Source organism: Bordetella genomosp. 4 (assembly GCF_002261185.1).
Lineage (GTDB): Bacteria > Pseudomonadota > Gammaproteobacteria > Burkholderiales > Burkholderiaceae_B > Bordetella_A.
Window position 1 is genome coordinate 230,013 of the sequence record NZ_NEVQ01000017.1, and the last position, 57,671, is coordinate 287,683.

Here is a 57,671-nt window from a genome sequence, read left to right on the forward strand (position 1 = left end):
CCCGAATCGTCTGGGCAAGAACACCAACGTGTATCTGGGCTCGGCTGAGCTGGCTGCGATCTGCTCGCGCCTGGGTCGCATCCCGACCAAGGACGAGTACATGGCAGATATGGGCGTCATCAACAAGAGCGGCGACCAGATCTATCAGTACCTGAACTTCGACAAGATCGATGATTACAAGGATGTGGCTGCGGTGATCGAGGTGTAACTCGGTCTCTGTTGACTGCACGTTGCAGGTAGAACGGCCCTGGGACTCTTCCCGGGGCCGTTTTGTTTTATGAGACGGGTCGGCTTGGGCCGGAAAATGAAAGATTGCTTAACTTCGACATGATCACGATAATAAAAGAGATTCTTATTGCCATTCCCTAAAAAATCTCTCATGCCTATCTTCGCCTTTGGGGCGCGGCCAGCGGGCCGCATCCGTCTAAAACCGCTCAGCGTTGCCTTACATACCGCATTATCCGCAGGAGTGCTCGCTGGAGCGCCCGCCTGGTCCCAGACCGTGCAAGGCGGCGTAACCACACTAGAGGAAACGACTGTTACGGGCGAATCCAGTATTTCTGCGCCGACCTCTGTAGAGTACGCGGGCGGACAAGTGGCGCGAGGCGGTCAGTTGGGAGTGTTGGGCAATATCGACAATATGGACGCGCCCTTTGTCGTCACCAGCTATACCTCGAAGTTGATCGAGGACCAACAGGCGCGGACCTTGGGCGATGTAGTCAAGAATGATTCCTCGGTACAGGTAGGTAACGGCTTTGGGAATTCGGCCGAAACGTTTTCCATCCGTGGCTTTGCGCTGAACAATGACGATTTGTCATTCAACGGGCTGTACGGCATTTTGCCTCGTCAAGTGTTGCCGACGCAGATGATAGAACGGGTCGAGATCCTGAAAGGGGCGAATGCGTTCTTGAACGGTGCCGCCCCGGGGGGATCGGGCTTGGGCGGCTCGATCAACATCCAGCCCAAGCGCGCCGGGTTGGACCCTTTGACCCGGGCGACGATCGACTACACCAGTGATTCTCAGGTCGGTGGCAGCGTCGATATCGGGCGACGCTGGGGCGAAAACCAGGAGTTCGGTATCCGCGTCAATGCCGCGCATCGCGATGGCGATACCCCGGTCGACGATGCGGGGCAACGAATGACTGTGGGAACCATCGGCCTGGATTATCTGGGTGAAAAACTACGGGTGTCGTTGGACGCGGGTTATCAAAAGTATCGCTACTCGCACCCCCGTCCCACGCTGCGGCTCAGCGGCCCCGATGTGCCGTCGCCGCCGTCCAATAGCACGAACTACGGGCAGCCGTGGACGTACAGCGAACTGGAGAGCACGTATGGCGTGGTCCGGGCAGAATATGACTTCACCAGCAACTGGATGGGCTATGCGGCCATCGGCACCAGCCACGATCGTGAGAACGGCGATTATGGCCAGCCCCTCGTGGATGGCGACGGCATCGGGACCGTGGGCCGATTGACGGTGCCGTACACCCGCAGCTCCGTCAGCGGCGAAATCGGGATGCGTGGAAAATTCCAGACGGGCCCGGTCGGCCATTTGGTGAATATTGGGGTGTCCGGGCTGCAGACGCGTGTCAGGCAGGCGTGGGAAATGAGCGATCGCAGCCCGATCGACATCTATGACCCCGAGTATTTTGACCGTCCAGCTACGACGTTCGTGGGCGGTGACATGGACGATCCTCACGCCAGCAGCCGTACCCATTTGACCAGTTTTGCCTTGTCGGATCAGCTGTCGTTCCTGGATGACCGCGTCTTTCTGACACTAGGGGTACGACGTCAAACGATCAAAGACAAGCTCTACGACACCAATGGTGTCCACACCACCACTTACGATGATTCCGTATGGACGCCCGCGTACGGCTTGGTCGTGCGTCCGTGGGAAGAGGTGTCGTTTTATGTGAACCACATCGAAGGGTTGACCAAAGGCGATACCGCACCGACCGGAGCCGTCAATTTTGGCGAGACACTTGCCCCGTATCGCACTAAGCAGACGGAAGCCGGCGTCAAGTTTGATTTTGGCAATATAGGCGGGAACATCGGTGTTTTCCAGATTGAAAAGCCCGAGGCCTATACGAACTCGGACCTCGTATTCGGGATCGCTGGCTCGCAGCGCAATCGCGGGCTCGAGATGAATGTCTACGGCGAGCCGGTGAAAGGCGTGCGGCTGTTGGGCGGGATAACCTTTATGGATCCCGAACTGCGAGGAACCGCGGGCGCTGAGCAAGACGGCAACGACGCGATCGGTGTACCTCGTTACCAGGCAGTCATGGGCGCGGAATGGGATGTGCCGGCACTTACCGGTTTGACCTTGCAAGCCTATGTGCAACGGCGCGGATCGCAGTATGTCAACATCGACAACACCGGCAAAATACCCGCATGGACCCGAATCGATCTGGGGGCTCGTTATGCGACCAAGATCGATGGACACAACGTAGTGTGGCGCGCTGGCGTGGATAACGTCACCGACAAAAAATACTGGGCCACAGTAGGAAACTCCTTTGGCCAGCTCACCCAGGGCATGGGCCGCGTCTACAAACTATCGATGTCAGTCGACTTCTGAACGGGTACCAATATCGGCACCGGGGCCCATAACGCTTAGAATGCCGCCATCCCCTGAACAAGGAACCGGCGATGAAACTAGGGCCACTGGTGCTGACCCTGTTGGTAATCATGTTGGGCGGCTGTGCGACGGCACCGCCGTCCAACCCTGAAAATCTCTGCGAAATTTTTCGTGAGAAACCCAGTTGGCGGCGTGCTGCGGAAGATATGCGCGAGAAATGGGGTGTGCCGGTACAGGTGCCCTTCGCCATGATGTACCAGGAATCCAGTTTCCGGCACGACGCCCTGCCCCCTCGTTATTATTTTCTGGGCTTTATCCCCTGGGGCCGTGTCAGCTCGGCCTATGGCTATGCGCAAGCCAAAGACGAAACCTGGGCGGACTATAAGCGTGAGGCCGGGGGCTGGACATCAAGCCGGGACGACCTGGCGGACTCCTTGGATTTCATGGGTTGGTACATCAGCAAGTCCCAGCGTCTGAATGGCGTATCGAAATGGGATGCCTACGGCCAGTATCTGAATTATCACGAAGGTTGGACGGGTTATCGCAACCGCAGTTATGAAAGCAAAGCGTGGCTGAAACGGGTCGCGCGGCTGGTCCAGGCGAGAGCCGAGCGATTCGGAGCACAGTATCGCAGTTGCGAGAACGGCTGACTGCGAAGCTGCCTAGAATTCTGTCCAGGGCGGATGGCCCGCATCCAGCACCGGTCATACCGATGCGCCTGACCCGTCATGCTGCGAAATGTTAGTGTAGAGGATGGCCGCGCCTGCAACGCGCCACCCTACATAAGGAAGCAGCATGTATTTCGATTCCACCCTCTGGGCCATGACACGCGGCGTGCGGTTGCGGATGTTGATGTGCGCTGTGCTGGGGCTATTGGGACTGACGGCGGGCATTGCGCGCTTTGCATTGTTGGGAAAATTCCTGGCGGAACTGTTTGCCGGTGCTAGCGGCACGGCGCTGTGGTGGCCGCTGGCGGGTGCGGCGCTGGCAATCGTGTTGCGCGGCGGCTTTGAGCATGCGTTGAATCTGCTGGCCAATCGCAATGCAGCGTTGATTCAAAATAATCTGCGCGCGCAGCTTTATGACAAGATCGTCGAATTGGGACCCGCCTGGTTCGGCGGCCAACGCACGGGCGGCGTCATGCTGGCCGTAATCGATGGCGTGGAACAGCTGCAGAGCTTTTTTGGGCGCTATCTGCCACAGCTGTTCATCGCGGCCTGCGCCCCCATCATGATTTTTGCATTCATCGCATGGTGGGATTGGCCGGTGGCGCTGGTACTGCTGGTGGCAGCACTGATCACCTTGGTCCTGCCTTTGGCTGCGCACCGCAGCCACAAGGATGCCTCGCGCCAACGGGCCCGGGCATTCAAGGCGTTCGGTGAGGAGTTCCTGGATGCGATGCAAGGCCTGCCCACGCTCAAGGCGTTCGGCCAGAGCCGTGCGTGGGGCGAGCGCCTGGCACAGCGCGCGCGGGCTTTGTCGGACAACACGTTCAGGGTGCTGGGACGCGAAGTCTCGGCGCGTTTTGCGACGGATATCGGGATCACGGTCGGTGCGGCAGCGGCCTTGGCACTGGGCGCGTGGCGCGTAGCCGACGGACAGATGACACTGGCGGCGCTGCTGGTGGTGTTGATGGCGGGAACAGAAATTTTCCGCCCGCTGCGGGATATGCGCTCGGTGCTGCATCAAGGGCTGATGGGCCAATCAGCGGCGGCCAGCGTGCGAGCGCTGTTGGACGCGACGACGTCAGCCCCGCAGGGCTCTGCCGCGGCTGCGCAAAAAGCGACGACCTCATCTGCCGCGGGAGCGAATCAACCCTGGTCTGTCGAGACGCGGGCCGATTACTCTGCGCCAGCGCCACTGCCGCGGCAAGACGGCTTGTCGGTGGCTTTTAGGCACGTTGCTTTTTCGTATCCCGGTGGCCGGCAGATCACGCATCAGGGCATGGACTTCGAGATTCGCCCCGGCGAACGTGTGGGCATTGTCGGACCTAGCGGGTCTGGCAAATCGACATTGGTTCGCCTTTTGCTGCGTCTGCATGATCCGCAATCGGGTGTCATCGAAATCGATGGCCGCGATCTGCGCACGCTGAATCCCGAGGCGGTGCGCGCCAGCATCTCGCTAGTGGCGCAGGACAGCATGCTGTTTCACGGAACAGTGGAGGAAAACCTGCTCATGGCCCGCCCCGATGCCACGCCGGATCAAATCCTCGCGGCGACGACGGCGGCGAATGCACACGCGTTTATTTCGGCATTGCCGCAGGGCTATCAGACGGTCTTGGGAGAACGCGGTACGCAGTTGTCCGGCGGACAACGTCAGCGATTAACCATTGCACGCGCCTTGTTGCGCGATACGCCGATTTTGATTCTGGATGAGGCCCTGTCCTCGGTGGATGCAGAGAATGAAGCCGAGATTCAGCAGGCGCTGGATCGGCTCAGCCGTGGCCGCACCACGCTGGTGCTGGCGCATCGGTTATCCAGCGTGATTGGCGCAGATCGTATCCTGGTGCTGGACGGCGGGCGTATTGCAGAGACCGGCACTCACGAGACCTTGATGGCGGGCGATACGCTCTATCGCCAATTGATGGGCGGACAGCAGGATTCGCTGCATGTGCCGCCGGAAACATCAAACGGGGATGTGGCGAACGTCGTACAAGCGCAGCTCGCGTCAGCACCGGAAACTGCTGGGGCCCGCAGCACTGCAGACGACAGCATTCCCGCCGGCGACACCGCTTTCACCTCGACTGACGACGATCCCAAGCGCCCTACCCCCACGTCGTTGGACACTGAGGCACGGCATATCACCACCCGTCAGGTGCTGCAAACCTTGACGGAGATCATCCGTCCGTGGAAAAAACAATTTGCCATTACTGTCGGCAGCGGCATCGGACGGGTGGCAGCCTTTATCGGCGTGTCGGTGCTGGGTGCGCTCATCATTGCCCGGCTGAAAAACGGCGAACCGTTCGACGGCTTGCTGATTGGACTGTTTGCCGCCGCCATTGCAGCGGCCGCGCTGCACTGGATCGAGTCCTGGCTTGCCCACTCGATCGCCTATCAACTGTTGGCGGAAATGCGGATATCGCTGTATCAAAAGCTCGAAGCGCTGGCCCCGGCCTATCTCTTGCGCCGCCGGTCCGGGGATTTGGTGGGATTGGCCACGCAGGATGTTGAAACCGTCGAGTATTTCTATGCGCACACCGTGGCGCCCGCGTTTGTTGCAATATTGGTACCTGTCATTGTCCTGGCCATCCTGGGGATCGCCGCCTGGCCGCTGATGTTGGCCTTGCTGCCCTTTTTGCTATGGGCCGGCCTATCGCCGTGGCTCAATCGCGCACGCGTGGACGCGCAGGGCAGCCGCGCCAGACAGGCGCTGGGGCTGCTGAGCGCGCATCTTGCAGAGACGATCCAAGGCCTGTCGGATCTGGTGGCTTTTTCCGCGACCGGGCGCCGGCGCGACGCGTTTTTGACGATCTGCCAGGACTATCAACGTGTGCGATTGACACTGCTGGCCGATTTGTCGCGGCAAAGCGCCCTGTTGGAGATCGCGACAGGTCTCGGCGGCTTGGCCGTGGCGACGGCGGGCGCCTGGTGGGTTATGCAAGGCGCGCTGGCCGCGGGCATGTTGCCATTGCTGATATTGCTGTCCGTTGCCGCCTTTCTGCCGGTGTCCGAAATCGCTCAGGTGAGCCGCCAGCTGGCGGACACGCTGGCCTCCACGCGACGCTTGCGTACGATTCACGATGAGCCTGTGCCCGTCGTGGATGGTCCGCTTGCACCGCCCCTGACCGGGGCGGGCCTGCCGCTGGCGTTTGAGGATGTCACATTCACCTATCCGGGCCGGCTGCAACCGGCCCTGCGCCACGTATCTCTCTCGCTACCGGCGGGAGCGACCCTGGCGCTGGTCGGCCCGTCGGGCGCGGGGAAAAGCACCTTGGCGAGCCTGTTGCTGCGATTCTGGGACCCGCAGGAAGGCGCCGTCCGTATTGGCGAGGAACGCTTGCCGGAACTAACCTTGGACGCACTATATGGCCGTATCGCCTTGGTAGCCCAGGACACTTGGCTGCTCAACGGCACGCTGGAAGACAACATTCGCCTGGCCCGCCCCCATGCCAGCCAGGACGAACTGGATCAAGCCGTGGCCCGCGCTGCGCTGGCGGATTTTGTCGCCGGCCTTCCCGAGGGCCTGCAAACCCCGGTCGGTGAACGCGGCGTGGCCTTGTCCGGCGGCCAACGCCAGCGCATCGCCATTGCACGGGCATTCCTGCGCGATGCTCCCATTTTGATTCTGGACGAGGCGACGTCGCATTTGGACGCCATCAGCGAATCCCAGGTACATCAGGCCTTGGCTGAACTGATGCGCCATCGCACCACCCTGATCATTGCGCACCGTCTATCGACGATACGCCAGGCCGATACCATTGCCGTCGTAGATGGAGGGCAGATTGTGGAATCCGGCAAGCATGATGCGCTGCTACAACAAGGCGGCGCTTATGCCAATCTGGTCAACCGGCAAATGCAGGCGGCGCGACAATGACATTCATCACGCTGCTTGTCTCACTGCTTTGGTCGCATGACAAATTGTCTGAAAACAGTGAGAACTTTGTGCCACCCCTATAGTCTTATATAAGACATAAGACTAAAATAAGCAACATAGCGATGTCTCTGCATCACATGACAAACGCGCCAAAAGGCCAGAAAATGGCAGCTTTACGCGGTCCCACACCCACGGAGTCCCATCATGCCGCACAACACGTTTAATACCCTCAAGAATTTCAAGATCGGCGACAAATCCTGTCAGTTCTATTCCCTGCCGGCCCTGGGCAAGGCGCTGGGAGTAGACGTGCAGCGGCTGCCGGTCTCGATTCGCATCGTGCTCGAATCAGTGCTGCGCAACTGCGACGGCCAGAAGGTCACCGAAGAACACATCAAGCAACTGGCCAACTGGCAGGCCAACGCCAAACGCGAAGATGAAATCCCCTTTGTCGTGGCACGTGTCGTGCTGCAGGACTTCACCGGTGTGCCGCTGTTGGCCGATATCGCCGCCATGCGCTCCGTGGCCGACAAAATGGGCAAAGACCCCAAGCGCATCGAGCCGCTCGTCCCGGTCGACCTGGTTGTCGATCACTCGGTCATGATCGACTATTTCGGCACGAAAGACGCGCTGGACCTGAACATGAAGCTGGAATTCAAGCGCAACCAAGAGCGCTACCAATTCATGAAGTGGGGCATGCAGGCATTCGATACTTTTGGCGTGGTGCCTCCGGGCTTTGGGATCGTTCACCAAGTCAACCTGGAATATCTGGCCCGCGGCGTCCACAAGAAAGACAACGTGTATTACCCCGACTCGCTGGTGGGCACCGATAGCCACACCACGATGATCAACGGGATCGGCGTGGTCGGCTGGGGTGTAGGCGGCATCGAAGCCGAGGCTGGGATGCTGGGCCAACCTGTCTATTTCCTGACACCCGACGTGGTGGGCGTCGAGCTCAAGGGCCAATTGCGCGGCGGCGTGACCGCAACCGACCTGGTGCTGACCATTACCGAAATGCTGCGTCGCGAAAAGGTTGTGGGTAAATTCGTGGAATTCTGCGGTCCCGGCACAGCCAGCCTGTCGGTGGCAGAACGCGCCACCATCGGCAACATGGCGCCAGAATATGGCGCGACGATGGGCTTTTTCCCGGTCGACGAGCGCACCATCGATTATTTCCGCGGCACGGGCCGCACACCCGAGGAAATCGCGGCATTCGAGGCCTATTTCAAGGCGCAAAAGATGTTCGGCGTGCCCAAGGCCACGGACGTCGATTACACCAAGCTGCTGACGCTGGACCTGTCCACGGTCGCCCCCTCGCTGGCCGGCCCGAAACGTCCGCAGGACCGTATTGAAATCGGCAATGTCAAAACCACATTCAGCGATCTGTTTTCCAAGCCGGTCGCGGAAAACGGCTTTAACCAACCGGCAGAAAAGCTGGATCAGGTCTTCACCACCAGCGCAGGCACGCAGATCAAGAACGGCGACATTCTGATCGCGGCCATCACCTCGTGCACCAACACATCCAACCCCAGCGTGCTGCTGGCGGCCGGCCTGCTGGCGAAAAAGGCCGTCAAGGCCGGCTTGACGGTACCCAAGCACATTAAGACCTCGCTGGCCCCCGGATCCCGGGTCGTCACGGAATACCTGACCAAAACAGGCCTGCTGCCCTATCTGGAACAACTGGGCTTTGACATTGCCGCCTACGGGTGCACCACGTGTATCGGTAACGCAGGCGACCTGGCGCCGGATCTGAACGAAGCCATTCTCGGCAATGACCTGGTCTGCGCTGCCGTGCTGTCGGGCAACCGCAACTTCGAAGCGCGGATTCACCCGAACATCAAGGCGAACTTCCTGGCCTCGCCTCCGCTGGTCGTCGCCTATGCCTTGGCAGGCACGATCACGCGCGATCTGATGACCGAGCCCGTGGGCAGGGGCAAAAAAGGCGACGTGTGGCTGGGCGACATTTGGCCCACCACCGAAGAAGTCAACGCGCTGCTCAAATATGCGCTGAACCCCAAGGCTTTCCGCACCAACTACGGCCAGGTCAAGACCAACCCCGGCGATTTGTGGGAAAACATCAAGGGCGTGACCGGCGAAACGTACAACTGGCCTGACTCTACCTATATCGCCGAGCCGCCGTTCTTTGACGGCTTTGGCATGGAGCCTGGCGCGATCCCGACCGTTCATGGTGCGCGCGCACTGGGGATCTTTGGCGACTCGGTCACGACCGACCACATTTCCCCGGCCGGCTCAATCAAAGAAACCTCGCCCGCGGGCAAATGGCTCAAAGAGCACGGCGTGATGAAGGCCGATTTCAACAGCTACGGCTCGCGCCGCGGCAACCATGAAATCATGATGCGCGGCACTTTTGCCAACGTGCGGATCAAAAACCTGATGATTCCGGCGCTGCCCGATGGCAGCCGTTTCGAAGGCGGAGAAACCCTGTACCAGCCCACGGGCGAACAGATGTCCATCTATGATGCCGCGATGAAGTATGTCGCCGAGGGCACCCCCACGGTGGTGTTCGGCGGCGAAGAATACGGCACGGGTTCCTCACGCGACTGGGCGGCCAAGGGCACGCAGTTGCTGGGCGTCAAGGCTGTGGTGGCCCGCAGCTTCGAACGTATCCACCGCAGCAACCTGGTGGGTATGGGCGTGCTGCCTCTGCAATTCAAGGGAGATGACAGCGTTGCCTCCCTGGGCATCACGGGCACGGAGGTCTTTGATATCTCGGGCCTGGAAAACGGTATCAAGCCCATGCAGGACGTCACGCTGACGATCCGCCGCGCCGATGGCTCCAGGCAAGACGTGCAAGTCCTGCTGCGTATTGATACTCCCATCGAGGTCGACTACTACCAGCACGGCGGCATTCTGCCGTTCGTGCTGCGTCAGTTGTTGGCCGCCTGACGGGCGTTCAAGTCTCCCCCGGGTGATCCCCGGGGGATCTGGGCTGACATGTGATGTTTCCAGCACGGCTTGGCCCAAGCCGACATAGCGGACCGGCGTTAAACTAGGGGGTTCCAATCTCTTTAAGTGCCCCTCATCACACATGGCCCGAGTCCGCAGTTCCGCTTCCCCCCGTCTGAATCGCGATGCCTCGCGTTTGGCCTCGTTCGCTCTATCATTGAGCCGCTCCGGCAGCCGTGTGGAGGATCTGTACTGGGAAAATCTGCTGTCCGAGGCGATTTCCAAGCTATTGCGCAACAACCAGGACGCCACGCTGGAGGCCGCGCTGGACCACCTGTCCCAACGCGATGTCGGCGCCTATGAAGTCTTGATCGAACAGGCCGAAACCCTGTCCGAATCCATGCAAATCGACAAAGACGGCCAACGCTACGACGTCTTGCTGATTGTCATTCCTATCGCCGCCTGGACCCGTTACGCCATCCCGACCGGGGCCATTCCCGCAGCGGCCCAGCAAACGCTGCTGGCCCAATTGCATGGGCATATCCTGGCCGAGGGAACCCGTGCCGTACTGATGCCGAATCTGGTCAGTATCGACCAGATGCCCCGCACCTTTTCGGAAACGTGGCAATGGATGCAACGCCTGGGCAATCAGGCATTGGATAACGATGCCCCCAAGCCGGCCCTGAATGCGGAGACCGAGCCAACCAACATGCTGGCTGACACGAGATACGTAGTCGCCGCGGTGACGGTCCCCGAACGCGCACCGATCTTCCTCTGGCAGGAGCACGCCGGAGATGACGCCTACAACCGCGAAGCCTGCCTGGCGAATTGGGTGGCGCAAGCGCAGCCCACCTTGGCAACCCTGATGCCCGGCTGCGGCATCGAATGCCTGTTGCCGGATGCCTATTACATCAGCAACCGCGAAGCCGATCGCCGCGTACGGCCGTTGTCATTGCGTGCCGCCATCAACTGGCTCGAAGGCGCCGTGAATGTCAGCGCCTCGGATTTGCGGGCGGTGATTGCAGGCTGTGGCGAGGGCCATATCGATGAATACCGCATCGGATTCACCTTGCGCAACAGCAACGATGTGTACTATGGATGTGTCTGGCCTATCTATGGGCGTGAGGGCGACCCACAGGACGACGAAAATCAGCCTGCACTGATCGACGAGATTGCCGCGCTGCTCAAGGAATACGGCGTACACGAAGTACGCCATATCCCTGGCGCTCATCCTGCGGAATATTGCGAAGACTGCGGTGCGCCGACGTTTCCCAACCCCCTGGGCGAATTCGTACACGCCGAGTTGCCCGAGGACGCCGACACCACTCCTGCCAAGTTCCACTGAGCGGTCCCAGCCATGCAGGCCGATATTTTCTGCCGAGTCGTCGACAACTACGGCGACATCGGGGTCTGCTGGCGGCTGGCGCGGCGGATGGCGCAGGGGCACGGTTGGTCGATACGGTTGTGGGTTGACGATCTTCGGGCCTTTGCCCGCATCCAGCCCGGCATCACGGCCGACGCGGCTCGGCAGATGTTTGACGGCATCGACGTTGTGCATTGGACGCCGGAGCCCCCCGGCCTGGAACCCGGCGATGTGGTCATCGAAGCCTTTGCCTGCGATCCGCCCTCTGCATTCGTACACGCCATGCAGCAGCGACTGCACAGCGGCCAAGCACAGCCGCCGATATGGATCAATCTGGAATATCTCAGCGCAGAGCCCTGGATCGAGAGCTGTCATGGCCTGTCCTCGCAACGTCCCGACGGATTGACCAAATACTTCTTTTTTCCCGGATTCACGCCAGCCACGGGCGGATTGCTGCGCGAACCGGGGCTAAGCGCCGAGCGCGATTCGTTTCAGGCGTCTCACGATGAGCAAGAACGTTTTCTGCGTGGCCTGGGGTTGGGCGATGACGTGTTGAAGCACTGGCATACCGGCGCGCGGCTGGTCTCGCTATTCTGCTACCCCGAGGCTCCGGTCGCCGCGCTGGTCAAGGCGCTGACGGACGATACCCGCCCTACCTTGCTGCTGGTGCCAGAAGGCGTGGCGCCAAGCCTGGAACAGACGCTGGCTGCTGGCGCACACGTGCGGATCGCCCGGGTGCCATTCGTCCCCCAGCCTGATTTCGACCGTCTGCTGTGGTGTGCCGATCTGAATTTTGTCCGGGGCGAGGATTCGCTCGTACGAGCCGCCTGGGCGGCGCGGCCACTGGTGTGGCAAATTTACCCCCAGGACGAGAACGTGCATCTCGAAAAACTCGAGGCCTGGCTAACTCGGTATCCCGCGCCGGCCGAGGCACAGGCGGCCATCCGCGCCTGGAACGCGCCTCTGCCTGACGATGGCGGCGTACATGGCGATCCGGGCGCTGTCGCGCAGGCACCTGACATGGGCTTGGCCACGACAGTCGCTGCACTCGGGGCCGCCCTGCTCTCCCCCGCCTGGGCAAACTGGCAAGACGCCGCCCGTGACTGGGATGCCGCGCAGGCTGCCCGCCCCGATTTAGGGGACAGCTTGGCTGAATTTTGCGCAAAATTATCCAGGAAACGCTAGAATAGAGAGTTTTCCGAGTTACCTCTGCCCGCGCATGTTGCGTCGAGCCAGGCCTCGACTTTGACTGCCTCCCGGGGCTCGCAGGGCCACCCATATCGGACCCTCTGCGCGCAAGCACGGCGAGTGCGCTATATCACCCGGAGTTTTTAATCAATGAAAACCGCTCAGGAATTGCGAGTCGGCAACGTGATCATGGTCGGCAAGGATCCCCTCGTGGTCCAAAAGGCCGAGTACAACAAATCTGGCCGTAACGCCGCCGTCGTCAAGCTGAAGTTCAAGAACCTGCTGACCGGCTCGGCCAGCGAATCGGTCTACAAGGCCGACGAAAAATTCGACGTCGTCATGCTCGAGCGCAAGGAGTGCACCTACTCGTACTTCGGCGACCCCATGTATGTCTTCATGGACGAAGAGTACAACCAGTACGAAATCGAAGCCGAAAGCATGGGCGATGCGCTGAATTACCTCGAAGAAGCCATGCCCGTGGAAGTCGTGTTCTACGAGGGCCGTGCCATCTCGGTCGAACTGCCCACCATCCTGGTCCGCGAGATCACCTACACCGAGCCCGCCGTCCGTGGCGACACCTCGGGCAAGGTCCTCAAGCCCGCCAAGATCAACACCGGCTACGAATTGAGCGTGCCGTTGTTCTGCGAAATCGGTGACAAGATCGAAATCGACACGCGGACCAACGAATACCGTAGCCGCGTCAACTGATCGCCTGGGCGGCTCGCCTGCCCTGTCAGCGGCAGTATTTCGACGGCGCCTGCGGGCGCCGTTTTGCTGTCGCGCTATTATCACTCTCATGGCACTCAAAGTATTCGACCTGCAATGTGATCAAGGCCACCTTTTCGAGGGCTGGTTCAGTTCACACGAAGACTACGACACGCAACAAGCGCGCGGATTACTCACCTGTCCGATGTGCGGATCTGCCACGATCACCAAACGGCTGTCAGCCCCAAGGCTGAATGTCTCGCACCTGAGGGCGCCTGAAGCGCCGGCCACGGACTCCGCCAAGGCAGAGCCCTCTGCGACTGCCCCGTCTGGCGGCGCGCTAGCGCCTGCGGGGGCCGAGACCTCGCCCGTCGCGAGCGACGACGCCGCCGCCATGGCTCGCCTGCAAGCAGCCGTGTTGCGGGAAATCCGCAAGGTCATCCGCCATACCGAAAACGTAGGCCCCCGTTTTGCCGAGGAAGCCCGCCGCATTCATGCCGGCGATGCCGAAGATCGTCCGATTCGAGGCACTGCCACGCCAGATGAACACCGAGCCCTGAGCGAAGAAGGCATCGACATCATGCCGCTGCCCGATTTTCTGGATGACGATCGGCTGCAATAGCCAGGCCGAGGCCGTTGATCCGATGGGGCTTGGGATCGCGCTGCCTTGAGCGCTGATGGCGGCCGGCCGCCACCACCTGCCGGCCACAACGTCACGGTCGGCTAGACAGTCCCGAAGGTCAGCCTAGGTACTGCCTCCAGCAGTCGGCGCGTCGTTTCATGCTGAGGCGCATGCAGCACGGTATCGGCCGTGCCGTTTTCAACGATACGCCCGTCATGCATGATTGCAATGCGATCAGCCAAGTATTCAACGACGCCAAAATTATGCGTGATGAACAGATAGGCGATGCCCAACTCTGCTTGCAGCTCGCGCAATAGATCCAGAATCTGTGCCTGCACTGACACGTCCAGCGCTGAAGTCGGCTCGTCGCAGATCAATACTTTAGGTTCGACTGCCAAGGCGCGTGCAATGGCGATACGCTGACGTTGCCCCCCCGAGAACTCGTGTGGGTAACGGCTGGAGGTGTCCCCAGGCAGGCCCACACGCTGCAGCAGATGCTGTATGCGATCTCGTCGCGAGGACGGCGACATATCAGGGCGCAGCGAGGCGATGCCCTCGTCCAGAATATCCCCCACACGCATGCGCGGATCGAGCGAAGCAAAGGGATCCTGGAACACGATCTGAATATCCTGCCTCAAACGGCGCAATTCGCGGCGGTCAACGTGCAGCAGATCCCGGCCGTTAAGCAAGGCGCGGCCCTCGATTTTTGCGCCGTCAATCAAACGCAACAAGGCTTTGCCTGTCGTCGTCTTGCCGCAGCCAGACTCGCCCAGCAACGCGAGCGTCTCGCCTGCACGCAGGCTAAACGTCACGCTGTTGACCGCCTGCACCCATGAATCGATGCGGCGCAGCAGGCCTTTGCGCACGGGATAATGCACGAGCAAGTCCTGCACCTCGAGCACGACGTCGTCCGACGGATGTTGACGGGATGGTTCCAGTGCATTCGAGGCAGCCGGCCCCGCCAGCGGCCGCCCACGCTTTTCAAAGGTAGGAATCGCGTCAAACAGCTGACGCGCATACGGATGTTTCGGCCGGTCAAAAAAAACGTCTGCGGGAGCGCTTTCAACGATTTCCCCGCCGCGCATCAAGGCGACGTGTTGGGCCACATTGCGCACCACCGCCAGATCGTGGGTGATCAGCAATATCGCCATACCCATTTCCCGTTGGATGTCGGCGAGCAGATCCAACACCTGTGCCTGTACCGTAACGTCCAAGGCCGTCGTAGGCTCATCGGCAATCAGCAGCGTCGGCTCGGCCGCAAGCGCGATGGCGATCATGACGCGCTGCTTCTGTCCACCGGAGAACTGGAATGGGTAATCGTCAATCCGGCGCTCAGGTTCGGGAATGCCTACGCGACGCAACCAGTCAATGGCCCGCGCGCGCGCGGCCGCACCACGCAAAGGGGTATGCGCCATCAACGTTTCCAGTATCTGGTCGCCTATGCGCATCACTGGGTTCAGGCTGGTAGATGGCTCTTGGAAAATGATGCCGATACGGCCGCCACGTACCCCCCGCATCTCGCTTTCGGGCAACTGATTCAGATCCATGCCGTCGAGCACAATCTGTCCGCCGACGATACGTCCTGCATCGGGCAATAAACGCAGCAAGGCCATCGCAGTCATACTTTTGCCGCAGCCGGACTCGCCTACGAGCGCAAAAGTCTCGCCGCGCTCGATGGCTAGCTGTAGGCGTTTGACGGCATGGGTCAGCCCCGTCTCGCCGTCAATCGCGACCTCGAGGCCGTCGACGGCCAACAATGTATCAGCGGTGAGGCTCATTGTGCGGCCTCCTTTTCTGATTTGGCGGGCACGCCGATTCTCTTTTTCAACCAGCCTCCCGGACGATAGCGCCGTGCTCGGGGATCAAAGGCTTCGCGTACGGCATCGGCGAACAGATTGGCAGACAAGACCAATGCCAACATGAAAATAAATGCGGTCAATAGATTCCACCACACCATCGGATCACGCGACATTTCCAGGCGCGCGCCATCGATCATCGATCCAAACGAATTCATGCCGGGATCCACGCCTATGCCCAGATAAGACAAGACGGCTTCGTATAGCACCAGGCCGGAAAACTCCAGCACGACCGTGATCAGCACAATGTGCATGACATTGGGCAACAGGTGACGGCGCATGATGCGCCAATGCGACACGCCAAACGCGCGCGCTGCCTGCACGTATTCCAGCTCTCGCAGTTTCAAGGTTTCCGCGCGCAACAAGCGGCACAAGCCCGACCACCCTGTCAGCCCCAGGATCATGCACAACAAGAACAAGCGCAGATCTGCACGCGCCGCCGATGTATCGAATAAATCGGGATGCGTGTCGATATATACCTGCATCATCAACGCGCAAGCAGCGACCAACAGCACACCTGGAATAGACGTCAGCGTCGTATAGATATACTGAATGGCGTCATCGACTTTGCCTTTGAAATAGCCCGCTGCCAGTCCAAAACCAATCGCCGGAGGCAGCATGGCCAAGGTCGTCAAACTGCCGATCACCAATGCCGTGCGTATGCTTTTGAGCGCCTGCCACAACACATCATTGCCCGTGCGATCCGTGCCGAACACGTGATAACCACTGGCCAGGCCGACGATTGCGCCGGTGCAGAGGCACAGCACCGCATATGTCATCCACATCGCACGCCACGGGAGCTCGGTACGGCCGCAGGCCACGTCGGCAAAGGTTTGCCGCCATCCGCCGTACGATCGAGACAGCACCCCGACGAGCACCAGACCGCCCAACAGTACCGCTACAGCGCCGCCTGCCAAACCCCATGCCAGGCGCCGCAATACATCGCCCGTCAACTCGGTCTCGGGATTTTCCAGATGCGCGCCGCCACTGCGCAACCGCGGAAAATCACGCAACGGACGGCCATCGATCAATTCGGTTTCTTTGGTGAACTGACGCGCGGCGAGCGGCTTTGAATAGGTTTTTTCAGGCCGCGTCAGTACCGTGCCGTGCAGCAGGCCATCTAACGCCGATTGCACAGCGGGCGCGTAAATCGGCGGCGCACCGGCTGCAGCCCCTGGCGCAGGCGGCAACTGGGGCCGATAGTGAATCGAATCCAGCAATCCCACAACGACAAACGCCAACAATACTACCGCCGAACTCATTGCCGGCGCATCACGCGCGACCTTGGCCCATGTCGCCCGCAGCGTCGGGCTGCGACGCGCGCGCCACACATAAAACAGCACCGCCGCCACCAGCAGAAACAGCGCAATATCCGTCCACAGAAATACGAACTTTGGCATGGCGGTCACTCGAAACGTACGCGGGGGTCAGCCAGCGTATAAGAGATATCGGCCAAAATCAGCCCGACGATATACAGCGCAGCGCCCAGAAACACCATGGCCCGCACGATGGAAAAATCCTGCGCATTGATGGCGTCGATGGTGTAGCTGCCCAATCCGGGGATCCCGAAGAAGGACTCGGCGATCAGACTGCCCATGAACAACAAGGGAATAGCTGACACCGTCCCCGTCAAGATCGGCAGCATGGCATTGCGCAACACATGACGGAACAAGACCACGCGCTCGGTCAGGCCTTTGGCGCGCGCAGTGCGTACGTAGTCTTTACCGACCTCTTCCAGAAACAAGGCGCGATAAAAGCGCGCCTCGGGCCCCAGGCGCGACACCAGCGCGACGAGCACGGGCAATGCCAGGAATTTGATCATGTCCAGCCCACCCGAAAAGCCGGAATATGGCACGAGTCGCAATAGCTTTGCGAACAACCACTGTCCCGCAATGATGTAAAACAAGCTGGATATCGACAGCAATATCACGCACAACACCACGCCCCAGAAATCCAGCCGCGTCGCGCGGAAATAGACCAGCAGCAACGAGAACACCACGCTGACGAACAAGCCCAGGAAAAACGTCGGAATCGCCAGCGCGAGACTGGGGCCCATGCGCATGCGGATCTCTCGACTGATATCGCGCCCCGCATCCGAGGCGCCGAACTCCATAGTCAATAACGGTACCGAGCGCTGGTAGAAGACCGTATCGGTCAGTTGCTGCGTCCCGGCGGCTTGCGTATTAAAAAACAGCGGTTTGTCGTAGCCGTGCTCGGTCTTCCAACGGTCGATCGCCTCCTGGCTCACGCGTTGGCCGCCGATAGCCAGACGCGCCATATCGTCAGGCGTATTCACGGCAAAGAACAACACAAAGGTCAACAGGTTCACCCCGATCAGGATCAACACGCCGTACAACAGGCGGCGAATGACATAGCCGATCATGATCGGGACTCCTTCGATGATTGCACCGCAGGCGTGTGCGTACGCGATCCGAATGCGGTTTGCCGCTCACGGCGTTTCAAGGCAACATAAGACGGCCAGATAGCCAGCACCACAACGATCGCCAACAACCACAATGGCCACCAGCGCGGCGTATTCCATTCATCGATTTTGCTCACGCGCAATGCCGGATCGATTTTGATGTACTGCAGGATGTTGCGCACCATCTGCGTAGGTTTGGCATTACCGACCCATTGTTGATACGCCCCGCCCGACATGGGAAAGTAGCCGAACATCCAGGGCGCATCGCGTTGCACGATGGCTTGCATGCGATCGATGACGGCGACTTTTTCGGGACCGTCGTCCAGATATTTCAGTTGCTCGAACAGCCGGTCAAATTCGGCGTTGGTATAGTTGGCCGCGTTCTCGCCGCCATGCTTGGCCTTGCCATTCGGGCCGTATAGCAAGAACAGGAAATTTTCGGCATCGGGATAATCCGCCAGCCAGCCCCAGAGGAAAATCTGTGCCGCCCCGCGCTGCATTTTGTCCTGAAAACGGCCATAGTCCGTCGATCGTATATCCAGCTGAATGCCGATCTGCGCCATCTGGCGGCGCATCCAGTCGAACATCGGATTGGACCCGCCGCCAGTCATGGCGTCGTAATACAAGATCAAGGGCGCGCCCGTTTTTGCATTGCGGCCATTCGGGTAGCCGGCCTCGGCGAGCAATTGTTTGGCCACCTCGAGCGATTTGCGTTTCGGCTTGCCGTCGACGACATCATAGACCTCGCGGTTGATACCCTCGGGCGGCTCACGGTAGCCGAGTACGCCCGGCGGCACAGGCCCATTAGCCGCCACCGCCTGATCGTTTTCAAAGACGGCGATGTACTCTTCCCAGTTGAACGCAATACTGATGGCCTGGCGCAGCTTGCGGTTTTTTTCTTGTTGCTCCGGGGTATCCCCCTGCCCGACAACGGGATCCAGCCAATTGAATCCCATGTACCAGATCGAAGTCTCGATGGTCGTGGGCAACTGGATGCCGTGATCGCGATAGGTCTTGGCCTTGTCGGGCGAGTCGCCCGCGGCCACCAGCATGGCCACGCCGATTTCGCCGCGCTCGACCTGCGGGATATCGTAATAGCCTTGCATGAATTTGCCGGTCAAAGGCAATGCCTCTTTTTCGATGTTGAAGACGATATGGTCCAGGAACGGTGTAGGCTTGCCGCAATCGGCCAGCAGGCCGCGCGCCCGGTCTGTGGGTTCGCCTTCGCAGGGGTATGGTTCACCTCGAAAATTCGGGTTGCGCGCCAGCACATGGCGACGGTTTTGCAGGGACTCAACCAGCATGTAAGGGCCAGTGCCCGCCGGCCACGTATTCAACGACAAATCGTGCGCGGCCATGCCCGGCTGGCTGTAAAAGCGATCCGCTTCCCAGGGAATAGGCGCGGTAAATGTCATTGCCAGCCAATACTTGAATTGCGGATATTTGCCCTTGATACGAATGCGCAAGGTGTGGTCGTCGAGCGCCTGTACGCCCTCGAACCCGTCATCCTGGCGCAGGTCCAGCCAGGGCAGATCACGTTGCCCAGCCGGCAGCGCCTTGCGCAATTCGGCATCGCGTTGCTGCAGGCGTTTGCCGTAGTCCTGCATGCCGATGACATAATCGGCCATCAGGGAATAAATCGGCGAAGCCACCCGTGGGCTGGCCAAGCGCCTGAACGCATAGACATAGTCGTTGGCGGTGAGCTCCCGGGTGCCCGTTTTGGGAAAGTCCGTCAGGTAAAACTTGTCGTCCAACTCCCCTGGCTGCAACGGGAAATAGCTGTCGCGGCCATCAGGTTCGCGGGCGAATGCCGGGTGCGGCTGAAACCGAATGCCGGGCCGGATCGGAATGTCGTAGACGCTTTCGGCGATCTGCTCTCCCGGCGCATCCGCGGGCAGAACGTTCCCCTGTGCATCCAGATAGCGCGGCGGCGTGATCTCTGCCGCTACACGCGGGATCAATTCGTATGGCCGCTTCAGATACTGATATCCGTAGAGCGGCTCGTAGATGTTGTAGGTAAAGGGAGTTTCGTCGTTGGAATACGAGCGGGCGGGGTCCAGATATTTGGGAGACTGCTTGACGAACGCCGTGTACAGGGTGTTTTTGGACAACTCACCGGTTTCATAGGGACTGTTAATGGGGTCTCGCGTACATCCCGTCAGGGTAAGTACCGACACCAGTACGACCATCGACATCCGCTGCAGCCATGCACCCATAAACCGTTTCCGTGTAATGTCCCGTTCAAGCCTTGGGGCACAGCATAGCAAAGGTGGTGACTCAGGGAGCGTCGCAGCGCTGATTACGCCAGCATTCGTAGCGCCATTTCCAGGGCTCGGTGGGCCCGCCTTGCGCCCAGAGACCCAGGCCAGCCTCCCGCGCCTGTCGTTGCAGGCCAGGCATCGCGGCATCATTCAGATAATCGCCGCGGCGCGCGGTATAGGCCCAGGCATAACCTGAGGCAACCATGACGCGATTGGCCGAATTACCATCGGGCAGCATCAACGCACACACATCGCGGTCGAACTGGTCTTGCCGATAGCACTGCGCGGTCAGGGCCTTGCCCCCGACCAGCTTGTCCAGATACCGCTGCGCGGCCTCGGCATAGGGTTGACCGGGCTCCTGCGCGCTATGGCCGGCCTCGGGGGCATCGATACTGTCGAGCCGGACACGATGCGATTTACCGTTGACCGTCAAGGTGACGGTATCGCCGTCGGCGACCTTGCTCACCACGCCGCGCAGGGTATAACGGCCCGCGGGCACCGCGCTGGCGCCTGAGTTCGCCGGCCGAGTGGTTGCTGGCGTGGGCGCCCGTTGGGCTCCCGCGGAACCGCTGGAGGGTTGCGCCTGCTGGCCGGACGCGGATTGACTGGCAGGCGTGGCGACGGGGGGACTGTCTTGCCCGCCCTGAAACCAATGGACCACCAAGGCCGCGATCGCAATGCCGAGAACGCTGCCCAGTTTGCGGCCCATGCCACCAAAGGAAAACTGCCTACGCAAGATGGAAATATCCTGAAAAAAATAACGCCATGCAGTTTGCCATATTCAGGCCTCGGCGGTCTGCCTGGACAGTGCCAAGTTGAGCGCAGCCGCCGTGGAAGTGACCCGGCAAACCCGTGCCAGGTAATGTCTGGCACGGCGAACCGGCCTATAGCCCTTATAGCCAGCCGGACTTACGGAACCGCCAATACAACACCGCACATGCAGTAGCGATACCCGACAACGTCAGCGGATATCCCCAATGAGACTTGAGCTCGGGCATGAATTCAAAATTCATCCCGTAAATCCCCGCGACGGCGGTCGGGACCGCCAGGATGGCGGCCCAGGCAGCCAAGCGCCGAGTGATGTCGTTCTGCTGGGTCTGCGCAATCATCAGGCTGGCCTCAAAGGCAAAGGCCAGAGCCTCACGCAATCCGTTGATCAGTTCATCGACACGCAGGACCCGATCCGCCACGACAGCAAAATACGGCCGTGCGTTGACGTCGACGTTGGACATATCCATGGTCGCCAAGCGGCGGCAGATTTCCGCCAATGGGGCAATGACCGTATGAATGCGCAATAAATCGCGGCGCTGCCGATAGAGTTTGCGAATATCGGAATCCTTGGCGCCACGAATCATCAATTTTTGCTCCGCCCCCTCGACGACGCTCTCGAGTTCGGTCGCGGCAGTGACGTAGCGATCAATCAGCAGATCGAGCAATTCCGAAGCCACATAGTCGCTGCCACGCCGCAGCAGGTCCGGGGCGGACTCCAGACGCTCACGCAGCCCGCTATGCGTCGCGAGCGCGCCGCGCCGCACGGTAACCAAAAACCCACGCCCGATGACGATCTGCGTCTCGCCAAAACTCGGCCGGCCATGCTCGACCTCGACGGTGATGGCCACGATCAGGACACATTGGCCAAAATCGATGATCTTCGGCCGGCGATGCACCTCCAGCATCTCGTCGCGGGTCTTGGGGCGGATACCGAGATCGTCCGCAACCTGGCGCAAGAGCTCGGGATCGGGATTGCGCAATCCGATCCACAGCAGGTTTTCCGGTTGGCAGGTGTATGACTTGATCTCGTCCAGGGGCACGTCATGAGAACGTTCCCCTTGTACATACGCCACCGATGCCACCACTCCGCTTTGTGGCGATGAGGGAGTGGGTTCTTTGTGCGACACGCAAACCTCCGCTGTTGCAGGCCCAGACGTCCGGGGACTCAAGGCGTCCGCCGGGGCAATCAACGCATGATAGCTCAGCTGAACAGCTTGCGAACCCGTTGCGCAATGTCGATACGCGGTGCGGAATCGACCGGCCGCACCCCTCGCCCGAACGGCAGGTCCTCTAGCGAGGGAGGCTTTGGCAGTGATTCGAACAAGGGCAATAACGATTCGGGAATGAAACGGGTGCGCGATCCGTACACGTGCCGATCGCCCAAGCCGGTTTGCTGATGCACGTAGAACCGCTGCGGCACGATCAATTGCAATTGTTCTTTTGCGCGCGTCATCGCCACATAGAGCAAACGCCGCTCTTCTTCGATTTCATCGCTGGTGCCGGTGCTCATGTCGGAGGGGATACATCCGTCCACCACGTTCAACACGAATACCGATTTCCATTCCTGGCCCTTGGCCGAATGGATCGTGGACAAGATCATGTAGTCCTCGTCGCGCAACGGCGGGCCGGACTCGGCGCTGGTCGCATCGGGCGGGTCCAGCGTCAACTCGGTCAGAAAACGCTCGCGGCTGCCGTAGCCGGCGCCGATACGCGCCAACTGATCCAGGTCGGCCTTGCGCACGCGCGCATCGTCATACAAGCGCTCCAGTTGCGGAGCGTACCAGCGCAGCGCGGTGTCCAGATCCGTCGGCCAGCGCTGCCCAGGCGTCCGTAAGGCGGCGTACGCGTCCACAAAGGCCTGCCAATCCGCTTTCGCGGCCGCACCGGGTTTGAAGTCCCTGAGCACGGCCATAGGATCGGCGGCGTCTGCCAAGGCATCCATCAACCGGCCCGCGATCGCCGGCCCGATGCCGGGCAGCAATTGCGCAACCCGAAACCCGGACAAGCGGCTGCGGGGGTTTTCTGCCCAACGCAGCAATGACAGCACGTCCTTGATGTGGGCGGCTTCGAGAAAACGCAGCCCTCCGAATTTCACGAAGGGGATATTGCGGCGCGTGAGCTCGAGTTCGAGCGCCGCGCTGTGATTCGAAGCCCGAAACAAGGCAGCCTGCGATTTGAGTGTGGCGCCCGCCTCGCGATGCGCCAGGACCTGGTCGGCAACCCAACGCGCCTGGCCGGCCTCGTCGCTCACCGTGACCAGCGCGGGGCGGCTGGTGGACTCGCGATCGGTCCAGAGGTTTTTCGTAAAGCGTTCGCTGGCCAGATCGATCACGGCATTGGACGCATCCAGAATCGTCTGCGTCGAGCGATAGTTGCGATCCAGTGTGATGACATGCGCGGGCTGCGCGAATTGCGAGGGGAAATCCAGAATATTGCGTACGGTCGCCGCGCGGAAAGAATAGATCGACTGCGCGTCGTCGCCGACGACGGTCAGGCCCCGGCCATCCGGTTTCATCGCCAGCAGGATGGCGGATTGCAAACGATTGGTGTCCTGGTATTCATCGACCAGCACATGATCGAATCGTGCGCCGACATCCTGGGCCAATACGCTGTCCTGCATCATCTCGGACCAATACAGTAGCAGGTCGTCGTAATCGAGAACCTGTTGATCTTGTTTGGCCTGCACATAGGCGGCAAATAAACGCTTGAGCTGATCCTCCCATTGGGCGCACCACGGAAAGGCATGTTTCAACACCTCGGCCACGGAGGCCTGGCTGTTGACGACACGCGAATAGATAGCCAGGCAAGTGCCCTTTAGCGGGAAACGCTCGGCGGTGGCCGATAATCCAAGCTCATGGCGCACCATGCCCATCAAATCCTCGGCATCGCCCCGATCATGAATCGTGAAGTTTTCCGACAGGCCGATGCGGCCCGCGCAGTCGCGCAGCAGCCGCGCACCGATGCTGTGAAACGTGCCGGCCCAGGGCAATGAGGGGGCCTGCTGCGTGTGATGCAGTTTCATCACCCGTTGCAAGACCTGGCCCACGCGGCGTTCCATCTCCATGGCTGCGCGACGGGAAAAGGTCAGCAACAGCATGCGCTGGGGATCGGCGCCGTTGACGACCAAATGCGCGACGCGATGCGCCAGGGTGCTGGTTTTGCCAGAGCCAGCCCCTGCAATCACCAACAAAGCGGGCGCGTCCGGCCGCCCCACGCCGAATTCCGCGGCCTCGCGCTGGGCGGGATTGAGGTCGGATAGATAATCGGTGTCAGCAGCCATGAGGGAAAAATAACTGTATATTCATACAGATAATAACGGATCTTTCCTGTTACTGCCCACCGCGACACGTCCCGCGCCCCAACATGTCTATCCTCACTGGCACCGCATCCTGGACCGACCCGACGCTATTGGCGTGCGGCCGCTTTTATCCGCCGGACGTGCGCACGCCCGAGGCGCGTCTGCGCTATTACGCCAGTCAGTTCAAGCTGGTCGAGGTCGACGCCACGTACTATCGTCTGCCCGATGGCCGCACTGCGCACGCATGGGCCACGCGTACGCCCGACGACTTTGTCTTTCATGCCAAGGCCTTTCGTCTGTTTACCGGACACCCGGCGCCCGTGCGGGACTTGCCGGCCGACATTCAACGCGAACTCGATGTATCGCCCACGGTGTTCTATCACCAACTGCCTGCCGAGCTGCAGCGCGAGCTGTGGCAACGTTTTCTGGTGGGCCTGGAGCCGCTGCGGATGGCGGGCAAACTGCGCGCTATCCATTTTCAATTTGCGCCCTGGGTACAGAGGAATCCTCGCGGGACTGCATTGTTGCGTGAATGCGAAAGGCACATGCAGGAACATCTGATGGCCGTTGAATTCCGCCATCGCAGTTGGTTTGAAAATAGCTCGGCGAGCGCGTGGACGCTGGATTTGCTGCGCGATGCAGGAATGGTGCACACCGTCGTCGATGCGCCGCAGGGGTTCGACAACACGGTCCCAGCGGTGTGGGCCAGCACGCATCCCGAGCTGGCCGTGTTGCGGTTGCATGGGCACAATACGGCTGCATGGAACAATAACAGCGGTGCTTCATCAGGCCGTTTTCAATATGAATATTCGCCAGAGGAGCTCGCGGACCTGGCGCAACGGTTAAAGCGTTTGGCAGAGCAGGTGCGTAGCGCTCATGCTGTGCTGAATACCAACTATCAGGATCAGGGAATGCGTAACGCGGCGGGATTGGCTGCCGCATTGCGTATTCATCAGTGAATTACCTGGGGTCTTCAGGTCGTCGTGGATATGCGTTTTGTGCTGGAAAGGGACGGAGCATGAGTTCTATTGGACGTCGAGGCGGGGCAGTGACCGTGTTGGCGCTTCACGTGGCCGGTCGGCCGCCTGCGCGGCCGACACCGCTTCCTCAACCTCGTCGCTGCGCTCCTTCGGTTTCCCTCGCTCGGCCACGAGGCGCGCCAACACGGTCACTGCCCCGCCTCGACTCGCAGCATCTCGGATCCCCTCGTAGCTGGCACGACTGGTCTTCGTAGGCTTCGTAGCACTGGCGTTTGCAAGGAGGAAGATCTTGCAGGGCTGCTATTCATGGCCGCCTACGGGCGCGGCCATGAATAGCGTTCGGGATCTGCATGCGAAGGGTTTGGCATCGGAGATGAACAGAAGATCTCTCGAGCTACGATTTCTCATGGACAAGCAGGAATATTTCGAACGACGGCTTCGAGATGTCCAGACAGGGACAATGCATCATCGTCGCAGACATCAACTCCAGCCAAGCAGATCTTCCAAATTGGCAACACGCCACCCCGCCGCATGCCCGGACCGATCGCTATTCGCGCGTGTGCAGGGCACGCGCGAATAGCAGCACCGCAAGATCTTTCTCTTTGCCAATGCGCTCACAAAAAAACGCCAAGCAAGACAACCGTGCCAGCGATGTGATGAGCTTGAATGACTGCGAGTCGAGCCGAGGCAATCGGGCCGTGCGGGCGCCTCAAAGCCGAGTGGAGCGGATACCGTAGGTAGGCCCGAACGGGCCGGACGAGGTGAGCGAACACGGTGTCCGGCGCCCGCGCGCCGGACCGGCTTTGTGAAGCCCGCACGGCCCGATTGCCTCGGCTCGACGTCCAATAAGCAAACCACCCTCACGCCATCGAAACCTCTGACGACATGAGAGAAGCAAGACTATTCAATAGTCGACCATTTACTGCACCACCATCGCCGAAAATGGCCACACGTAGGCCTGCAACGTCACATACAACCCGACCAAACAAGCCAACGCAATCGAGTGGAAAAACACATAGCGCAAGATATCGCCTTCGTGATGGAACCAGCGCGTAGCCGTCGACGCCACCACGATCGATTGGGCATCGATCATCTTGCCCATCACACCGCCCGAACTGTTTGCCGCGCCCATCAAGTTGGCCGACAACCCCAACTGCTCGGCAGCGACTTTTTGCATGCCACCGAAAAGCACGTTCGATGCCGTATCGGACCCCGTCAATGCAACACCCAACCATCCCATCAAGGTTCCAAAGAAGGGATACAACAGGCCCGTATTGGCAAAGGCGAGCCCCAGTGTGGTGTCGGTGCCCGAATAACGCGTCAGCGTGCCCAACGCCAGCATCAGCACAATGGTCAGCAGCGAATACTTGACCAACCATATCGTTTTAAAGAACGTGCGCACAATCGCGATCGGGTTGTATTTCATCACGAAGGCGCTAACCACGGCCGCCAGCAAAATCGCCGTCCCTGTCGCGGACAACAGATTCAACGAATACACCGCAGTCTCGGCATGCGCTGCCGGCACCACGGGCGGGACTTTGAAAATCAGGTTATGCAGGCCGGGCATCGGAAAGGCCGGTGCAAAGAGGCTGTTGAGCCAGGCCTTTACCGGAGGCAGGCCCCAGATGAAAACAAAAACAGACAGAATGACCCACGGCGTCCACGCGGCAATCAGTTGCTCGCGGCTATGACTCACTACCGCCTGCATAGGTTTGGCTTCGGCAGCGCTGATGTCTTTACCTCGCAATGACGCCGAGGTCCAGATGTTTTTGGGCCGCCATACGCGCAAAAATGCCACCAGCGTTGCCATCGATACCAGTGCCGCGATGATGTCCACCAACTCGGGGCCCATGAAGTTTGAGACGAGGTACTGCGGCACCGCGAACGAAACCCCGGTCACCAGAATGGCGGGCCAGATTTCCCACATGCCCTTACGCCCCGCAAAAGCCCAAATCAACCAGAACGGCACCAGCAGGGAAAAGAACGGCAACTGCCGCCCGATCATGGCCGTGACCTGAGCCAGGTCGTAGCCATGCACCTTGGCCAGCGTGATCACCGGTGTGCCTAGCGCGCCGAATGCCACCGGCGCCGTATTCGCAATCAACGACAGACCCGAGGCCGCCAGCGGCGAAAAGCCCAGGCCGATCAAGATGGCCGCGGTCACAGCCACGGGCGTACCGAACCCCGCCGCCCCTTCGAAAAAGGCCCCAAAACTGAACGCAATCAGCAGCAATTGAATGCGGCGGTCCTCAGTGATGCCCGAGAGCGAGTCCTGCAAGACCTTGAAACTGCCGTTCTGCTCGGTCAACTGGTGCAGGAAAATAATGTTGAGCACGATCCAGCCGATGGGCAGCAGACCGGTAAAGGCCCCGAACACCGCCGCACGCCCCGCCATCTCGGCCGGCATGCCATAGGCAAAGATCGCGACGAGCAAGGCGGTGATCAGCCCCATGCCCGCGGCGATGTGCGCCTTGATATGAAAAACCCCCAACGCCGCCAGCATCACCACTACGGGTAACGCCGCCAGTAGCGTGGAAATGAACATATTTCCAAAGGGGTCATAGATCTGCTGCCAAGTCATGCTGTCGTCTCCGGTTCAACCTAGTCAGTCGTCGGCGTCCCCCACGGGAACGCACATTTGTTGTTCAGATAACTGCCAATCACAGGTCTAGCCCGCGCATGTAACCAGCGAGTTCCTGACATTTGCATGAACGTAAGTTCCCGGTAAGCAAACCGTCTAAGCTGACTAAGAAATCGGCCTGCCGGGCGTAAACACCCTGCCCTGCAAACGTGCTAGATTTGTGCACCGTTCCCTAGAGCCTCGCATGACCCGCACCTTTACTCGAGACGACACCCGCCGCATTGCGGCTATCCTGGCCGAAGCCGCACAGGTCGAAGTGATGCCGCGTTTTCGCCGGCTCGCTGCCGACGCGGTGCATACCAAGAGTTCGCCGCGCGACCTGGTCACCGATGCCGACGAGGCCGCGGAGCGCTTTATCACTACCAAGCTCGCCAAGCTCTATCCCGGCGCGATCATGGTGGGCGAAGAAGCCTCGGCGCGTAATCCCGCCTTGCTGAATATGCTGGTCGATGCTGATCTGGCTTTTTTGATCGATCCGATCGACGGCACGCGCAATTTCGTAGCTGGCCTGCCTTTGTTTGGCATGATGGTCGCCGTGTGCCATCGCGGCGACGTGCTGGCCGGCGTCATTTACGACCCCGTCGCGCATGACTGGGCCATGGCCGTACGGGGCGACGGCGCCTGGTCCGAAGCGGCCGACGGCACGCAGACGCCCCTGAAGGTGGCGCAACCGGGCCCGCCCCACGACATGGATGGCATGATTTCAACCGGTTTTTTGCCTGAGCCGCTGCGCGGCACCGTCAATGGGAATCTGGCCGCGCTGGGCGCGACCGCGTCGCTACGCTGTGCCGCGCACGAATATCGTCTGGCGGCCAGCGGCCACTGCCACGTCATGCTTTACAACAAGCTCGATCCCTGGGATCACGCGGCGGGCTGGTTATTGCATCGCGAGGCCGGCGGATTCTCTGCACACTTTGACGCCAGTCCGTACAAGCCGACGCATCGCACGGGCGGTTTGCTTTATGCGCCGGATGTAGGCAGTTGGCATGCGACGCGACGCGCGCTGATGGGCGAGGATTTCCCACCGCTGTAGAGAGGCGGATGCTGCGCGACGCATGTGATGTTGGCCGGCGAGCGCCGTGCTCTCTGGAAAATATGACGGCTGCCGTCAGGACTTATCCCCAGATTTTGTGGACAACCCTATGGACAGCCTGGGGCCTTTTGCAAAAAAACCAACGGGGCCAAAGACTTAGGAATTCCGTTCAGGACTGAGCAGCGCCATCGCTGCATGCGTCCACATCGGGCCCCCTCAGGCGGCCGGGTCAGCTGCCTCAGAACTCGCTGCATCGGCTCCCGCCGCTGAATCCGTCGGTGGAGAAAAAGGCCCCCACGCCGCGCCTTCGGCTTGCTGCCCCCTAGGGGGCGTTTTTTGCCTTGGGGCGGCCCTGCGACAAAAAAGGCCCATATAACGCGTCCAGGGTTTCTGCACAGGAGGCCGATACCTTCAAGGTGAACAACTCATCGGCTCGCGTACGCCCGAGGTTCAACGCAGCGATCGGCAGCCCTGCCTCCGAGGCTGCTCGCACGTAGCGATAGCCCGAGTGCACCATCAATGACGATCCGACGACCAGCACGGCGTCCGCATGCTCGAGCGCATCCCGGGCCTGCACCCCGCGTTCTGGCGGAATGCTTTCACCAAAAAACACCACATCGGGTTTGACGATACCGCCACAACGGGGACAGGCCGGCACGACAAAACTGTCGAAATCCACGCCTTCCAGATCAGCATCGCCGTCCGGGGCATCGGCGGCATCCAGCTCAGCCCAATCCGGATTGCGCACGTTCAATTCCGCCTGCCAGACAGCACGCGGACCGCGCCAATCGCACCGCATGCAGCGCACCTCGTCCAGACGGCCGTGCAAATCAAGCACCTTGCGGCTGCCGGCTGCCTGATGCAGGCCATCGACATTCTGCGTCACCAGCAGGCGTATGTGGCCTCGCGCTTCGAGTAATGCGAGCGCGCGATGCGCTGCGTTGGGCTGCACATGGCCAAAACGGCGCCACCCCACGGTACTGCGCGCCCAATAACGCGCCCGCGCGGCATCGCTACCCATGAAGGCCTGAAAATCGATCGGCGGGCTGCGTTTCCATTGGCCATCGGCATCGCGATAATCAGGAATGCCTGAGCCCGTGCTGCAGCCTGCGCCGGTCAGCACGAACAGGCTCCTATGCCCATCGATAAACTCGCCCAGCGCCTTGAAGTCTGGCATGTGCTGTGATGCCCTATAAGCTGTCCAGCCCGCAATTAGGCATGTTGCTGACCAGACTGGCCTGCGTCACGGTGCTCTGGGCCGGCACACTGCGCGTGAGCCAGACGTTGCCCCCGATGACCGAGCCGCGGCCGATCGTCACGCGCCCGAGAATCGTCGCGCCGGAATAGATCACCACATCGTCCTCGATGATCGGGTGACGCGGCAGGCCTTTTTTGAGCTCGCCGTTTTCGCCGGGCGGAAAACGCTTCGCGCCCAAGGTCACCATCTGATAGAGCCTCACACGATCGCCGATGATGGCCGTCTCGCCGATCACGACGCCTGTGCCGTGGTCGATAAAAAAACTTTTGCCGATGGTGGCGCCAGGATGGATATCGATGCCCGTGTCAGCATGTGCGATTTCTGCCACGATGCGGGCCAGCATCGGCACGCCGAGCTTGTAGAGTACGCTGGCCAGGCGATGATGAATCATCGCGGCCACGCCGGGATAGCACAGCAGCACCTCGTCGACGCTATGCGCTGCGGGGTCGCCTTGATAGGCCGCTGTCACGTCCAGATCCAATGCGCGGCGTACCTGCGGCAACGCAGCACCAAACTGCCGTACGATCTGCACTGCTCGGGCATGTATCGTATCGTCTGATTCGGCCTCGCCCGTGTTGCGGCCCATGTGGTGCAGTTCCAGACAGACCTGATGCAGCAAAGCGTCCAACGCCGCGCCGATGGTATGCCCGACGTAAAAGTCCTCGACCTCGGCACGCAAGTCAATGGGCCCCAGGCGCATCGGAAACAACGCGCCGCACAATTGCCGAATAATGGTGCGCAGGCTTTCCTGCGAGGGAAACTCGCGATCGCCCGAATCCTCGCGCAGGCGCCCGCGCGGGCCGCGCCAGTCGACACGGGCCGATCGCAGCCCCGAAACGATATGGTCCAGATTCCAGTGAGCTTGAGACGAATCGTTCATGACAACAGTCCTGCGGCTGACACAGCCGGCGTGCATTCAAACATGAAAACCTCGGAGAAAAGCCTGCGTCGCGCATTCTGCAACGCAATATGCATGAACTGTAACCGCTAGCGCGGATTTTGCCTCTCGCGACCCGTTTCACAATGGGGTTTTGGCGCCACATTGCGCGAGCATCGCCTTTTGGTCAACTCGCAGAGCGCATGCGCCCCCCATACATTCGCCATACGGGTTAATGCTGACTCGATCAGAAACCCGTCCGCCTTTATATTTCATTCAAACGAACGTTTGAATGAAATATATGAGCAAGCCGACCATTGACGCTGCAGAAAACAACCGTCCTTCCCATGACGCCTCGAGCTCGCCGACGAATGGGCCGGCTGACCTCCAGCCCATAGGTCAGCCGACACGCGACATCATCCTGGACACGGCAGAACGGCTTTTTGCACAGCAAGGGCACGATGGCACCTCGATGCGGCAGATCACGAGCGAGGCAGGTGTCAATCTGGCTGCCGTGAATTACCACTTCGGCTCCAAGGAATCGCTGGTACAGGCCGTGCTGAAGCGCCGCTTGGCCGTGCTCAATCAGGAACGGCTGCGTCTGCTGGACGAACTGGAGGCTCAGGCAGAGGGACGGCCGCTCAAGCCCTCGCAAATCGTCGATGCGTTCTTTGGCACCCTGCTGCGCCTGGCATCGCGGCCCGAACATGTGGGCAAACATTTTCTGCCGCTGCTCGAGCGCACCATGACGGATCCCACCGGCTTTATCCGCGCCATTGTGGCCGAGGAATACGCCAGTGTCATGGAGCGCTATCAGAACGCCTTTTTCAAGGCGCTGCCCGATGTGCCTCGCACCGAGATCATCTGGCGCTTTCAATTCATGCTGGGCGCCACCTCGTACGCCATCGTGGGCACCGACGTCTTGCGACTTGCCATGGGCTGGAGCCTGGAAGACAGCGATCCGACCCACGATCCCGAGCGCACGCTGCAACGATTGATGAGCTTTTTATTGGGCGGTTTGCGCGCGCCCTTGCCCCCTGCGCCAGCGTCGTCCGCAACATCCTGACGACGCGAATAAAACACTCGCCCGCATGCAGCACCCGAGACTCGCAGCAGGCACCGGCAACACAACCATGACGGAGACAACATAAGATGAATGGACTCTTTGCGATCGGCGGCATCTTGATAGCCTTGATCGTCATCGTGCTGGCCGTGCCGCCGATCCGGCGCACGCTCTTGTCGCGGCCCTTGTTTCAAGCCTATCGCAAAGTCCTGCCGCCGATGTCCGACACCGAGCGCGACGCGCTGGAGGCCGGCACCGTCTGGTGGGAAGGAGAACTGTTTCGCGGACGGCCCGATTGGCAACGATTGCTCGATCTGCCCAAGCCGGCGCTGACTGCAGACGAACAACAATTTCTGGACAATCAGGCCGAACAAGCGTGCCGCATGGTCGATGACTGGCAAGTCACGCAAAAACAATACGACCTGTCCGCCGATACCTGGGACTATCTCAAGCGCAATGGTTTTCTGGGCATGATCATCCCGCGCGAATACGGCGGCCTGGGTTTCTCCGCCTACGCGCATTCGCAGATCATCACCAAGCTCTCGACGCGCTCGTCTGCGCTGGCCGTGTCGGTCATGGTGCCTAACTCGCTGGGACCGGCTGAATTACTGCTGCATTACGGAACCGACGCGCAAAAAAATCATTACCTGCCCCGCTTGGCACGTGGCGAAGAGATTCCTGCATTCGCACTGACGAGCCCCTGGGCCGGGTCCGACGCGGCCGCTATTCCTGATTCCGGCATTGTGTGCAAGGGCATGTGGCAGGGCGAGGAAGTGTTGGGCATGCGCGTCACCTGGGACAAGCGCTATATCACGCTCGCCCCGGTGTGCACATTGCTGGGACTGGCATTCCGGCTCTATGACCCGGATGGATTATTGGGCGGCCCTGTCGATGTCGGCATTACCTGCGCACTCGTGCCGCACGATCATCCCGGTGTAGAAACAGGGCGGCGTCATTTCCCGTTAAATGCCATGTTCATGAACGGCCCGACGCGTGGCACCGATGTATTCATGCCGCTGGACTTTATCATCGGCGGCCCGGCCAGGGCGGGCCAAGGCTGGCGCATGCTGATGGAATGCCTGGCCGCCGGCCGCTCGATCTCGTTGCCAGCGTCGAATACCGGAATGTCTCAGCTCGCGGCACGCACAGTGGGCGCCTATGCGCGTGTACGCAGCCAGTTCCGCACCCCGGTCGGCCGCTTTGAAGGCGTAGAAGAAGCCCTGGCGCGGATCGGCGGACATACCTACTTAATGGACGCCGCGCGCGTGATGACTGCCGGCGCCATCGATCTAGGCGAAAAACCCTCGGTGGTCTCCGCCATCGTGAAATACCACATCACTGAACGCGCGCGCCAAGTCGTCAACGACGGCATGGACGTGATCGGCGGCAAAGGCATCTGTCTTGGGCCGTCTAATTTTCTGGGGCGGGCCTATCAGCAGGTCCCGGTAGGCATCACCGTCGAAGGCGCAAACATCCTGACGCGCAGTCTGATTATCTTTGGTCAAGGCGCGATCCGTTGTCATCCCTACGTCCTGGCAGAAATGCAGGCCGCGGGAAACAGCGATATCCAAGAGGGCTTGAAAGCCTTTGACCGTGCATTCTGGGGTCACGTCCGATTTGTGATTCGCAACGGTCTGCGCGCAGTGGGCCACGCAGTGACCGGAGGACGCCTGGCACGTGCGCCAGCCTCCGCAGCACCGGAGATGCATGGCTATTACCGCCACCTCACGCGCTATGCGTGCAGCTTTGCGCTGCTCGCCGATTTATCGATGGCGCTGCTGGGCGGCAGCCTCAAACGTCGCGAGCGTCTGTCGGCGCGGTTAGGCGATATCCTGTCGCAGATGTATCTGGCCTCTGCCGTATTGAAGCGATTCGAGGATGAGGGACGGCAATCGGCGGATGCGCCGCTGGCTCACTGGGCGCTGCAGGATGCGTTGCAACGTCTGCAGGCTGCATTCGTCGGCGTACTGGACAACCTGCCACAACGTTCGGTAGGCTGGATGCTACGCCGACTGGTGTTTCCCTGGGGACTCATGCAGCACACACCATCCGACGAGTTAAGCCAACATGTTGCTCGCCTGTTGACTGAGCCTGGCGCTACGCGAGAACGATTGACCGCCAACTGCCATGTACCCGACACCGCGCACGAGCCTGTCGGCGCCTTGGAACAAGCCCTCGTTGCCACGCTGAATGCAGAGGCCGCCGATGCGCGCCTGCGCGCCTATGAAAAAACCGGCGCGCTGACAGGCGATCCGCGCGCCAATGTCCGCGATCTGGCCGAGGCAGCGCACGCCCGCGGAGGACTTGACCAGCGCGATTACGAATGCATCAAACGCCGAGATGCGCTGCGCGACCAAGTCATCCGGGTCGACGATTTTCCATTCGACTTCGGTATGACGGGCGCTATTCGGCACGGTGCTCAACGCCAAGCCGCTTAGGACACATACGCGAAGGAAAACCTTATGCCACACGCCCCTATCTATGTCGTGGACGGCGCGCGCACTCCTTTCCTGAAGGCGCGCAACGCGCCGGGCCCGTTTTCTGCCGCAGACCTGGCGGTGCAGGCAGGACGCACGCTGTTGCTGCGGCAACCCTTCGCCCCTGCGGACTTGGATGAAGTCATCATAGGCTGCGCGGCGCCTTCGGCAGATGAGGTCAACATAGGCCGCGTCATTGCGTTGCGGCTCGGCTGCGGCCATCGCGTGCCCGGTTGGACCGTCATGCGCAACTGCGCCTCCGGCATGCAGGCGCTCGACAGCGCCATCGCGAACATACACACGGGCCGTTCCTCGCTGGTCCTGGCGGGTGGCGTCGATGCCCTGTCACGCGCACCGTTGCTGGTCTCCGACGAGATGACGCGCTGGCTGGCACGCTGGGCTGCAGCGCGCGGCGCAGGTGATCGTTTCGCGGCGCTGCGCCGTTTTCCCTGGCGCAGCATCGCCCCCGTGATCGGCCTGGTGAAGGGACTCACCGATCCCGTGGTGGGGCTATCCATGGGACAAACCGCAGAAAACCTCGCCACGCGCTTTGGCATCAGCCGCCAGGCGATGGATGAATACGCGGCACGCAGTCATGCCCGCGCTCTGGCGGCTAGAGAGGCCGCCGGTCGCGAGATCGCGCCGCTGATCGATGCGCGCGGCACACTCTATCCCATCGATGACGGCGTGCGCGACGATTCCACTGTCGAGAAGCTGGGCAAACTACGCCCGGTATTCGATAAGCCCTGGGGCAACATCACCGCCGGCAATAGCTCGCAAGTCACTGATGGCGCGGCATTGCTGCTATTGGCCTCCGAGGACGCGGTCAAACGCTGGAACCTGCAGCCCTTGGGACGTATCGTCGATTCGCAATGGGCGGGCCTGGATCCCGCGCAGATGGGGCTGGGGCCGGTACACGCCGCTACCTCGATCCTGCAGCGGCATCATTTAGGTTTGAACGACCTGGACCTGTGGGAAATCAACGAGGCCTTTGCCGCGCAGGTGCTGGCGTGCCTCGCGGCCTGGGACGATACCGTCTATTGCCGTGAAGAGCTCGGCACTGAACCGTGGGGTGCGTTGGATCAAACACGCTTGAACGTCGAAGGCGGCGCCATTGCGCTCGGCCATCCCGTCGGCGCCTCGGGCGCACGTATCGTGCTGCATCTGCTGCAACTGCTGCGGGCGCGTGGTTTGCAGCGCGGCATGGCAGCGATTTGCATTGGTGGCGGACAAGGCGGCGCCATGCTGCTCGAAACGGAGGCTGCGCAATGACGTCCACGACAGAGATCTCGTCGCCGCAATGGCGGCACTGGCGCCTGGAGCGCGAAGCCGATGGCTTGGCATGGTTGACGATTGATCGCGCCGATAGCGCTGTCAACGCCTTGTCGGCCGAGGTCATGACCGAGCTTGCCCAGGTCCTGGACTCCTTGCAGTCGGCGCCGCCGACGGGCCTGATCATTCGTTCCGGAAAGGCCGCGGGCTTTATCGCCGGCGCCGATGTGGAAGAATTCGTCGGGCTCGACACGCCGCAACAAGCGCACGCGCTGGTGGAACGCGGTTGGCAATTGTTCAACCGCTTGGCCAGCGTACCCTATCCCACCCTGGCCTTGATCCAGGGACATTGCCTAGGCGGCGGTCTGGAACTGGCGCTCGCGTGCCGCTATCGATTGGCGGTAGATGTGCCGGGCACCTCGCTGGCGCTGCCGGAAGTCATGCTGGGCATCTTTCCCGGCTGGGGTGGCATGCGCCGCTTGCCTGCCCTGATCGGCCCCGCCGCCGCCCTGGACATGATGTTGACGGGACGCCCTGCCGATGCGCGCAAGGCCGCCGCGTTGGGCCTGGTCGACGCACGCGTGCCCCCGAGACTATCGGACACAACTGCGCGCCGTCATGTGCTGTCTGGCAAACCGGCGCATCGAGCGCGCGGGATCGCCGCGTGGATGAACCATGCGCCGTTCAAATCGCTGGTGGCCAAACGCGCGCAGAAACAGGTCGAGGCCAAAGACCCCCAGGGCCACTATCCTGCTGCCCCTGCCATCATCACGCTCTGGTCGCAATACGACGGCAACGCCCTCGCGGCGCCACAGGTCATCGATCGCATTCTGACCTCTGATACAGCGCGCAATCTGCTGCGGGTTTTCCGTTTGCAAGAACGCCTGAAATCCTGCGGCAAAGCACGTGAAGGAATTTCACCTGTGCAACACGTACACGTCGTCGGCGCCGGCACAATGGGCGGCGATATTGCGGCGTGGTGCGCACTGAAAGGCATGACCGTCACGCTGCAAGACCAGGACGCTGCACGCATCGCGCCGGCTATCGGACGAGCGACCGCGCTCTACGCACGCAAACTCAAAGACCCCTATGCTGCTCGCGCGGCCGCCGATCGCTTGGTCCCAGATCCGGCAGGCGACGGCGTCACGCGCGCCGACCTGGTGATCGAAGCCATCACAGAACAGGTCGAGGCCAAACAGGCGCTGTACCGTGCGGTCGAGTCCCGCATGAAACCTGATGCGATCCTGGCCACAAACACGTCCAGCCTGTCGCTGGCCACCTTGCGTACCGGCTTGACCCAACCGCATCGGCTGATCGGCATTCATTTTTTCAATCCCGTCGCGCAAATGCCATTGGTCGAGGTCGTTCAGGCAGGCCCTGATGAACAAGGAATACAAGCGCGTGCCTGCGCGTTTGTCGGCCAGCTCGGCAAGCTGCCCCTGCCAGTGAGCGATGCGCCTGGATTTCTGGTCAATGCGGTGCTGGCTCCCTATATGCTGGCCGCCATGCGGCAGGTCGACGATGGCGTTTCGCCAGAGACCATCGATCGCGCCATGACAGACTTTGGCATGCCCATGGGGCCACTGGAATTAGCCGATACGGTGGGCCTGGATATTGCGCTGGCGGCTGGCCAGCAGCTCACGCAACAGGCCAAGCCTCCACGCTGTCTCGCCGATCGTATCTCCCGCGGTGATCTGGGCCGTAAAAGCGGTCAGGGTTTTTACGCCTGGCATGACGGCAAAGCGCGCAAGCAGCAACCAGCAACCCCGCCCGCGGGCATGGCAGAAAAATTAATCGCCCCTCTTATCGAACGCACGCAACAGCAGGTCGATAAAGGCGTCGTCGCCGATGCCGACCTGGCTGACGCGGGCGTGATTTTCGGCACTGGCTTTGCCCCATTCACAGGCGGGCCGCTGCACTACCGGAATAACAAGCTGCACAACACAAGTACGACATAAAAAAGGCGCCAACGCACAGGCCCATGCAATACCCGTATTTACGCCTGACGAGAGGAGACACACCATGCATAAAAAATCGTTGGCCTTGACTGCTTTGTCCGTCGCCATCACAGCGATCGGCAGTGTCAGCAACGTACACGCCGCCGGCTTTCAATTGATGGAGCAAAACGCCAGCGGCCTCGGCAATGCCTACGCCGGCTCGGCTGCTATCGCCGAAAATGCCAGCACTATTTATTTCAACCCTGCCGGGATGACCTATCTGCCGGGCTTTAATATTTCCGCCGGCGTGAACGCCATACAGCCGTCTTTCAAGTTTCGCGACAACGGCAATAGCCGCAATCCCACCGCGCTAGGCGGCGGTGTCCCCATGGGCGGCAATGGCGGCGATGCCGGAAACCTTGGGGTCGTCCCCAATGCCTATTTCTCGTGGCAGCTGAACGAAAAATGGTTTGTCGGCCTGGGCGTGGGCGCACCGTTTGGATTAATGACCGAATACAACGACGATTGGGTCGGTCAATATCACTCCAACAAATTCGACATCAAGACCATCAACATCAACCCGTCGATCGCCTACAAGGTCAATGACCAATTCTCGATGGGCTTTGGCGTGAACTGGCAACACATCGACGCGCAATACAAAAAGAAAGTCGTAGTTCCCGTGACACCTGCCGGTCCTTTTCTGCCTGGCGATGCCGACTTGAATCTGGATGGCGACGCGTGGGGCTGGAACATCGGTTTCATGCTGCAACCTACCGAAGACACCCGCATCGGGTTGTCTTACCGGTCTAAGATCCGCCACAACGCCAAAGGCGACACCCAGATCGACGGCTTTGCACCCGGACGGTCCTTGTCCTATGACGCCAGCACACGCGTCGAGCTGCCCGACTCCTTGATATTGAGCGCCGTGCATCAGTTGAACGAGCAATGGGAATTGCTGGCCGATATTTCGTGGACGGGCTGGAGCAGCCTGCCCCAACTGAAGATCAAAAACGACGGCGGGCCGACCGACACACTGCCGCTGGACTTCCGCGACACCTGGCGCGTCGCGCTGGGCGCCAATTATCAGTTTGCGCCGAAATGGAAATGGCGTTTTGGCGTCGCCTGGGATCAGTCCCCCGTGCACAACCCGAGCGATCGCCCCACTTCGCTGCCCGACACGGATCGCTGGTGGTTCTCAACCGGAGTACAGTATGCGGTGAGCAAAGACACGCAAATCGACGTGGGCTATACCTATCTGTACCTGCGCGACGCCGACATCGATACTACCTCGGGTAACGCTCTGACCAAGGGCCGCGTCGCGGGCGACTATCGCAGCAAAGGGAACATCCTGGGGATCCAGGTGTCCACCCGGTTCTGATCGTCATCATGCTATCAGGCAGCGCCTGGCGCTGCCCAAACAGGAGACCGCTTTGAGCAGCAAGTTCATTGTCAAACACGCCGCCGTACTGGGAGCGGGCGTCATGGGCGCGCAAATTGCCGCCCATCTGGCCAACGCCGGTATTCCCGTTACGCTGTTCGACCTGACAGCCAAAGAAGGCGATCGCAATGCCATCGCCAGCAAAGCCCTGGCGGGTCTGAAAAAGCTCGAGCCCGCACCGTTGGCCAGCCCCTCGCGCCTCGCGTTGATTACTCCCGCGAACTACGATGACCATCTCGATCAACTGGCCCATTGCGATCTGGTCATTGAAGCCATCGCGGAGCGCATGGACTGGAAAACGGCGCTGTACGAGCGTATCGCCCCGCATGTCTCCCCCGATGCGATCCTGGCCTCGAATACATCCGGATTATCGATCGGCGAACTGGCCGACGCCTTGCCCGAAAATCTGCGCGCCCGCTTCTGCGGCGTGCATTTTTTTAATCCGCCGCGCTACATGCGCCTGGTCGAGATCATTGCCACGCGCCACACGCAACGCGAGATCGTCGATCATCTGGAAAGCTGGCTGACCAGCCAATTGGGCAAAGGCGTCATCCGCGCATTGGATACGCCCAACTTCATCGCCAATCGTATCGGCGTGTTTTCGATTTTGGCCGCACTGCATCACACCGAACGGCTCGGCCTGGGCTTTGACGAAGTCGATGCCTTGACCGGCCCCAAGATCGGCCGTCCCAAAAGCGCCACCTATCGTACCGCCGACGTCGTGGGCCTGGACACGCTCGCCCACGTCGTGGCCACCATGCGCGACAAGCTGCCCTCGGATCCCTGGCACCCGCATTTTCAATTGCCTGCATGGCTCAATGCTCTCATCGAACGCGGCGCGTTGGGCCAGAAAAGCGGCATCGGCGTGTATCGCAAAGTCGGCAAAGAGATCCAGGTACTGGATCCCGCCGCGGGCGACTATCGGCCCTCGGCCGGTGTCATCGCTGACGAAGTCGATGCGATCCTGAAACAACGCGATCCGGCGCAACGCTTTGCGGCATTGCGCGCGAGCAAACATCCTCAGGCGCAATTTCTGTGGAGCTTATTCCGCGATATTTTTCATTACAGCGCCACACAGCTCGAACATATCGCCGACAACGCTCGTGATATCGACTTGGCGATGCGCTGGGGATTCGGCTGGGCGCAAGGTCCCTTTGAAACCTGGCAAGCGGCCGGTTGGGCCGACATCGCCGATGCCATCGCGGCCGATATCGCCGCTGGCGCAGCGATGAGCACGGCTCCCCTGCCGGGCTGGGTGCAAGAAAACGGCCGCGAAGGTGTGCACAACGCGCAGGGCTCCTATTCCGCGCGCGACGGCAAACAGCAACCGCGCTCTACGCTGCCCGTATATACACGCCAGTTGTTCCCCGAACGCCTGGTCGGCGAAGCCTCCATTCCCCGGGGCGCCACGCTTTGGGAAAACGCAGGGGTGCGTTTGTGGCATCTGCCCGAATTGGACCCAGGCGTCGGCATCCTGTCGTTCACATCGAAGATGCACACCATCGGCGACGAAGTCCTCGACGGCGTACTGCATGCAGTGGCGCACAGCGAACAGCAATTGGACGCGTTGGTCGTCTGGCATGATGCCCCGTTTGCCGTTGGCGCGAACCTATCGCAAGTCGTACAGGCCTGCGTCGCCGGTCAATTCGACATGCTGGAGGCGACCGTAGAAAAATTCCAGCGCGCCTCGCTGTCCTTGCGTTATGCACGTGTGCCGACCGTTGCTGCGGTACAAGGGATGGCGCTGGGCGGAGGATGCGAGTTTCTCATGCATTGCAGCCATCGGGTCCTGGCGTTGGAAAGCTATATCGGTCTGGTCGAGGCCGGCGTGGGCCTGGTGCCGGCGGGAGGCGGCAGCAAAGCCCTCGCCGCACGCGCCGCTGCATTGGCCGCGATGACGGCGACGCCCGCCGAGGTGTTTCCGTATCTGCAGCCGGTATTCCAGAACATTGCCACCGCACAAGTCTCAAAGAGCGCGTTGCAGGCCATCGACATGGGCTATGCCCAAGCCCACGACCAGATCGTGTTTCATCCTGACGAATTGCTGTGGGTCGCTATCAAGCAAGCACGCGCAGCCGCCGATGCCGGCCACACCCCGCCATTGCCCGTGACCAACATCCCCGTCGCAGGCCGCACTGGTATCGCGAACTTTGAAATGGTCCTCATCAACATGCGCGAGGGCGGCATGATCAGCGCCCATGATTATCGGGTCGCCCGCAGCGCCGCTGTCGCCCTGTGCGGCGGCGAAGTCGAAGCCGGCACACGCGTGAACGAAGACTGGCTGCTGGCCGTCGAACGCCGCGAATTCGTGGCCTTGTTGCGAACCAAGGAAACGCAAGCGCGTATCCAGCACACGCTGGAAACCGGCAAGCCACTGCGCAACTGACACCCGAAGGATTCCTGATGAGCAAACAAATTCAAGACGCCTATATCGTCGCCGCTACCCGCCTGCCCGTGGGCAAACGCAATGGCATTTATGCCACCACCCGCCCCGACGATATGCTGGCGGCCGCCCTGCGCGCCGCGCTGGCACAAGTCCCCGCTTTGGATCCCGCCCGCGTCGAAGACGTCATCGCGGGCTGCGCCATGCCCGAAGCCGAACAAGGTATGAACGTCGCCCGCATGAGCCTGCTGCTCGCGGGTCTGCCGGACAATGTCCCGGGCGTCACCGTCAATCGCTTTTGCGCCTCTGGTTTGCAGGCCGTCGCCGATGCTGCCGCGCGCATCCAGTTGGGCATGGCCGACGTCATGATTGCGGCCGGCACGGAATCGATGAGCGCCATGCCGCAAATCATGGGCAACAAGGTCGCCATCAATCCCGAGATTTTTGCGCGCGACGAAAACCTGGGCATGGCCTATGGCATGGGCCTGACCGGCGAGAAAGTCGCTGCCCAATGGAAGATCTCGCGCGAGGATCAGGATGCCTTTGCCTTGGCCTCGCATCAAAAAGCCTGCGCGGCCATCGCAGCAGGACACTTCAACGATGAGATCACGCCCTATCAGACTGTGACGCATCTGCCCGGCGACGCCGGGTCCGTGCGTACGGTGGAAAAACTGGCCGAGCACGACGAAGGCCCACGCCCCGACACAAACGCCGAGGCGCTCGCCAAACTGCGTCCTGTCTTTGCCGCACGCGGCTCCGTGACCGCAGGCAACAGCTCACAAATGTCCGATGGCGCCGCCGCCGTCGTGCTCGTGTCCGAGCGTATTCTGCGTGAACTCAATCTCACGCCGCTGGCGCGTGTGGTGGGTTTCTCGGTCGCGGGAGTTCCTCCCGAGATCATGGGCATCGGCCCCAAAATGGCCATCCCCAAAGCCCTCGCCCAGACCGGCATCGCACAGCAGGACCTGGACTGGATCGAGCTCAACGAAGCCTTTGCCGCACAATCATTGGCCGTCATGCGCGACTTGCAACTGGACCCGGCCAAGGTCAATCCGTTGGGCGGTGCGATTGCACTGGGCCATCCCTTGGGCGCGACGGGCGCTATCCGCACCGCCACCGTCGTGCATGGCCTGAGACGTACCGGCGGCAAATACGGCATGGTCACGATGTGTGTTGGCACCGGCATGGGTGCAGCCGGTATATTCGAGGCACTGTAGCTCGCATCGACTCAACATATGGAACGCATCTGGCTCGATCAATACCCGCCCGGCGTCCCTGCCGACATTGACACTACGCCCTACGAATCGCTGCTGACGATACTCGACGATAGCTGCCGGCGTTTTGCCGGCAACCCTGCCTACACGAGTCTTGGCACCACGATCACCTACGCCGAGTTCGATCGTCTGTCGCGCGATTTTGCCGCATGGCTGCAATCGCGCGGCCTGCGCCAGGGCGACCGTGTCGCGCTGATGCTGCCCAATCTGCTGCAATATCCCATCTGCCTGTTCGGGGCATTGCGCGCAGGCTGCGTCGTCGTGAACTGCAATCCGCTCTATACCGCCCACGAATTGGCGCACCAATTGGGTGATGCCGGCGCACAAGCCATCGTCATCGCGGAGAACTTTGCCCACACGCTGCAAAAAGCGCTGCCGCATACCGCCCTGCGCCACATCGTCGTCACCTCCATAGGCGAATTGCTGGGCCCGATCAAAGGGCGCGCGGTCGATCTGGCCGTGCGCCACATCAAGCGCAAAGTCCCGGCATGGTCGCTGCCCGGTACCGTACGCCTGCGTACCGCGCTGGCTGCCGGCCGCAGCCTATCGTTGCGTCCGCCCACTCTGACGCGCGCCGACCCCGCATTTCTACAATACACGGGCGGCACGACCGGTGTCGCCAAAGCCGCCGTGCTCAGTCACGGCAACATGCTGGCCAATCTGTGTCAGGCCCATGCCTGGATACGCGGCCATCTGCGCGAGGGTGAGGAATGCATCGTCACTGCTTTGCCGCTCTATCACGTGTTTGCCCTCACGGCCAATTGCCTGACCTTCATCAAGCTGGGCGCGCGCAACCTGCTGATTCCAGACCCTCGCGATCTGCCGGCCTTTATCAAGGCCCTGCGCAAAACACCCTTTAGCGCCCTCACCGGCGTCAACACCTTGTTTTGCGCATTGCTGAATCATCCCGACTTTGCCAAGCTGGATTTTTCCCGATTGCGCATCACACTCGGAGGCGGCATGGCCGTACAGCGTGCCGTCGCCCAACGCTGGCGCGAGGTGACCGGCGTCTCGCTGTGCCAGGCTTACGGACTCACAGAGACCTCCCCCGCCGTCACCTTGAATCCCCTGGACGTCAGCACCTTTACCGGCTCCATTGGCCTGCCGGTGCCCTCTACCGAGATATCCATCCGAGACGATGACGGCCGCGAACTGCCGCCAGGCGAAACCGGCGAACTCTGCGTCCGAGGTCCCCAAGTCATGTCGGGCTATTGGAAACAGCCCGCCGAAACCGCCCAGGTCTTTCATCCCGATGGCTTTCTGCGCACCGGCGACATGGGCTATGTCGACAAACGCGGCTACGTCTATCTGGTCGATCGTAAAAAAGACCTGATCCTGGTATCAGGCTTTAACGTCTATCCCAACGAAGTCGAAGATGCCGCCGCCCTGCACCCTGGCGTACGCGAGGTTGCCGCCGTCGGCGTACCCGATGAACGATCGGGCGAAACCGTCAAACTGTTCGTCATCCGCCGCGATCCATCACTGGATGCCGCCACTCTGATCGCCCATTGCCGCCAGCATTTGACCGGCTACAAAGTTCCGCGCCACGTTGAATTCCGCGATGAGCTTCCCCGCAGCGCTGTCGGCAAAATCTTGCGCCGCGAACTGAAACCCGGCTCGCGCTCGTAAAAAACACGCATCGGCATACCGAAATCGGCCGGGAATACGCGCGCACAGGGTCACAACGGCACCACCGCCGCCGGGCGGCAAGTTGCAGCCGGTCCAACACAGGCAGCCGAACAATCCGGCTCATTACAGCAACAGCCAGATACAACAACCTCGCTAGGCAAGCCTCTGCAGTTTTCCAAAGCCCCACTATAATCCGACAAAATTAATACAAATCATTATCACTATCGGATACGTTTTTCTAATTTGGGGATTCTGTTGAACCGCTATTTGCCTGCGACACCCGTGCGCAAGACGCCCGCCTTTACCTTGGCCCTATTGACCGCCAGTCTGGCCCCGTTTTTTGCCCATGCACAAGACACAGACACCGAAGCCGCGACCCTGCCAGCGGTACGCGTCACCGGCACCCAAGAAACTGCCACTAGCCCCGTCGAGGGCTATGTAGCGACGCGCAGCGCCACAGGCACAAAAACAGACACACCGCTGCTGGAAACGCCGCAAGCCATCACGGTGATCACGCGCGAACAATTCGTCGACCAGGGCGCGCAAAATGTCCAGGACGCGCTGAACTACGCCGCCGGCGTGCGCCCCAACGCCTACGGCGTCGACAATCGCGCTGACTACGTCCGCGTACGCGGCGTCGAGCCGGTGCAGTATCTGGACGGCTTGCGTCAGTTCTTCAGCTACAACAACCCGCGCACCGATATTTACGCGCTGGAACGGCTCGAAGTCCTGCGCGGACCATCATCCATGTTGTACGGCCAAGGCAGCACCGGCGGCGTGCTGAACCTGGTCAGCAAACGCCCCTTGGCCGAGGCCCAGCACGAAATCGGCGTCATCGTCGGCAATCACAATCGCAAAGAAATCCAGGCTGACCTGACCGGCCCGGTCACCGAAGACGGCGAATGGCTCTACCGCGTCGTCGCGGTCGCTCGGGACAGTGATACGCAAGTTCAACACGTCGGCGACGATCGGCTGATGCTTGCTCCGTCGCTCACGTGGCAACCCAGCGCCGCCACCTCGCTGACCCTGCAAGGTTATTTCCAGAAAGACAAAACCGGCACCACGCAATCGTTCCTGCCCTGGAGCGGCAGCGTCAGCGATAACCCCAACGGTCAAATTCCCACGCGCCGCTTTGCCAGCGAGCCGGGTTTCGATGCCTATGACACCGAGCAATTCAGCGTAGGCTGGCTGTTTGAACACAAGTTCAACGACCGCTGGACCGTGCGGCAGAGTTTCCGCAATACGATCAGCAAAGTCGACTACAAGTCGATGTATCCGGACTCGTATTCGAATCCCGAAGCTCCCTACATCGACCCCGAGCAAATGACGCTCAATCGCTACTATTACGTGCACAAGCCACGCATGCGTACGCTACTGGTCGATCAAAACGTAGAAGGCAAAGTGGATTGGGGCGCGACCCAGCATACGCTATTGTTTGGTGCTGATTACAGCCGCTATCGCGAAACGGGACAAGAAGCCACGGGCCTCGGCAGCCCGCTGAACATCTACCATCCTGTTTACGGCAACATCCCGGAATACGATCTCAGCGATACGCCCAAGACAAAACAACAGCAACTCGGTTTTTACGCGCAAGACCAGATGCGTTATCAAAACTGGATCTTTGTCGCCGGGATCCGCCACGATCGGGCCCAAACCGATATCGAAGGCAACGACCGCGAAGTCGACAACGCGACGACCAAACGATTCGGTTTGCTCTACGCTGCAGACAACGGCCTGTCGCCATACATCAGCTACAGCGAGTCATTCACCCCTATCGGTGGCACGGACTTCTATGGCAATCGCTGGAAGCCATTGCGCGGCAAGCAATGGGAGCTCGGCTTGAAATACATGCCGCCCGACTCCGGCCTGGAGTTCACCGCGGCAGCTTACGACCTGCGCGAGAAAAACCGCCAGGCTCCCGATCCGTCCAATCCGAACAATCAAATTCAGGCGGGCAAGACCGAGACACGTGGCATTGAATTAGAGCTGCGCGGCCGCGTGACCAAGCAACTGGACGTCATCGCCAACTATATCTACACCGACATCGACTCCGATCTGGAGCCCGTGCCGAAACACATGGCGTCGTTGTGGGGTAAATATCGTTTCGCCTTGGCCAGCATGCCTGGTTTTTCGGTCGGTGCGGGCGTGCGCTATCTAGGCTCGTTCACCGACGGCGCGGCGCCGGAAACGCCGTCGGTCACCCTATTCGATGCAATGGTCGCGTATGACAGCGGAGCGTGGCGTTATGCGCTCAACGTCAACAACATCGCAGACAAAAGCTACGAGGTCACGTGCCTGAGCCGCGGCGATTGCTTCTATGGGCAACGGCGCACGGTCACGGCAAGCGCGACGTATCGGTTCTGACAGCGAGAAATCCTCACGGCCGTGAGGATTTCTGCCAAAAACGTCGATTTACGCACAAGAATCCTTACGTTCGTGAGGATTTTTGTGCCAACCCAGCTGACGCGAAAGCTGCGTCAATCAGAATAAAACCAAGAAAAAAGGGTCTCCGCGATGGAGACCCTTTCTAAATTTGGCGCGCCCGGCAGGATTCGAACCCACGACCCCTTGGTTCGTAGCCAAGTACTCTATCCAACTGAGCTACGGGCGCTGATAAAGAGGCGAAATTATAACTGATATTTTTAGCTTGTCCAGCCGCTATTTAGCGCGCCGCTTTTTACCCTCGATATCCGGCAGCAAAAACGCCACTATCCCCAGCAACGGCAGATACGCGCAGACCTCATAGACGTAGGTAATGTTGGTCGCATCCGCCAATTTGCCTAATGCGGCGGCACCCAGCCCGCCCATCCCGAACGCGAATCCGAAAAACAATCCAGCGATCATTCCCACCTTGCCCGGGACCAGTTCCTGGGCATACACCACGATGGCGGAGAACGCGGAGGCCAGGATCACACCGATGATCACGACGAGCACGCCCGTCCAGAACAGGTTGGCATACGGCAACATCAACGTGAATGGCGCCACGCCCAGGATGGATACCCAGATCACAATCTTGCGGCCGACGCGATCGCCCACTGGCCCGCCAGCCACGGTACCGAATGCCACGGCGGCCAGGAATAAGAACAAATACAACTGCGCAGTCCGCACGGGCATATCGAACTTGTCCATCAAATAGAACGTGAAATAGCTGTTCAGGCTGGCCATGTAGAAGTATTTGGAAAAAATCAGCAGGCCCAGCACCCCCAACGCCCCCAGCACCTGATTACGCGTCAACGTCGTGCCGCCACTGGCCGCCTTTGCCTTGGGCTTGAGCAGCGCCCGGTTCGCGCCGTACCAACGCCCTATTCCCACCAGCACGATCATGCCGAACAACGCGGCGAGCGAAAACCACGCGACGCTGGTCTGGCCGTGAGGGATGATGACCAGCGCGGCCAATAAAGGACCCAGCGCCGACCCCACATTGCCGCCGACTTGAAACAAGGACTGCGCCAGACCATGCCGCCCACCCGACGCCATGCGCGCCACGCGGGATGATTCCGGATGAAATATCGATGAGCCCGTTCCGACCAAGGCTGCGGCGACCAACAGATAGGGTAGCGACGGCGCATAAGCCAACAGCAGCAACCCCACCAGCGTAAATCCCATACCGATCGGCAGAGAATACGTCGTCGGCCGTTTATCGGTGTACAAGCCAATGCCAGGCTGCAGCAACGACGCCGCGATCTGATAGGTCAGCGTGATCAAGCCGATTTCCGAAAAACTCAGATTGAATGAGTCTTTCAACATGGGATAGATGGCCAACAGGATCGATTGGATCATGTCGTTCATCATGTGGGCCACGCTGATCGCACCCAGGACCTTGAACGAAGTCGACGATGGCGCCACCGGCGCAGCGCAGGCCTGGGATGCAGCAGGTCCCGCAGAGGCCTGCTCGGCATGGCCCGTCGTGGCTGCATTGAAAGCAGGCTCGACCAAGCCCGCGCCCGCTGGGGCAGACATAACGGAGGCGGAACCAGAATTGGCTGTGGATGAAGAAGTCATAGATATCAATCAGCAAATCGCGTAAGAAATCAGAGCCCGAACGGCAGTTCGCCGGGAAGTAAGGGCCGGACAACCAATCGTCCCCCACCCGAAACGCGGGGACGATTACCGCAAACAAACAGTGTATAAAGTCCCTAACACGCAAACATGCCAACTTTCATCGCGAAAGTGACAGAGTCATCATCATGCCCTCACGCTCCATTCCACCGCTGGACCCGACCCGTAGCCGCAATGCAGACGACTACCAACATGTGCCGCGCCTCATCACCGCCATGGCCAAGTCCTTTATGTCCAACGCGACCACCGGACCACACAGCCACCCGCGCGGCCAGCTGGTATATGCGATCGATGGCGCGATGCGCGTGAGCACGCCGGATGGCTTCTGGACTTTGCCGCCGCTGCGCGCGCTGTGGGTACCCCCGGGCATCATCCACGGCATCGAGATGGTGGGCACGGTACAGATGCGCACCTTGTATGTGCGCGCCGATGCCGCCGAAGCCCTATCGAAACACTGTCAGGTCATCGAAGTCTCGGGCCTGTTGCGGGAATTGATCCTGGCCTTGGCGGCCGAGCCCATTGAATACGAGCTGGACGGCCGGGGCGGCCAGATTGCCGCGTTATTGCTGACGGAATTGCAGGCCGCACCGGCGATTCCTATCCAGATCCCCTGGCCTAAAGACCGGCGTCTGCAGACTGTCTGCCGTGCCATTCTGGCTCAGCCGGCCCTGAACCGCACGATAGACGATTGGGGCGACGAGGTCGGCGCCAGCGGCCGTACCCTCATCCGGCTGTTTCAGGCGGAACTGGGACTGAATTATCGGCAATGGGTGCAGCAGGTACGGCTGGCCGATGCCTTGCATCGTCTGTCGCTCGGCCAGCCTGTCACGCGCGTGGCCGCCGAACTCGGCTATCACAGCCCCAGCGCGTTCAGCGCCATGTTCCGACGGGCGCTGGGCGCACCACCGCAAGCCTATCTGCGCGAAGCCTGACCGCACTATTCGCGATTGCTAGCTGGGCGGCCTGCGGATCGTCAATTTCCCGCATATTGATATATCTAGATTTACAGATTTATAATTCGACAAAACCCGATATACTAAATCCATACGACATGGACATTGATCTCATCATCAAAGCGCTGGCCAATCCGGTGCGCCGCGAAATTCTGCAGTGGCTCAAAACGCCCGAAAAGCATTTCTCCACCCAGGAACATCCCCTGGACATCGGGGTATGTGCGGGTCAATTCGAGCGCTGTGGGCTGTCTCAATCCACCATGTCCACGCATCTGGCTGTGTTGCAGCGCGCCGACCTGGTCACTACGCGCCGCATCGGCCAGTGGATTTTCTACAAACGCAACGAGGACACGATCTCGGCCTTTCTACGTGAACTTGGCCAAGACCTTTAGGGCCCTCGCCCCTATCGACGTACCACTTCCCTCACCCGCCACTCATTACACGACCCGAATCATGCCTACCCTTTTCGACCCCATCGCCGCAGGCGACCTGCAACTGTCCAACCGCATCGTCATGGCGCCTCTCACCCGCAACCGCGCGCCAGGCGCCGTCCCGACCGCCGACATGGTGACGTATTACACGCAGCGCGCGACCGCGGGCCTCATCATCACCGAAGCCACTGCGATCACCCATCAGGGCCAGGGCTACGCGCAGGTCCCGGGCCTGTACTCGGCCGAACAGCTTGCAGGCTGGAAGCGCGTCACGGATTCCGTCCATCAAGCGGGCGGCAAAATCGTTGTGCAGTTGTGGCACGTGGGCCGTATTTCGCACAACGTGCTGCAGCCGAACCACGGCGCGCCCGTCGCCCCCTCGGCCGTGCAAGCCAAATCCAAGACCTATCTGGTGCACGATGACGGCACGGGCGAATTCGTCCCCACCTCTGAACCGCGCGCCCTGGAACTGAGTGAGCTGCCGGGCATTGTCGAAGATTACCGCCGTGCCGCTCGCGCGGCGATCGAGGCAGGCTTTGACGGTGTGGAAATCCATGCCGCCAACGGCTATCTGCTGGATCAATTCCTGCGCAGCGGCAGCAACCTGCGTACCGACGAATACGGCGGCAGCATCGAAAACCGCGCTCGCTTGCTGAGCGAGGTCGTCCAGGCGATCACCGAGGAAATCGGCGCCGGCCGCACCGGCATCCGTATTTCTCCCGTTACGCCCGCCAACGATGCCAGCGATCCCAACCCGCAGCCCTTGTTCGAGCATGTCGCACGCATCCTGGCAGGCTACAAATTGGCCTACGTGCACGTCATTGAGGGCGCCACGGGCGGCGATCGTCATTTCCAACAAGGCGACACTCCGTTCGATTACGCAGCCCTGCGGCAAACGTATGAAAAGGCCGGCGGTCAAGCCGCCTGGATGGCCAATAATGGTTACGACGGCAAGCTCGCAGAAGACGTTGTCGAATCCGGACAGGCCGACCTGATTGCCTTTGGCAAGCCGTTCATCGCCAATCCCGATCTGGTACGCCGTCTGCGCGAAGGCGCAGCGTTGAATACGCCGGACAACACGACGTTTTATGGCGGCGGCGTCAAAGGCTATCTCGACTACCCCGTGTTGGCCTGACCCTGACCGGAAAACACAGGATCAGTGCGCCATATCGATTTGATGGCCCGGAGCTGGCTGGCACATGGCCAGCTCCGCACTGCGCTACCCGAGCGTGTCAAACGACCTGAGTATCCACCATACCTGGTACACCAAGGTCAGCACCACCAGACCCGCGTGATAGCGGGGACTCTTCACGACAATTGCCAGCAGGCAGGCAATGACAAAAATCGGCGTACGTATCATGTACTCGTTGCCGAACCGGGCAAAATGCGCCTCCCCTTTTAGCAGGGTATCAACCACATCGAATACATAGGTCGCGGCCAGCAATCCAAAAAACCAGGCCCGGCGCGCATAGAAAAAATCCCTGTAACTCTCGTAGCCGTGCATCGAATCGGGAAACAACAACGCACTCAGCAGAAACAAAGCGATGGCGTAGCCGATGATGAAGAGGTATTTGTCGAACGTCCAGTGCGACACCTCGTACAGGCCGAACTCCCACCACCAGAAATGAACCAGCATCAGCAGGACTGACGCTACCCACGCCAGATGAATCGCATACAGCCTGTATTGCGTGGGATGCTGGACAATGCGCGCGACGCCGGACAACAAACGCGTCACACCTAGACCAATCACCATCCCCATCACAATGCGGATGTGCGGATAGATATCGTGTACCGAATAGACCTGCGTCTCCACCTTTCTGGCGCTCCTCACGAGTGGCGAATCTTGTCCATCACGTATCGCCGGGGTTAATCAAACCCTCTTTATACATGTAAGAGTTTGTCGAGAGCCGACATGTCGCGAGATCGAGCGTTTACGATATCCACCTCGGTTCGATCAGACCGAACACTCGCCTCACAACGACCCTCGCCTCACTCATGACAGGAGCTCGCCCTGTCTCATTCAAGGAGCAGACGATGAAGTACGTGGAAGGTTTTCTATTGGCAGTCCCCGCCGCCAACAAAGAGTCCTATCTGAAACATGCTGCCGACGCCGCCCCGCTTTTCAAGGAGTTCGGAGTCACGCGTATGGTGGAATGTTGGGGAGACGATATCCCTGATGGCAAACTCACCGACTTTCGCAAAGCCGTCATGGCCAAAGACGACGAAGTCGTCGTGTTTTCGTGGTTCGAATATCCGTCTAAAGAAGTGCGCGATGCGGCCAATGAAAAAATAATGAGCGACCCGCGCATGAAAAACATGGGCGAAACAATGCCGTTCGACGGCAAGCGTATGATTTTCGGCGGATTTGTCCCCATACTGGATGTCTGAAACGACGGGGCTGACACAAGTAGGGTTGGCGCAACACGGTTGCAACACCAAGCGCAGATTCTGCACAATGAAAAAAGGGTCTCCGCAATGGAGACCCTTTTAAATTTGGCGCGCCCGGCAGGATTCGAACCCACGACCCCTTGGTTCGTAGCCAAGTACTCTATCCAACTGAGCTACGGGCGCTGCAAGAAAAAGACTATAGCACGTTTTTTGATGATTGCGCAACACGCAACACCACGGTCACAACGCTGTGCGCAGCCAGTCCATGAACACGCTCGCCTCCGGGCTGAGCGCTCGCCCTTGGGCCGGCAAAGCCATCAATGGTTCCGGAAAGGTCACAAACCCGTACGGAGCGACCAGTGCCGCTTCTTCCAGTTCCTGGCGCACCAACCGCTGCTCGACCAGGGCCACCCCCAAACGCGACACCGCCGCCTCGATACACAGGTGAGTATGGGGAAAGGTGATCTCGCTCGTCAGTTTCAGGTCTCGTCCAGACAATTGGTGCCACTGAGTCCAGGCGCTGGTGGTGAAATCGTGGGCGATACGGACCGTGGGTTTGCGCGCCCCCTTGCGGCCTGGCGCGTGTACGGGGCCGAACGCCACCGGCGCCAGTGGTACCGCTGAGGCCAGATCTGCCTGCGAATAGGCCGAGCCGCTGAGATCCCAGGCAATCAGCAGATCCGCGCCCTCGCTGCGCAGCTCGCGCGCCGAGGTCATGGACAGACGAATGCGTATATCGGGATGCTGACGGTAAAAATCCGCCAGATGCGGCACCAACCAGCGCATGGCGAAGGTCGCGCTGCATGCCACATGCAAGCCGGGATGACGGGCACGGCGCAATAGGCTCTCGTAACCCGTTTCCAGTTGATCGAACAAAGGGCGAATCAAGGCATATAGCTCAGCACCATGGGCGTTCAGGCGCAGACCATTGCCCTGTTTATCAAATAGCGCGATGCCTGCGTGCTCTTGCAACATCCGCAATTGGCGGCTCACTGCGCCGTGCGTGCGATGCAGTTCGTCTGCGGCAGCTGTCACTGAGCCGGTGCGGGCAATGGCCTCAAAAACCTTCAGGGCCGATAAAGGGGGAAGCGATCTCATACGCCCAGTATGTGAGAAAAACTGACGTACCGCAAAGAATAATTCGATATCCTCGCATGCGGTGAATGCGTACGATTTCAGCCATTCCCACTCATCGCTGACGAAAGCCTATCGCTATGAAGCAAGCACTCTGGAATGATGTAGACGATTATTTTGAAGAGATATTGCACCTCAATGACCCAGCCTTGGAGCATGCGCTAAACCGTGCTCGCGACGCCGGACTGCCAGCTCATGATGTGGCGCCAAACCAAGGCCGTTTACTGCAAATTTTTGCACAGATGGTCCAAGCCAGACGCATCCTGGAAGTCGGCACGCTCGGCGGCTACAGCACGATCTGGCTGGCCCGCGCCTTGCCCGCATCGGGCAAGCTGATCTCACTGGAGCGCAATGCGGCCTATGCCGACGTGGCGCGCGCCAATCTGGCCGCCACCGGACTCGCAGACTGCACGGAAATCGTCGTGGGCGATGCACGCGACATTCTGCAGCAGTGGGCGGTTTCGGATATCGAGCCCTTTGACATGATTTTTCTCGATGCCGACAAGGCCGACAATCCGCGCTATCTGGAGCTGGCATTGCACCTGGCCCGCGATGGCACCATCATTGTGGGCGACAACATCGTTCGTGGCGGACGTATCGCAGATCCCGAGGCGATAGAACAGGCCGATGTCCTGGGCGCCCGCCGTTTTCTGGAAACATTGGGCCACGATCTGCGGCTGACATCGACAGCGATCCAGACGGTAGGGATCAAAGGATGGGATGGCTTTTCGCTGGCGCGCGTATCCCGTTAGCAGGCGGCGCACTGTCGTGCGCCACCTGCTGGCCCCGCGCGGCACGAATGATGGTTCCTGCTTCGCACGCTCACGAGCGCACGAACCCCGCGCATCAGCCCTGATGCCCACCTGCAACGTACATTACTTGACCGGTGATGTAGGACGCCTCTGGCGCGGCCATAAAGCAAATAGCGGCAGCCACCTCGTCCGCCGTTCCTACGCGATGCATCGGTGTTCCGGCCAGACAGTCTTCGTACATCTCGCGTGTCCACGCCAGATCCTGATCGGAGGGCTGCTCGGTATTGCGCGGAATGGCCCGCACGCCATTATCCAGGGCTCCCGGTGAAACGCAGTTCACCCGCACGCCGCTGCCGGCCAGCTCCAATGCCATGCATACCGTCGCAGCATGCACGCCACCTTTAGACGCCGAATACGGCACACGGTAAATACCTCGTGTCGCATTGGACCCTACGTTGACGATCGCGCCGCTGCCTTGTTTGCGCATGACAGGCACAACCTCCCGGCAAGACCATAGCGTCGGCCACAACGAGCGGTTGATCTCCCGTTGCATCTGTTCCGGTGTGTATTCCCAGAACGGTTTCATCCAGATGGTGCCGCCGACGTTATGCACTGACACGTCGATACGGCCGTGAGTGTCCAATGCGTACTGCACCATCCGCTGCGCACCCGCATGGGTTTCCAGATCGGCGTCAATGAATGACGCCTGTCCGCCTTGCGCACGAATCTCCTCCACGACCGAGAGGCCTTGCTCGATCGCGCGATCCACGAGGACCAGGGTGGCCCCTTCGGCAGCCAGGCGTTTGGCCGTGGCGCGACCCACTCCCTGAGCCGCACCGGTGACCAGAGCAATCTGTTTTTCAAAACGATTCATAGCGATATTCTCGAACTCAGTGCGCACTCGACAGATTACCGGCGCCAGGCTCGGGCGCTTTGATCTCTACGGCCAGCACTGCCAGCAACGCACCAAGCAGGGGAACTGCCAGCGCCATGAAAAAGCCTGAGGGGCCGAGCAACGTCAGCACGCTGCCGCCAATCGCCGAGCCAATAATGGCGCCCGCGCGACCAATACCGATCGACCAGCCTGTCGCCGTCGCACGCAAAGCCGTAGGATAGGCGCCGATGATGAGATAGTTCAGCGCCAGCTGCTGACCGCCGACACCGAGACCGGCTGCACCCACCAGGATGAAGACCAGCGTCCAATTCGATCCTGCGTAGCCCAGACCCAAGGCGACCGCGATACCCAGAACGAACAACACGATCAGCAGCGAGCGGGTCGACACACGCGGCATCACCGCCGACAACGGAATCGCGCAAATGATGAACACCAGGTTCACGGCAAAAGTGCCCATGGGCGCCTGGTCTGCTGGCAATCCCGCGGCCTTCAGTACGGTGGGCAGCCACGACAGCAACATGAACCAGGCCACCCAGTTCAGCAGATACACCGTCCAGATGGACAGCGTCTTGCGTGCATAGCCGTCCGAGAACAGCGCCTTGACGCTGGCGCGCACCTTGGCGTCCTCCGGCACGGAAAACTTGGTACCGGACGCCACGGGTTGCGTTGTGATTTTCGCCAGGATTCGGCGCACATAATCCTGCCCGGCAGCGTCGCCACGCATGGCCTTGAACTGCAGCGACTCGGGCAATAGCGCTACCAAGGCCACCAGCAAGATCAGCGGCGCGACCCCGCCCACAATGAAAATGCCTTCCCAGCCGATGACGGGCAACATGCGCGCAGCCAGCAGGCCACCCAACATGGCCCCTGCGGGCAACCCCAACAGCACACCGGTAATCACAGTCCCACGCAGCCGGGCCGGCACATACTCGGCCGCCAGCGCCAACACGATAGGTGTACATCCGCCCATACCCAGGCCAGCAATAAAGCGCAAGACCAGAATGTGCCAGGTTTCCGTCGCCGCGGCCGTCAAGAGCGTTGCAATCGCAAAGACGGCGACACCGAGCATGGCGGCAGGCCGGCGGCCGATACGATCGCCGATCAACCCCAGCGACATGGCACCAACCGCCATACCGACAATGCCTGCCGTCAGAATGGGAGCGAGTTCTCCGGACTGCAGATTAAAGGCGGCCAGGATTGCGGGCCCAGTGAATGCCATCGCCTGCGTATCAAACCCATCGAACAAGGCGATGAGAAAACAGAGGATCAGCACGCGCCATTGAAAGGCGCTGACTCGCTCCTGATCTATCAGGGCGGGAATGGAAAGCGTTGCGGCCATGAGTGTCTCCTCGCGCCGTAGGCGCGAGTGTTATGGATGTAATGTGTTGAGGTTGCCGTCAGAAAGGCTTATGCCGTAACGGCTGCGCGCAGGCGATGAACAAGCTGGTTGTCCTTGCCTTGCACGAGGCTGGTCAACGCAAAGTTGAACTCGATTTCCTTGTAGGCGTTGTCTTTCAAGCCCAACGCTGCGCCACCGGTTTTCTCCACGACAGGAGGAATCAGTTCTTCGCGCGTCGCATAGGCAAAGTCGTCCCAAATCAAGGGATCGCCCTCGATATTGAACTGCGTGGTGAGCTTGCGATGGCTATCGGCGCTGACAAAAAAGTGCACGTGCGCGGGACGATTGCCATGCCGGCCGATTTCATCGAGCAGCTGCTGCGTCGCACCTTGCGGCGGACAGCCGTAGCCTACAGGCATCAGAGTGCGGAACTCATACTTGCCGTCGGCGCCGGTTTTGACTGCGCCGCGCAGGTTGAATTCGGTTTGCGCGCCCGTCGGGTCGAAGTGTGAGTAAAAGCCTTTCGAATTGGCATGCCAGCATTCGACGATCGCGCCTGCGAGGGGCTTGCCATCCGTGTCCGTCACCACGCCGCGAATCACAAGCGGACCTGCGTCTTGATCAGGATCGATGTCGATTCTCGACATTCCGTCGCGCACCGGCGCGCCTGCCACGTACAAGGGCCCTTCGATGGTGCGAGGCGTGCCGCCCTCGATACCGGCCAGCTTGTCTGCATGATCCATACGGATATCGAGATACTTTTCCAGGCCCAGACCGGCTGCCAGCAAAGCGGCTTCGCCATCGCGCCCGAGCTGGTTGATATAGTTCACGCCAGCCCAGACTTCATCGGGCGTGATGTCCAGATCATCGATGGCCTTGAACAAATCGCTCAGCAAGCGATGCAGGATCTGCTTGAAACGCGCATTGCCCTCTTGGCCGGCAATATTCGTGGCCGCGGTCAAC

42 protein-coding genes and 2 tRNA genes (2 of these 44 cut by a window edge) are annotated in these 57,671 nt (G+C 60.4%); 26 read left to right on the forward strand and 18 right to left on the reverse strand.

The window, feature by feature from the left end; genetic code table 11:
* The 9 genes from acnB to CAL20_RS18375 all read left to right on the forward strand — a co-directional run.
* A protein-coding gene (acnB, locus tag CAL20_RS18335) for a bifunctional aconitate hydratase 2/2-methylisocitrate dehydratase (protein WP_094838580.1) crosses the window boundary here: on the forward strand, positions 1-208 show its final stretch. 2,384 nt of this gene lie to the left of the window's left edge; the window shows 208 of its 2,592 coding nt (coding positions 2,385-2,592); the start codon falls outside the window, past its left edge; its stop codon occupies positions 206-208.
* 171 nt (positions 209-379) lie between these two features.
* Positions 380-2,572 (forward strand): TonB-dependent receptor, encoded by a 2,193-nt coding sequence (locus CAL20_RS18340; protein ID WP_094838581.1) that lies wholly within the window; start codon positions 380-382, stop codon positions 2,570-2,572.
* 71 nt (positions 2,573-2,643) lie between these two features.
* Positions 2,644-3,222, forward strand: a complete 579-nt coding sequence (locus tag CAL20_RS18345) for a transglycosylase SLT domain-containing protein (RefSeq protein ID WP_094822343.1) — start codon at positions 2,644-2,646, stop codon at positions 3,220-3,222.
* A gap of 145 nt (positions 3,223-3,367) precedes the next feature.
* Positions 3,368-7,105: an ABC transporter ATP-binding protein/permease gene (locus CAL20_RS18350; RefSeq protein ID WP_094838582.1), complete on the forward strand. Its 3,738-nt coding sequence runs from the start codon at positions 3,368-3,370 to the stop codon at positions 7,103-7,105.
* Between the two features lie 204 nt (positions 7,106-7,309).
* Positions 7,310-10,009: an aconitate hydratase AcnA gene (gene acnA / locus CAL20_RS18355; protein WP_094838583.1), complete on the forward strand. Its 2,700-nt coding sequence runs from the start codon at positions 7,310-7,312 to the stop codon at positions 10,007-10,009.
* A gap of 142 nt (positions 10,010-10,151) precedes the next feature.
* Positions 10,152-11,354: a DUF2863 family protein gene (locus CAL20_RS18360; protein ID WP_094838584.1), complete on the forward strand. Its 1,203-nt coding sequence runs from the start codon at positions 10,152-10,154 to the stop codon at positions 11,352-11,354.
* A 12-nt stretch (positions 11,355-11,366) separates the two neighbouring features.
* The gene (earP, locus tag CAL20_RS18365) at positions 11,367-12,557 is read left to right on the forward strand and encodes an elongation factor P maturation arginine rhamnosyltransferase EarP (RefSeq protein WP_094838585.1); all 1,191 of its coding nucleotides are present in this window, start codon (positions 11,367-11,369) and stop codon (positions 12,555-12,557) included.
* 153 nt (positions 12,558-12,710) lie between these two features.
* Positions 12,711-13,268 (forward strand): elongation factor P, encoded by a 558-nt coding sequence (efp, locus tag CAL20_RS18370; protein ID WP_094838586.1) that lies wholly within the window; start codon positions 12,711-12,713, stop codon positions 13,266-13,268.
* A gap of 88 nt (positions 13,269-13,356) precedes the next feature.
* Positions 13,357-13,887 (forward strand): DUF1178 family protein, encoded by a 531-nt coding sequence (locus CAL20_RS18375; RefSeq protein WP_094838587.1) that lies wholly within the window; start codon positions 13,357-13,359, stop codon positions 13,885-13,887.
* A 101-nt stretch (positions 13,888-13,988) separates the two neighbouring features.
* Here CAL20_RS18375 and CAL20_RS18380 read toward each other — a convergent pair whose 3' ends face one another.
* The 7 genes from CAL20_RS18380 to CAL20_RS18410 form a co-directional block, all read right to left on the reverse strand.
* Positions 13,989-15,665 carry an ABC transporter ATP-binding protein gene (locus tag CAL20_RS18380; RefSeq protein WP_094822350.1) on the reverse strand — a complete coding sequence of 559 codons (1,677 nt, stop codon included), beginning with the start codon at positions 15,663-15,665 and terminating at the stop codon, positions 13,989-13,991.
* On the reverse strand, positions 15,662-17,143 hold the full coding sequence (locus CAL20_RS18385) for an ABC transporter permease (protein ID WP_094838588.1): 1,482 nt from the start codon (positions 17,141-17,143) through the stop codon (positions 15,662-15,664). Before CAL20_RS18385 ends, CAL20_RS18380 begins: the two co-directional genes overlap by 4 nt.
* 5 nt (positions 17,144-17,148) lie before the next feature.
* The gene (locus tag CAL20_RS18390; RefSeq protein WP_094822352.1) at positions 17,149-18,126 is read right to left on the reverse strand and encodes an ABC transporter permease; all 978 of its coding nucleotides are present in this window, start codon (positions 18,124-18,126) and stop codon (positions 17,149-17,151) included.
* Positions 18,123-20,381, reverse strand: a complete 2,259-nt coding sequence (locus CAL20_RS18395) for an ABC transporter substrate-binding protein (RefSeq protein ID WP_094822353.1) — start codon at positions 20,379-20,381, stop codon at positions 18,123-18,125. The genes CAL20_RS18390 and CAL20_RS18395 overlap by 4 nt, the downstream gene beginning before the upstream one ends.
* A 61-nt stretch (positions 20,382-20,442) precedes the next feature.
* A complete protein-coding gene (locus CAL20_RS18400) occupies positions 20,443-21,162 on the reverse strand; it encodes a thermonuclease family protein (RefSeq protein WP_256981615.1) in 720 nt (239 codons plus the stop codon).
* A gap of 157 nt (positions 21,163-21,319) precedes the next feature.
* Positions 21,320-22,324 carry a magnesium and cobalt transport protein CorA gene (locus tag CAL20_RS18405; protein WP_094822355.1) on the reverse strand — a complete coding sequence of 335 codons (1,005 nt, stop codon included), beginning with the start codon at positions 22,322-22,324 and terminating at the stop codon, positions 21,320-21,322.
* Positions 22,325-22,398: 74 nt separating this feature from the next.
* The gene (locus tag CAL20_RS18410) at positions 22,399-24,477 is read right to left on the reverse strand and encodes an ATP-dependent helicase (RefSeq protein ID WP_094838590.1); all 2,079 of its coding nucleotides are present in this window, start codon (positions 24,475-24,477) and stop codon (positions 22,399-22,401) included.
* Positions 24,478-24,560: 83 nt separating this feature from the next.
* Here CAL20_RS18410 and CAL20_RS18415 point away from each other — a divergent pair, with 83 nt between their 5' ends.
* Complete coding sequence (locus CAL20_RS18415; RefSeq protein WP_094838591.1) at positions 24,561-25,454, forward strand: DUF72 domain-containing protein; 894 nt, start codon at positions 24,561-24,563, stop codon at positions 25,452-25,454.
* Between the two features lie 940 nt (positions 25,455-26,394).
* Here CAL20_RS18415 and CAL20_RS18420 read toward each other — a convergent pair.
* Positions 26,395-28,056 carry an L-lactate permease gene (locus CAL20_RS18420; protein WP_094822358.1) on the reverse strand — a complete coding sequence of 554 codons (1,662 nt, stop codon included), beginning with the start codon at positions 28,054-28,056 and terminating at the stop codon, positions 26,395-26,397.
* A gap of 244 nt (positions 28,057-28,300) precedes the next feature.
* Here CAL20_RS18420 and CAL20_RS18425 point away from each other — a divergent pair, with 244 nt between their 5' ends.
* The gene (locus CAL20_RS18425; protein ID WP_094822359.1) at positions 28,301-29,149 is read left to right on the forward strand and encodes an inositol monophosphatase family protein; all 849 of its coding nucleotides are present in this window, start codon (positions 28,301-28,303) and stop codon (positions 29,147-29,149) included.
* Between the two features lie 322 nt (positions 29,150-29,471).
* Here CAL20_RS18425 and CAL20_RS18430 read toward each other — a convergent pair whose 3' ends face one another.
* Both CAL20_RS18430 and epsC read right to left on the reverse strand, forming a co-directional pair.
* Complete coding sequence (locus CAL20_RS18430; RefSeq protein WP_094838592.1) at positions 29,472-30,326, reverse strand: NAD-dependent protein deacetylase; 855 nt, start codon at positions 30,324-30,326, stop codon at positions 29,472-29,474.
* A 13-nt stretch (positions 30,327-30,339) separates the two neighbouring features.
* A complete protein-coding gene (gene epsC, locus CAL20_RS18435) occupies positions 30,340-31,287 on the reverse strand; it encodes a serine O-acetyltransferase EpsC (RefSeq protein WP_094838593.1) in 948 nt (315 codons plus the stop codon).
* A gap of 298 nt (positions 31,288-31,585) precedes the next feature.
* On the opposite strand from epsC, the gene CAL20_RS18440 reads away from it, so the two are divergent.
* The 9 genes from CAL20_RS18440 (at position 31,586) to CAL20_RS18480 (ending at position 47,121) form a co-directional block, all read left to right on the forward strand.
* Entirely contained in the window at positions 31,586-32,350 is a 765-nt protein-coding gene (locus CAL20_RS18440) for a TetR/AcrR family transcriptional regulator (RefSeq protein WP_094838614.1), read from the forward strand.
* A gap of 86 nt (positions 32,351-32,436) precedes the next feature.
* Positions 32,437-34,785 (forward strand): acyl-CoA dehydrogenase, encoded by a 2,349-nt coding sequence (locus CAL20_RS18445; RefSeq protein ID WP_094838594.1) that lies wholly within the window; start codon positions 32,437-32,439, stop codon positions 34,783-34,785.
* 24 nt (positions 34,786-34,809) lie between these two features.
* Complete coding sequence (locus CAL20_RS18450; RefSeq protein ID WP_094838595.1) at positions 34,810-36,096, forward strand: acetyl-CoA C-acetyltransferase; 1,287 nt, start codon at positions 34,810-34,812, stop codon at positions 36,094-36,096.
* Positions 36,093-38,054 (forward strand): 3-hydroxyacyl-CoA dehydrogenase NAD-binding domain-containing protein, encoded by a 1,962-nt coding sequence (locus CAL20_RS18455; RefSeq protein ID WP_094838596.1) that lies wholly within the window; start codon positions 36,093-36,095, stop codon positions 38,052-38,054. The genes CAL20_RS18450 and CAL20_RS18455 overlap by 4 nt, the downstream gene beginning before the upstream one ends.
* A gap of 64 nt (positions 38,055-38,118) precedes the next feature.
* The gene (locus tag CAL20_RS18460) at positions 38,119-39,411 is read left to right on the forward strand and encodes an OmpP1/FadL family transporter (protein ID WP_094838597.1); all 1,293 of its coding nucleotides are present in this window, start codon (positions 38,119-38,121) and stop codon (positions 39,409-39,411) included.
* Between the two features lie 52 nt (positions 39,412-39,463).
* Positions 39,464-41,857, forward strand: coding sequence for a 3-hydroxyacyl-CoA dehydrogenase/enoyl-CoA hydratase family protein (locus tag CAL20_RS18465; RefSeq protein ID WP_094838598.1), 2,394 nt, complete (start codon positions 39,464-39,466; stop codon positions 41,855-41,857).
* A gap of 17 nt (positions 41,858-41,874) precedes the next feature.
* A complete protein-coding gene (locus CAL20_RS18470) occupies positions 41,875-43,071 on the forward strand; it encodes an acetyl-CoA C-acyltransferase (protein ID WP_094822368.1) in 1,197 nt (398 codons plus the stop codon).
* 18 nt (positions 43,072-43,089) lie between these two features.
* On the forward strand, positions 43,090-44,757 hold the full coding sequence (locus CAL20_RS18475; protein ID WP_094822369.1) for an AMP-binding protein: 1,668 nt from the start codon (positions 43,090-43,092) through the stop codon (positions 44,755-44,757).
* Positions 44,758-45,012: 255 nt separating this feature from the next.
* The gene (locus CAL20_RS18480; protein WP_094838615.1) at positions 45,013-47,121 is read left to right on the forward strand and encodes a TonB-dependent siderophore receptor; all 2,109 of its coding nucleotides are present in this window, start codon (positions 45,013-45,015) and stop codon (positions 47,119-47,121) included.
* A 170-nt stretch (positions 47,122-47,291) separates the two neighbouring features.
* On the opposite strand, the gene CAL20_RS18485 is transcribed toward CAL20_RS18480, so the two are convergent.
* Together CAL20_RS18485 and CAL20_RS18490 are read right to left on the reverse strand one after the other, a co-directional pair.
* A tRNA-Arg gene (locus CAL20_RS18485) sits at positions 47,292-47,368 on the reverse strand.
* Between the two features lie 47 nt (positions 47,369-47,415).
* Entirely contained in the window at positions 47,416-48,603 is a 1,188-nt protein-coding gene (locus CAL20_RS18490) for an MFS transporter (protein WP_256981620.1), read from the reverse strand.
* On the opposite strand from CAL20_RS18490, the gene CAL20_RS25795 reads away from it, so the two are divergent.
* The 4 genes from CAL20_RS25795 (at position 48,536) to CAL20_RS18505 (ending at position 51,335) form a co-directional block, all read left to right on the forward strand.
* Positions 48,536-48,784 carry a hypothetical protein gene (locus tag CAL20_RS25795; protein WP_256981621.1) on the forward strand — a complete coding sequence of 83 codons (249 nt, stop codon included), beginning with the start codon at positions 48,536-48,538 and terminating at the stop codon, positions 48,782-48,784. The two genes, CAL20_RS18490 and CAL20_RS25795, sit on opposite strands and share 68 nt — an antisense overlap.
* A gap of 160 nt (positions 48,785-48,944) precedes the next feature.
* Complete coding sequence (locus tag CAL20_RS18495; protein ID WP_094838600.1) at positions 48,945-49,748, forward strand: AraC family transcriptional regulator; 804 nt, start codon at positions 48,945-48,947, stop codon at positions 49,746-49,748.
* A gap of 119 nt (positions 49,749-49,867) precedes the next feature.
* Positions 49,868-50,161 carry an ArsR/SmtB family transcription factor gene (locus CAL20_RS18500; protein ID WP_094822372.1) on the forward strand — a complete coding sequence of 98 codons (294 nt, stop codon included), beginning with the start codon at positions 49,868-49,870 and terminating at the stop codon, positions 50,159-50,161.
* Positions 50,162-50,222: 61 nt separating this feature from the next.
* Positions 50,223-51,335, forward strand: coding sequence for an alkene reductase (locus CAL20_RS18505; protein ID WP_094822373.1), 1,113 nt, complete (start codon positions 50,223-50,225; stop codon positions 51,333-51,335).
* A gap of 84 nt (positions 51,336-51,419) precedes the next feature.
* On the opposite strand, the gene CAL20_RS18510 is transcribed toward CAL20_RS18505, so the two are convergent.
* On the reverse strand, positions 51,420-52,013 hold the full coding sequence (locus tag CAL20_RS18510; RefSeq protein WP_094838601.1) for a hypothetical protein: 594 nt from the start codon (positions 52,011-52,013) through the stop codon (positions 51,420-51,422).
* Between the two features lie 221 nt (positions 52,014-52,234).
* On the opposite strand from CAL20_RS18510, the gene CAL20_RS18515 reads away from it, so the two are divergent.
* Positions 52,235-52,588 carry a DUF1428 domain-containing protein gene (locus CAL20_RS18515; protein ID WP_094822375.1) on the forward strand — a complete coding sequence of 118 codons (354 nt, stop codon included), beginning with the start codon at positions 52,235-52,237 and terminating at the stop codon, positions 52,586-52,588.
* Positions 52,589-52,694: 106 nt separating this feature from the next.
* Here CAL20_RS18515 and CAL20_RS18520 read toward each other — a convergent pair.
* Both CAL20_RS18520 and CAL20_RS18525 read right to left on the reverse strand, forming a co-directional pair.
* Positions 52,695-52,771, reverse strand: a tRNA-Arg gene (locus CAL20_RS18520).
* Between the two features lie 57 nt (positions 52,772-52,828).
* Positions 52,829-53,686 carry a LysR substrate-binding domain-containing protein gene (locus tag CAL20_RS18525; RefSeq protein ID WP_094822376.1) on the reverse strand — a complete coding sequence of 286 codons (858 nt, stop codon included), beginning with the start codon at positions 53,684-53,686 and terminating at the stop codon, positions 52,829-52,831.
* Between the two features lie 116 nt (positions 53,687-53,802).
* Here CAL20_RS18525 and CAL20_RS18530 point away from each other — a divergent pair, with 116 nt between their 5' ends.
* Positions 53,803-54,474 carry an O-methyltransferase gene (locus CAL20_RS18530; protein ID WP_094838602.1) on the forward strand — a complete coding sequence of 224 codons (672 nt, stop codon included), beginning with the start codon at positions 53,803-53,805 and terminating at the stop codon, positions 54,472-54,474.
* Between the two features lie 94 nt (positions 54,475-54,568).
* Here CAL20_RS18530 and CAL20_RS18535 read toward each other — a convergent pair whose 3' ends face one another.
* From CAL20_RS18535 to catA, 3 genes are all read right to left on the reverse strand, one after another.
* Positions 54,569-55,348, reverse strand: coding sequence for a 1,6-dihydroxycyclohexa-2,4-diene-1-carboxylate dehydrogenase (locus CAL20_RS18535; protein WP_094822378.1), 780 nt, complete (start codon positions 55,346-55,348; stop codon positions 54,569-54,571).
* 16 nt (positions 55,349-55,364) lie between these two features.
* Positions 55,365-56,708, reverse strand: coding sequence for an MFS transporter (locus CAL20_RS18540; RefSeq protein WP_094822379.1), 1,344 nt, complete (start codon positions 56,706-56,708; stop codon positions 55,365-55,367).
* Positions 56,709-56,776: 68 nt separating this feature from the next.
* Positions 56,777-57,671: the 3' portion of a catechol 1,2-dioxygenase gene (catA, locus tag CAL20_RS18545; protein WP_094822380.1), read on the reverse strand. It continues 41 nt past the right edge of the window; 895 of the gene's 936 nt are visible here — the last part of the coding sequence; its start codon lies beyond the right edge, outside the window; the stop codon is at positions 56,777-56,779.

What these genes read in the sequence shown, in the direction of transcription:
- CAL20_RS18340 (WP_094838581.1), top strand. Translation starts at nt 380, where the DNA reads ATGCCTATCTTCGCCTTTGGGGCGCGGCCAGCGGGCCGCATCCGTCTA.
- CAL20_RS18345 (WP_094822343.1), top strand. Translation starts at nt 2,644, where the DNA reads ATGAAACTAGGGCCACTGGTGCTGACCCTGTTGGTAATCATGTTGGGC.
- CAL20_RS18350 (WP_094838582.1), top strand. Translation starts at nt 3,368, where the DNA reads ATGTATTTCGATTCCACCCTCTGGGCCATGACACGCGGCGTGCGGTTG.
- acnA (WP_094838583.1), top strand. Translation starts at nt 7,310, where the DNA reads ATGCCGCACAACACGTTTAATACCCTCAAGAATTTCAAGATCGGCGAC.
- CAL20_RS18360 (WP_094838584.1), top strand. Translation starts at nt 10,152, where the DNA reads ATGGCCCGAGTCCGCAGTTCCGCTTCCCCCCGTCTGAATCGCGATGCC.
- earP (WP_094838585.1), top strand. Translation starts at nt 11,367, where the DNA reads ATGCAGGCCGATATTTTCTGCCGAGTCGTCGACAACTACGGCGACATC.
- efp (WP_094838586.1), top strand. Translation starts at nt 12,711, where the DNA reads ATGAAAACCGCTCAGGAATTGCGAGTCGGCAACGTGATCATGGTCGGC.
- CAL20_RS18375 (WP_094838587.1), top strand. Translation starts at nt 13,357, where the DNA reads ATGGCACTCAAAGTATTCGACCTGCAATGTGATCAAGGCCACCTTTTC.
- CAL20_RS18380 (WP_094822350.1), bottom strand. Translation starts at nt 15,665, where the DNA reads ATGAGCCTCACCGCTGATACATTGTTGGCCGTCGACGGCCTCGAGGTC.
- CAL20_RS18385 (WP_094838588.1), bottom strand. Translation starts at nt 17,143, where the DNA reads ATGCCAAAGTTCGTATTTCTGTGGACGGATATTGCGCTGTTTCTGCTG.
- CAL20_RS18390 (WP_094822352.1), bottom strand. Translation starts at nt 18,126, where the DNA reads ATGATCGGCTATGTCATTCGCCGCCTGTTGTACGGCGTGTTGATCCTG.
- CAL20_RS18395 (WP_094822353.1), bottom strand. Translation starts at nt 20,381, where the DNA reads ATGGGTGCATGGCTGCAGCGGATGTCGATGGTCGTACTGGTGTCGGTA.
- CAL20_RS18410 (WP_094838590.1), bottom strand. Translation starts at nt 24,477, where the DNA reads ATGGCTGCTGACACCGATTATCTATCCGACCTCAATCCCGCCCAGCGC.
- CAL20_RS18415 (WP_094838591.1), top strand. Translation starts at nt 24,561, where the DNA reads ATGTCTATCCTCACTGGCACCGCATCCTGGACCGACCCGACGCTATTG.
- CAL20_RS18420 (WP_094822358.1), bottom strand. Translation starts at nt 28,056, where the DNA reads ATGACTTGGCAGCAGATCTATGACCCCTTTGGAAATATGTTCATTTCC.
- CAL20_RS18425 (WP_094822359.1), top strand. Translation starts at nt 28,301, where the DNA reads ATGACCCGCACCTTTACTCGAGACGACACCCGCCGCATTGCGGCTATC.
- CAL20_RS18430 (WP_094838592.1), bottom strand. Translation starts at nt 30,326, where the DNA reads ATGCCAGACTTCAAGGCGCTGGGCGAGTTTATCGATGGGCATAGGAGC.
- epsC (WP_094838593.1), bottom strand. Translation starts at nt 31,287, where the DNA reads ATGAACGATTCGTCTCAAGCTCACTGGAATCTGGACCATATCGTTTCG.
- CAL20_RS18440 (WP_094838614.1), top strand. Translation starts at nt 31,586, where the DNA reads ATGAGCAAGCCGACCATTGACGCTGCAGAAAACAACCGTCCTTCCCAT.
- CAL20_RS18445 (WP_094838594.1), top strand. Translation starts at nt 32,437, where the DNA reads ATGAATGGACTCTTTGCGATCGGCGGCATCTTGATAGCCTTGATCGTC.
- CAL20_RS18450 (WP_094838595.1), top strand. Translation starts at nt 34,810, where the DNA reads ATGCCACACGCCCCTATCTATGTCGTGGACGGCGCGCGCACTCCTTTC.
- CAL20_RS18455 (WP_094838596.1), top strand. Translation starts at nt 36,093, where the DNA reads ATGACGTCCACGACAGAGATCTCGTCGCCGCAATGGCGGCACTGGCGC.
- CAL20_RS18460 (WP_094838597.1), top strand. Translation starts at nt 38,119, where the DNA reads ATGCATAAAAAATCGTTGGCCTTGACTGCTTTGTCCGTCGCCATCACA.
- CAL20_RS18470 (WP_094822368.1), top strand. Translation starts at nt 41,875, where the DNA reads ATGAGCAAACAAATTCAAGACGCCTATATCGTCGCCGCTACCCGCCTG.
- CAL20_RS18475 (WP_094822369.1), top strand. Translation starts at nt 43,090, where the DNA reads ATGGAACGCATCTGGCTCGATCAATACCCGCCCGGCGTCCCTGCCGAC.
- CAL20_RS25795 (WP_256981621.1), top strand. Translation starts at nt 48,536, where the DNA reads ATGTCGTTCATCATGTGGGCCACGCTGATCGCACCCAGGACCTTGAAC.
- CAL20_RS18495 (WP_094838600.1), top strand. Translation starts at nt 48,945, where the DNA reads ATGCCCTCACGCTCCATTCCACCGCTGGACCCGACCCGTAGCCGCAAT.
- CAL20_RS18500 (WP_094822372.1), top strand. Translation starts at nt 49,868, where the DNA reads ATGGACATTGATCTCATCATCAAAGCGCTGGCCAATCCGGTGCGCCGC.
- CAL20_RS18505 (WP_094822373.1), top strand. Translation starts at nt 50,223, where the DNA reads ATGCCTACCCTTTTCGACCCCATCGCCGCAGGCGACCTGCAACTGTCC.
- CAL20_RS18515 (WP_094822375.1), top strand. Translation starts at nt 52,235, where the DNA reads ATGAAGTACGTGGAAGGTTTTCTATTGGCAGTCCCCGCCGCCAACAAA.
- CAL20_RS18525 (WP_094822376.1), bottom strand. Translation starts at nt 53,686, where the DNA reads ATGAGATCGCTTCCCCCTTTATCGGCCCTGAAGGTTTTTGAGGCCATT.
- CAL20_RS18530 (WP_094838602.1), top strand. Translation starts at nt 53,803, where the DNA reads ATGAAGCAAGCACTCTGGAATGATGTAGACGATTATTTTGAAGAGATA.
- CAL20_RS18535 (WP_094822378.1), bottom strand. Translation starts at nt 55,348, where the DNA reads ATGAATCGTTTTGAAAAACAGATTGCTCTGGTCACCGGTGCGGCTCAG.
- CAL20_RS18540 (WP_094822379.1), bottom strand. Translation starts at nt 56,708, where the DNA reads ATGGCCGCAACGCTTTCCATTCCCGCCCTGATAGATCAGGAGCGAGTC.